55 protein-coding genes and 3 pseudogenes (1 of these 58 only partly in view) are annotated in these 43,787 nt (G+C 66.0%); 25 read left to right on the plus strand and 33 right to left on the minus strand.

Features of this window, described 5'->3' with window-relative positions; genetic code table 11:
• Positions 1-162, minus strand: partial view of a nitroreductase family deazaflavin-dependent oxidoreductase gene (locus ACWEQQ_RS39880; RefSeq protein ID WP_452351828.1) — the start only. The gene continues 267 nt to the left of window position 1, outside the view; the window shows 162 of its 429 coding nt (coding positions 1-162); its start codon is at positions 160-162; its stop codon lies off the left edge, out of view.
• A gap of 911 nt (positions 163-1,073) precedes the next feature.
• Complete coding sequence (locus ACWEQQ_RS39885; RefSeq protein WP_452351829.1) at positions 1,074-1,268, minus strand: ANTAR domain-containing protein; 195 nt, start codon at positions 1,266-1,268, stop codon at positions 1,074-1,076.
• A gap of 197 nt (positions 1,269-1,465) precedes the next feature.
• On the opposite strand from ACWEQQ_RS39885, the gene ACWEQQ_RS39890 reads away from it, so the two are divergent.
• Positions 1,466-1,834, plus strand: coding sequence for a hypothetical protein (locus tag ACWEQQ_RS39890; protein ID WP_452351874.1), 369 nt, complete (start codon positions 1,466-1,468; stop codon positions 1,832-1,834).
• A gap of 14 nt (positions 1,835-1,848) precedes the next feature.
• Here ACWEQQ_RS39890 and ACWEQQ_RS39895 read toward each other — a convergent pair.
• Positions 1,849-2,322 (minus strand): annotated as a pseudogene (locus tag ACWEQQ_RS39895) (GvpL/GvpF family gas vesicle protein); the annotation flags it as partial.
• Between ACWEQQ_RS39895 and ACWEQQ_RS39900 the strand changes: the two are divergent.
• Positions 2,321-2,494 carry a CsbD family protein gene (locus ACWEQQ_RS39900; protein WP_452351830.1) on the plus strand — a complete coding sequence of 58 codons (174 nt, stop codon included), beginning with the start codon at positions 2,321-2,323 and terminating at the stop codon, positions 2,492-2,494. The pseudogene ACWEQQ_RS39895 and the gene ACWEQQ_RS39900 sit on opposite strands and share 2 nt — an antisense overlap.
• A gap of 328 nt (positions 2,495-2,822) precedes the next feature.
• Positions 2,823-3,389 carry a type 1 glutamine amidotransferase domain-containing protein gene (locus tag ACWEQQ_RS39905; protein WP_452342216.1) on the plus strand — a complete coding sequence of 189 codons (567 nt, stop codon included), beginning with the start codon at positions 2,823-2,825 and terminating at the stop codon, positions 3,387-3,389.
• An 88-nt stretch (positions 3,390-3,477) separates the two neighbouring features.
• Here ACWEQQ_RS39905 and ACWEQQ_RS39910 read toward each other — a convergent pair whose 3' ends face one another.
• The gene (locus tag ACWEQQ_RS39910) at positions 3,478-4,554 is read right to left on the minus strand and encodes a lysophospholipid acyltransferase family protein (RefSeq protein WP_452351867.1); all 1,077 of its coding nucleotides are present in this window, start codon (positions 4,552-4,554) and stop codon (positions 3,478-3,480) included.
• 125 nt (positions 4,555-4,679) lie between these two features.
• Here ACWEQQ_RS39910 and ACWEQQ_RS39915 point away from each other — a divergent pair, with 125 nt between their 5' ends.
• From ACWEQQ_RS39915 to ACWEQQ_RS39925, 3 genes are read left to right on the plus strand one after another with little or no spacing between them, the layout of a single operon-like run.
• The gene (locus ACWEQQ_RS39915; RefSeq protein ID WP_452351831.1) at positions 4,680-5,723 is read left to right on the plus strand and encodes an iron-containing redox enzyme family protein; all 1,044 of its coding nucleotides are present in this window, start codon (positions 4,680-4,682) and stop codon (positions 5,721-5,723) included.
• A 23-nt stretch (positions 5,724-5,746) separates the two neighbouring features.
• A complete protein-coding gene (locus ACWEQQ_RS39920; RefSeq protein WP_452351868.1) occupies positions 5,747-6,400 on the plus strand; it encodes a HemK2/MTQ2 family protein methyltransferase in 654 nt (217 codons plus the stop codon).
• 34 nt (positions 6,401-6,434) lie between these two features.
• A complete protein-coding gene (locus ACWEQQ_RS39925; RefSeq protein ID WP_452351869.1) occupies positions 6,435-6,578 on the plus strand; it encodes a CDGSH iron-sulfur domain-containing protein in 144 nt (47 codons plus the stop codon).
• Between the two features lie 44 nt (positions 6,579-6,622).
• Here ACWEQQ_RS39925 and ACWEQQ_RS39930 read toward each other — a convergent pair whose 3' ends face one another.
• A complete protein-coding gene (locus tag ACWEQQ_RS39930) occupies positions 6,623-7,081 on the minus strand; it encodes a MarR family winged helix-turn-helix transcriptional regulator (protein ID WP_452342217.1) in 459 nt (152 codons plus the stop codon).
• 129 nt (positions 7,082-7,210) lie between these two features.
• Between ACWEQQ_RS39930 and ACWEQQ_RS39935 the strand changes: the two genes are divergently transcribed.
• Positions 7,211-7,648 carry an SPW repeat protein gene (locus ACWEQQ_RS39935; RefSeq protein ID WP_452342218.1) on the plus strand — a complete coding sequence of 146 codons (438 nt, stop codon included), beginning with the start codon at positions 7,211-7,213 and terminating at the stop codon, positions 7,646-7,648.
• Between the two features lie 558 nt (positions 7,649-8,206).
• Positions 8,207-8,626 carry an STAS domain-containing protein gene (locus tag ACWEQQ_RS39940; RefSeq protein WP_452351832.1) on the plus strand — a complete coding sequence of 140 codons (420 nt, stop codon included), beginning with the start codon at positions 8,207-8,209 and terminating at the stop codon, positions 8,624-8,626.
• Positions 8,627-8,690: 64 nt separating this feature from the next.
• Here ACWEQQ_RS39940 and ACWEQQ_RS39945 read toward each other — a convergent pair whose 3' ends face one another.
• The 3 genes from ACWEQQ_RS39945 to ACWEQQ_RS39955 all read right to left on the minus strand — a co-directional run bounded on the left by ACWEQQ_RS39945 (position 8,691) and on the right by ACWEQQ_RS39955 (position 10,853).
• Positions 8,691-9,242: a hemerythrin domain-containing protein gene (locus ACWEQQ_RS39945; RefSeq protein ID WP_452342220.1), complete on the minus strand. Its 552-nt coding sequence runs from the start codon at positions 9,240-9,242 to the stop codon at positions 8,691-8,693.
• A 26-nt stretch (positions 9,243-9,268) separates the two neighbouring features.
• A complete protein-coding gene (locus ACWEQQ_RS39950; protein WP_452342221.1) occupies positions 9,269-9,403 on the minus strand; it encodes a hypothetical protein in 135 nt (44 codons plus the stop codon).
• 103 nt (positions 9,404-9,506) lie between these two features.
• Positions 9,507-10,853: a CYTH and CHAD domain-containing protein gene (locus tag ACWEQQ_RS39955; protein WP_452351870.1), complete on the minus strand. Its 1,347-nt coding sequence runs from the start codon at positions 10,851-10,853 to the stop codon at positions 9,507-9,509.
• On the opposite strand from ACWEQQ_RS39955, the gene ACWEQQ_RS39960 reads away from it, so the two are divergent.
• Positions 10,785-11,060 (plus strand): hypothetical protein, encoded by a 276-nt coding sequence (locus ACWEQQ_RS39960; RefSeq protein WP_452351875.1) that lies wholly within the window; start codon positions 10,785-10,787, stop codon positions 11,058-11,060. The genes ACWEQQ_RS39955 and ACWEQQ_RS39960 overlap by 69 nt on opposite strands.
• On the opposite strand, the gene ACWEQQ_RS39965 is transcribed toward ACWEQQ_RS39960, so the two are convergent.
• Positions 11,004-11,159, minus strand: coding sequence for a DUF6131 family protein (locus ACWEQQ_RS39965; protein WP_452351833.1), 156 nt, complete (start codon positions 11,157-11,159; stop codon positions 11,004-11,006). The genes ACWEQQ_RS39960 and ACWEQQ_RS39965 overlap by 57 nt on opposite strands.
• Positions 11,160-11,330: 171 nt before the next feature.
• Complete coding sequence (locus ACWEQQ_RS39970; RefSeq protein WP_452351834.1) at positions 11,331-11,906, minus strand: TetR/AcrR family transcriptional regulator; 576 nt, start codon at positions 11,904-11,906, stop codon at positions 11,331-11,333.
• 26 nt (positions 11,907-11,932) lie between these two features.
• On the opposite strand from ACWEQQ_RS39970, the gene ACWEQQ_RS39975 reads away from it, so the two are divergent.
• Entirely contained in the window at positions 11,933-12,571 is a 639-nt protein-coding gene (locus ACWEQQ_RS39975) for a nitroreductase/quinone reductase family protein (protein ID WP_452351835.1), read from the plus strand.
• Between the two features lie 172 nt (positions 12,572-12,743).
• On the plus strand, positions 12,744-13,445 hold the full coding sequence (locus ACWEQQ_RS39980; RefSeq protein ID WP_452344409.1) for a hypothetical protein: 702 nt from the start codon (positions 12,744-12,746) through the stop codon (positions 13,443-13,445).
• Between the two features lie 95 nt (positions 13,446-13,540).
• Here ACWEQQ_RS39980 and ACWEQQ_RS39985 read toward each other — a convergent pair whose 3' ends face one another.
• Positions 13,541-14,422 carry a LysR family transcriptional regulator gene (locus tag ACWEQQ_RS39985; protein WP_452351836.1) on the minus strand — a complete coding sequence of 294 codons (882 nt, stop codon included), beginning with the start codon at positions 14,420-14,422 and terminating at the stop codon, positions 13,541-13,543.
• Between the two features lie 407 nt (positions 14,423-14,829).
• Between ACWEQQ_RS39985 and ACWEQQ_RS39990 the strand changes: the two genes are divergently transcribed.
• On the plus strand, positions 14,830-15,264 hold the full coding sequence (locus tag ACWEQQ_RS39990; protein ID WP_452351871.1) for a beta-ketoacyl synthase N-terminal-like domain-containing protein: 435 nt from the start codon (positions 14,830-14,832) through the stop codon (positions 15,262-15,264).
• On the opposite strand, the gene ACWEQQ_RS39995 is transcribed toward ACWEQQ_RS39990, so the two are convergent.
• Positions 15,185-16,147, minus strand: coding sequence for an SDR family oxidoreductase (locus ACWEQQ_RS39995; protein ID WP_452351837.1), 963 nt, complete (start codon positions 16,145-16,147; stop codon positions 15,185-15,187). The genes ACWEQQ_RS39990 and ACWEQQ_RS39995 overlap by 80 nt on opposite strands.
• A 494-nt stretch (positions 16,148-16,641) precedes the next feature.
• Here ACWEQQ_RS39995 and ACWEQQ_RS40000 point away from each other — a divergent pair, with 494 nt between their 5' ends.
• Positions 16,642-17,448 (plus strand): hypothetical protein, encoded by an 807-nt coding sequence (locus ACWEQQ_RS40000; RefSeq protein WP_452351838.1) that lies wholly within the window; start codon positions 16,642-16,644, stop codon positions 17,446-17,448.
• A gap of 114 nt (positions 17,449-17,562) precedes the next feature.
• On the opposite strand, the gene ACWEQQ_RS40005 is transcribed toward ACWEQQ_RS40000, so the two are convergent.
• From ACWEQQ_RS40005 to ACWEQQ_RS40035, 7 genes are all read right to left on the minus strand, one after another.
• Positions 17,563-18,027: a hypothetical protein gene (locus ACWEQQ_RS40005; RefSeq protein ID WP_452351839.1), complete on the minus strand. Its 465-nt coding sequence runs from the start codon at positions 18,025-18,027 to the stop codon at positions 17,563-17,565.
• Positions 18,028-18,066: 39 nt separating this feature from the next.
• On the minus strand, positions 18,067-19,773 hold the full coding sequence (locus tag ACWEQQ_RS40010; protein ID WP_452351840.1) for an alpha-keto acid decarboxylase family protein: 1,707 nt from the start codon (positions 19,771-19,773) through the stop codon (positions 18,067-18,069).
• 62 nt (positions 19,774-19,835) lie between these two features.
• A complete protein-coding gene (locus tag ACWEQQ_RS40015; RefSeq protein WP_452351841.1) occupies positions 19,836-20,231 on the minus strand; it encodes a hypothetical protein in 396 nt (131 codons plus the stop codon).
• 670 nt (positions 20,232-20,901) lie between these two features.
• A complete protein-coding gene (locus ACWEQQ_RS40020) occupies positions 20,902-21,282 on the minus strand; it encodes a cytochrome P450 (protein ID WP_452351842.1) in 381 nt (126 codons plus the stop codon).
• A gap of 289 nt (positions 21,283-21,571) precedes the next feature.
• Positions 21,572-22,849, minus strand: coding sequence for an MFS transporter (locus tag ACWEQQ_RS40025; RefSeq protein WP_452351843.1), 1,278 nt, complete (start codon positions 22,847-22,849; stop codon positions 21,572-21,574).
• A gap of 59 nt (positions 22,850-22,908) precedes the next feature.
• Positions 22,909-23,871, minus strand: coding sequence for an alpha/beta hydrolase (locus ACWEQQ_RS40030; protein WP_452351844.1), 963 nt, complete (start codon positions 23,869-23,871; stop codon positions 22,909-22,911).
• Between the two features lie 132 nt (positions 23,872-24,003).
• The gene (locus tag ACWEQQ_RS40035; protein WP_452351845.1) at positions 24,004-24,630 is read right to left on the minus strand and encodes a TetR/AcrR family transcriptional regulator; all 627 of its coding nucleotides are present in this window, start codon (positions 24,628-24,630) and stop codon (positions 24,004-24,006) included.
• 76 nt (positions 24,631-24,706) lie between these two features.
• Here ACWEQQ_RS40035 and ACWEQQ_RS40040 point away from each other — a divergent pair, with 76 nt between their 5' ends.
• A complete protein-coding gene (locus tag ACWEQQ_RS40040; protein ID WP_452351846.1) occupies positions 24,707-25,723 on the plus strand; it encodes a GlxA family transcriptional regulator in 1,017 nt (338 codons plus the stop codon).
• 104 nt (positions 25,724-25,827) lie between these two features.
• Complete coding sequence (locus ACWEQQ_RS40045; protein WP_452351847.1) at positions 25,828-26,238, plus strand: alpha/beta fold hydrolase; 411 nt, start codon at positions 25,828-25,830, stop codon at positions 26,236-26,238.
• On the opposite strand, the gene ACWEQQ_RS40050 is transcribed toward ACWEQQ_RS40045, so the two are convergent.
• The gene (locus ACWEQQ_RS40050) at positions 26,214-26,441 is read right to left on the minus strand and encodes a hypothetical protein (protein ID WP_452351876.1); all 228 of its coding nucleotides are present in this window, start codon (positions 26,439-26,441) and stop codon (positions 26,214-26,216) included. The two genes, ACWEQQ_RS40045 and ACWEQQ_RS40050, sit on opposite strands and share 25 nt — an antisense overlap.
• On the opposite strand from ACWEQQ_RS40050, the gene ACWEQQ_RS40055 reads away from it, so the two are divergent.
• Positions 26,400-26,528 carry a three-helix bundle dimerization domain-containing protein gene (locus tag ACWEQQ_RS40055; RefSeq protein WP_452351872.1) on the plus strand — a complete coding sequence of 43 codons (129 nt, stop codon included), beginning with the start codon at positions 26,400-26,402 and terminating at the stop codon, positions 26,526-26,528. The two genes, ACWEQQ_RS40050 and ACWEQQ_RS40055, sit on opposite strands and share 42 nt — an antisense overlap.
• Here ACWEQQ_RS40055 and ACWEQQ_RS40060 read toward each other — a convergent pair.
• Both ACWEQQ_RS40060 and ACWEQQ_RS40065 read right to left on the minus strand, forming a co-directional pair.
• The gene (locus ACWEQQ_RS40060; RefSeq protein WP_452351848.1) at positions 26,481-26,900 is read right to left on the minus strand and encodes a hypothetical protein; all 420 of its coding nucleotides are present in this window, start codon (positions 26,898-26,900) and stop codon (positions 26,481-26,483) included. The genes ACWEQQ_RS40055 and ACWEQQ_RS40060 overlap by 48 nt on opposite strands.
• A gap of 167 nt (positions 26,901-27,067) precedes the next feature.
• Positions 27,068-27,556 (minus strand): thioesterase family protein, encoded by a 489-nt coding sequence (locus ACWEQQ_RS40065; protein ID WP_452351849.1) that lies wholly within the window; start codon positions 27,554-27,556, stop codon positions 27,068-27,070.
• 86 nt (positions 27,557-27,642) lie between these two features.
• Here ACWEQQ_RS40065 and ACWEQQ_RS40070 point away from each other — a divergent pair, with 86 nt between their 5' ends.
• Positions 27,643-28,326, plus strand: a complete 684-nt coding sequence (locus ACWEQQ_RS40070; protein ID WP_452351850.1) for a winged helix-turn-helix transcriptional regulator — start codon at positions 27,643-27,645, stop codon at positions 28,324-28,326.
• Positions 28,327-28,632: 306 nt separating this feature from the next.
• On the opposite strand, the gene ACWEQQ_RS40075 is transcribed toward ACWEQQ_RS40070, so the two are convergent.
• Positions 28,633-29,208, minus strand: a complete 576-nt coding sequence (locus tag ACWEQQ_RS40075; protein WP_452351851.1) for a TetR family transcriptional regulator — start codon at positions 29,206-29,208, stop codon at positions 28,633-28,635.
• A 112-nt stretch (positions 29,209-29,320) separates the two neighbouring features.
• On the opposite strand from ACWEQQ_RS40075, the gene ACWEQQ_RS40080 reads away from it, so the two are divergent.
• Positions 29,321-30,196, plus strand: a complete 876-nt coding sequence (locus ACWEQQ_RS40080; protein WP_452351873.1) for an SDR family oxidoreductase — start codon at positions 29,321-29,323, stop codon at positions 30,194-30,196.
• Positions 30,197-30,242: 46 nt separating this feature from the next.
• On the opposite strand, the pseudogene ACWEQQ_RS40085 reads toward ACWEQQ_RS40080, so the two are convergent.
• Positions 30,243-30,545: pseudogene (locus tag ACWEQQ_RS40085) on the minus strand (aldo/keto reductase); the annotation flags it as partial.
• 408 nt (positions 30,546-30,953) lie between these two features.
• Here ACWEQQ_RS40085 and ACWEQQ_RS40090 point away from each other — a divergent pair.
• The 3 genes from ACWEQQ_RS40090 (at position 30,954) to ACWEQQ_RS40100 (ending at position 32,379) form a co-directional block, all read left to right on the plus strand.
• Positions 30,954-31,286, plus strand: a complete 333-nt coding sequence (locus tag ACWEQQ_RS40090; RefSeq protein ID WP_452351852.1) for a response regulator — start codon at positions 30,954-30,956, stop codon at positions 31,284-31,286.
• Positions 31,255-31,605 (plus strand): hypothetical protein, encoded by a 351-nt coding sequence (locus ACWEQQ_RS40095; protein WP_452351853.1) that lies wholly within the window; start codon positions 31,255-31,257, stop codon positions 31,603-31,605. Before ACWEQQ_RS40090 ends, ACWEQQ_RS40095 begins: the two co-directional genes overlap by 32 nt.
• A 216-nt stretch (positions 31,606-31,821) precedes the next feature.
• Entirely contained in the window at positions 31,822-32,379 is a 558-nt protein-coding gene (locus ACWEQQ_RS40100; protein WP_452342240.1) for a choice-of-anchor K domain-containing protein, read from the plus strand.
• A gap of 87 nt (positions 32,380-32,466) precedes the next feature.
• Here ACWEQQ_RS40100 and ACWEQQ_RS40105 read toward each other — a convergent pair whose 3' ends face one another.
• Positions 32,467-33,156 (minus strand): alpha/beta fold hydrolase, encoded by a 690-nt coding sequence (locus tag ACWEQQ_RS40105; RefSeq protein ID WP_452351854.1) that lies wholly within the window; start codon positions 33,154-33,156, stop codon positions 32,467-32,469.
• A 392-nt stretch (positions 33,157-33,548) separates the two neighbouring features.
• Between ACWEQQ_RS40105 and ACWEQQ_RS40110 the strand changes: the two genes are divergently transcribed.
• Positions 33,549-34,289 (plus strand): SDR family NAD(P)-dependent oxidoreductase, encoded by a 741-nt coding sequence (locus ACWEQQ_RS40110; RefSeq protein WP_452342242.1) that lies wholly within the window; start codon positions 33,549-33,551, stop codon positions 34,287-34,289.
• 277 nt (positions 34,290-34,566) lie between these two features.
• Positions 34,567-36,072, plus strand: coding sequence for a catalase (locus ACWEQQ_RS40115; RefSeq protein WP_452351855.1), 1,506 nt, complete (start codon positions 34,567-34,569; stop codon positions 36,070-36,072).
• A gap of 112 nt (positions 36,073-36,184) precedes the next feature.
• On the opposite strand, the gene ACWEQQ_RS40120 is transcribed toward ACWEQQ_RS40115, so the two are convergent.
• The 6 genes from ACWEQQ_RS40120 to ACWEQQ_RS40145 form a co-directional block, all read right to left on the minus strand.
• Positions 36,185-36,478, minus strand: coding sequence for a Gfo/Idh/MocA family oxidoreductase (locus ACWEQQ_RS40120; protein ID WP_452351856.1), 294 nt, complete (start codon positions 36,476-36,478; stop codon positions 36,185-36,187).
• Between the two features lie 88 nt (positions 36,479-36,566).
• Complete coding sequence (locus tag ACWEQQ_RS40125; protein WP_452351857.1) at positions 36,567-37,952, minus strand: mercuric reductase; 1,386 nt, start codon at positions 37,950-37,952, stop codon at positions 36,567-36,569.
• A gap of 99 nt (positions 37,953-38,051) precedes the next feature.
• Positions 38,052-38,624, minus strand: a complete 573-nt coding sequence (locus ACWEQQ_RS40130) for an NADPH-dependent FMN reductase (RefSeq protein WP_379388003.1) — start codon at positions 38,622-38,624, stop codon at positions 38,052-38,054.
• A gap of 227 nt (positions 38,625-38,851) precedes the next feature.
• The gene (locus ACWEQQ_RS40135; protein ID WP_452342246.1) at positions 38,852-39,346 is read right to left on the minus strand and encodes a MarR family winged helix-turn-helix transcriptional regulator; all 495 of its coding nucleotides are present in this window, start codon (positions 39,344-39,346) and stop codon (positions 38,852-38,854) included.
• A gap of 255 nt (positions 39,347-39,601) precedes the next feature.
• Positions 39,602-40,303: an SDR family NAD(P)-dependent oxidoreductase gene (locus ACWEQQ_RS40140; protein ID WP_452351858.1), complete on the minus strand. Its 702-nt coding sequence runs from the start codon at positions 40,301-40,303 to the stop codon at positions 39,602-39,604.
• On the minus strand, positions 40,300-41,304 hold the full coding sequence (locus tag ACWEQQ_RS40145; protein ID WP_452351859.1) for a quinone oxidoreductase family protein: 1,005 nt from the start codon (positions 41,302-41,304) through the stop codon (positions 40,300-40,302). The genes ACWEQQ_RS40140 and ACWEQQ_RS40145 overlap by 4 nt, the downstream gene beginning before the upstream one ends.
• 329 nt (positions 41,305-41,633) lie before the next feature.
• On the opposite strand from ACWEQQ_RS40145, the gene ACWEQQ_RS40150 reads away from it, so the two are divergent.
• Positions 41,634-42,305 (plus strand): cyclase family protein, encoded by a 672-nt coding sequence (locus ACWEQQ_RS40150; protein WP_452351860.1) that lies wholly within the window; start codon positions 41,634-41,636, stop codon positions 42,303-42,305.
• On the opposite strand, the gene ACWEQQ_RS40155 is transcribed toward ACWEQQ_RS40150, so the two are convergent.
• Positions 42,306-42,797, minus strand: coding sequence for a winged helix-turn-helix transcriptional regulator (locus ACWEQQ_RS40155; RefSeq protein ID WP_452351861.1), 492 nt, complete (start codon positions 42,795-42,797; stop codon positions 42,306-42,308).
• A gap of 95 nt (positions 42,798-42,892) precedes the next feature.
• On the opposite strand from ACWEQQ_RS40155, the gene ACWEQQ_RS40160 reads away from it, so the two are divergent.
• The gene (locus ACWEQQ_RS40160) at positions 42,893-43,399 is read left to right on the plus strand and encodes a tautomerase family protein (protein WP_452342251.1); all 507 of its coding nucleotides are present in this window, start codon (positions 42,893-42,895) and stop codon (positions 43,397-43,399) included.
• A gap of 293 nt (positions 43,400-43,692) precedes the next feature.
• Here ACWEQQ_RS40160 and ACWEQQ_RS40165 read toward each other — a convergent pair.
• Positions 43,693-43,787 (minus strand): annotated as a pseudogene (locus tag ACWEQQ_RS40165) (transglycosylase SLT domain-containing protein); the annotation flags it as partial.

The raw sequence follows: 43,787 nt of genomic DNA on the forward strand, positions 1-43,787 counted from the left end.
GCGCACCCAGTTCACCGTTCCATAGGACGCGACGAGATATCGTCGGCCGTGTTGTTCGAACACTGCCAGCGGCGTCTGGATGGCGCGGCCGGTGCGTCGTCCGGGCACGGTGAGGACACGGAAGGTCCACATCGGCAACCCGGCGCGTATCACTGTCCGCATCCACGCGTTGGATGCCCTGACACCCCACCCCGCTCGATACGGCTTGGCCATGAACTCGAGGGTTCACCTGTCCACACGTGAAGGCAAGTGCCCGAGAGCAGCCTCGACGAAGCCGGTTCGGCCGGAGGGACGGTCGTGGAGCCGACAGCAGCGCGGTGATCGCGGCCGCTGGCCCGACCGCCGGCTGATCCGGCCCGCCTGCCCACGCCGGTGGGAGGATCTCGGTTGAAACGTCGGCGATTTCGCGAAGGCGGGCTGTGCTGTCACCACCGACGACAAGAACATTCCGCTGGAAGCCCAGCGGTTCATGGCCGAGCGCGCGGGGGCCGAATCGATCGAGATCGCCGCCTCGCACGCGGTCACCGTGTCCCAGCCCGGCGAGGTCGCCGAGCTGATTCTGCGTGCAGTACAGCAGTCGAACTGACGCGTCCGGTGCGGTCCGCAGGCCGAGGTGGTCACGCACACCGACGAGTCCTCGCCCTGGACGGCGCGAACCCGTTCTACCTGTCCACGCCGGTCAAGGTGTTCAGCCGAATCCGGTTGCCGGACGGCCATGCCGGGTATCAGGTTCGGCTGTGCGCGGAACGCCCGCAGATCGACGCGGGACTGTTCAGGCCAGGGTGCCATGGGGGCTGGATGCGGCGGACACCCTAGCGATTCCGGGGACTGCCGATCCACTCTGATCGTTTTCCGAACACTCGAGCGACGTGGGAGGACGGGATGGGGGAGCCGGTAACGACCTCGTCATCAGTCGGCCACGATCGAGCACCGACAGGTTGAGAAGGCCGACCCGTTGGTATGCGCTTAGATGTCGGCACAGCGCACGACCCCGACGGCTGAGCCGATACGAGGGTCGCGCCCCACGTGCTCTACCGGGACGCTGGGGCGGGACCCTTGTCCATCTGATGTGGTCAGCAGGGAATTCGTTCGCGGAGGGTGAGCAGGATGCGGTCGAACGCCGACACCGTGCCGGGCTCGGCCGGTGGCAGGGTGGGCAGCTCACGGAGTAACTGCCCGGCCAGGGCGCGGAACTTGGTATTGGTTTCCTGGGACCGCCACACCAGCATCTTGAACGCCTGCTCGTCGCCGATGCCGTACATGCGCATCAAGGACACCCTTGGCCTGCTCGATCACCGCCCGCGCTTGTACGAGTGGCCGCCCCGGCGATCCGGTGATGCCGACCGACCGCGAGCTGGTCCCGGGACAATGAGTCCCGGCTTTTCCCGGCCATCGCACGGGGTACGCGATCAACGACCAAGGGCGAACGATGGCAGATCGGGATTGCTCGATGGGGTGGTGACTGATGAGTGGGACCCCTCAGGATGCTGGGATCGTCGGCGAGTACTGGCCGGCGACCGTGTTCGTCGATCTGCCGAACGGCGAGAAGGCGCGCGTGTTCACCGACGGTGCGGTTCCGGTGTCGCTGTCCGGCGAGGTGGCGGTGCGGCTCCCGGCCGACGCCGGAGAGCTGGCCATGCTGCGCGCGCTCGCCGAAACCATCATGTTCACAGTCGATTTCACGATCGATGTGGTGACCGATGTGCGGGTGGCGCTGGACGAGGTGGCCACTGCGTTGATCGCGGCGTCCCAGGCCGCCAGCGGGCCGACGACACGCAAGTGCACCCGGTCGGACCACAGTTCGGCCACTTTGTCCAGATTCGAGAAGGCCTGAAGATCTTCGGCCCGGTCCAGCGAGTGCTCGACCGGGACCTCGCTGACCAGCGCGGCGATCGAGCCTTGCCGCACGGTCCGGATCGGGGCCGGATGCCGGCCGGTGCCCTGCACCTCCAGGTGGGCGTCCGCGGGGACGATCCCGTAGATCAGGGCTGTCGTATTCGGATCCGATTGCGTCCGTGTGTGTTCCGATGGTGTGTGGGCGGGTTCTCGTCGCCTGCCCGGAGAAACAAACTCCTTGTCGTTGTTCGCTTCTCGCCTACCCGTTCTCGACGGGTCTATGCACTGACCTGTCGAGCCGACTCGCGCGCCCGCACGCGCCGCAGCGTAGCGCCCGATCGCTTGAGCGTGCCCGTGCGGCGAAAGATAGCGCAGTACTGCGAAACGGACTGAGGCGACGTTTCGGGTGCGGGAACGCGGGTAGGCGAGGAACGGGCCACGTCGGTGGCCCTCGAAATACGGCACCCATGGGAAGGAAACGATCATGAGCGCAACCGACAAAGCGAAGAACAAGGCCGACCAGCTCGCCGGCAAGGCCAAAGAGAAGTTCGGCCAGGCGACCGGCGACAAGCAGCGCGAGAATCAGGGCAAGGCCGACCAGGTCAAGTCCAACCTGAAGGACGCGGGTGAGAAGGTCAAGGACGCCTTCAAGCACTGATGCGCGGACGCCGCCGCACCGATGATGCCCGCATCGCCGTGCCGACATCGTCGTCCGGCAGCTGCGGTCGCGGTCGCGGAACTGCTTGCCCGGCACCGGATCTGGCGGCGCGCCACCCACGCCGTCCCGGCCTGATCACGGACCGCCACGGTCCGGTATCCCCGGCGCCCGCCCGGAGCCCCGACGGATATCCAGACCAGATGGTCTGGCGGCACATCGCAGTCACCGATGCCATTGCCCGGCAATCGTTGTCACGGCTCGCGTATGAGGTGGCAATCGCGCGGCTCGAAGGAGTCGGGCGAGACGACGAGACGAGAGGAGAACTCCGGTGTCAGCAGAACTCGAAGGCGTCCGCGCCCTGATCATTACCGCCAATACGGGGGTGGAGCGCGACGAGATAGCGGTACCCAGGGATCAACTGCGTGCCCGCGGCGCGCACGTGACCCACGCCGCGGTGGAAGCGATCGATGTGCACACCTACCGTCACGATCTCATTCCGTCCGAAACGCTGCGGCCGGACGCCGCCCTCGCCGATGTGGATCCCGGCGCGTTCGACGTATTGGTCATTCCGGGTGGCACGGTCAATGCCGACAAACTCCGAACCGACTCGGGGGCAAGGGAACTGGTCCGATCCGTCGTCGCGGCCGGCCGGCCGATAGCCGCGATTTGCCATGGCCCGTGGCTGCTGGTCGAGGCCGCGGTGGTGGCGGATAGGACGGTGACGTCGTATCCGTCGTTGCGCACCGATCTGATCAATGCCGGCGCGGCCTGGGTCGATGAGCCGGTCGTCCGTAGCGATGGCGACGGCTGGACGCTCATCACCTCACGCAATCCTGACGATCTTCCCGATTTCGTCGATGCCATCGCCGCGGAGTTGAGCGTCCGGACGTCGTGACGCAGCATTTGTTGACGTGTGCGCTGCCCGGCCTGGATCAGTGCGGGCCCGGGGCTGGTACTGATCATCTCGCCAGCCGGTGAACGGGCTAGCCCGTGAACGGGTTTCGACGCTCGATCAGCCGCTTGTACAGCGTCTGCTGGATCGTTTCGCGGACCTGATCGGTGATCTCGAACATGGTGATCGGGTCGTCAGCGGCCTCGGGGCCGTACGTGCCGGTGTAGATGGGGTCACCGAACTCGATGTGCCACTTCGACGGCAGCGGGATGGCGCCCAGCACACCCAGGTGTGGGAACAGCGGCGTGACCGGGAAGTACGGCAGCCCGAGCAGCCGCGCCAGCGGCGTGAGGTCGGCCAGTTTCGGATAGATCTCCTCCGAGCCGACGATCGAGCACGGGATGAGCGGCACACCGGTCTTGAGGGCCGCCGAGGCGAAGCCACCGCGCCCGAACCGCTGCAGCTTGTACCGCTCGCTGTAGGGCTTGCCGACGCCCTTGAAGCCCTCGGGGAACACGCCCGCCAGCTCGCCGGTGCGCAACAGCGCCTCGGCGTCGGTGGGGCAGGCCAGCGTGTGCCCGGCCTTGCGGGCCAGCTCGCCCAGGATCGGCAGCTCGAAGACGAGGTCGGCGGCCAGCAGGCGAAGCGCGCGCTGTCTGGGATGGCGATCGTGGACGGCCACCTGCAGCATCAGCGCATCCAGCGGCAGCACGCCGGCATGGTTGGCCACGATCAACGCGCCCCCGGACTCGGGGAGGTTCTCGATCCCGGCGACCTGCACCCGGAACCATAGCTGCGACAGCGGCCGCAGCACCGGCAGGATCAGTGACTCCAGCAGGTGCTCGTCGAGGCCGAACTCGTCGAGCCGGTAGTCCCCGGTGAGGCGGCGACGCGCGAAATCGACCGAGCCGCGGACGCCCGCAGTGAGATTGCCTCGTACCAGGTCGCCGAGGGTCACGCGGCGACCGCGGCGACGGCGAGATTCCCGACACGCATGAGCTGAACCACCATTCGATTCGTTCTTCGGAACTGCAATCGTGGAGTGTGGAGCACAGAAACGGGGCGAGCGGTTCGATCCTATCCCGGTCCGGTCTCGCCCGTCGGCGTGGGTGAGGGCAGCGGACCGGTCGCGAGACGCCCGATGCCGGCACGCGAGCCCGGATGGCAGGCGTGCCTGTTACGTATTCACGCAGGCGGGTAAGCGGCAGGCAGGAGGTGGATGGAGATGGCCGTATTGCTTCTGGTTCTGCTGCTCGCCGTCGTGCTCGCTGTCCTCGTTCGGAGGAGTTGATCATGCGGGCCGGGGCCGCTGGAAGAAGGATGCTTCCGCACCCGTGCGGTGAACTGTCGGCGGGCGTGGTCGAGGCGCTCGGAAAGCCGGCCGGCTCAGTGTTCCCGCCGGCGTCCGCGCCGGCTGATCCCTATGGCCGCGATCTGCATCTGGCGCTGCACACGTGCTATGGCCTGCATTACGAGGGCTTCGACGGTGTGGACGCGGGCTGGGAATGGGATCCGGGCCTTTTGAGCGTGCGTATGGAGCTGGAACGCCATTTCCTCGAGGCGCTGCGCGCCGATGTCGCCGATGGCGTTGATGTAGAGACCGAACTCGAGGAACTGTTGATCGTTCCCGACGAGGAGTCCGGTGTCGCGGCGTTTCTGCGGGATCAGGGCAAGCCGTGGCAGGTGCGCGAGTATTTCGTGCACCGGTCGATCCTGCACCATCAGGAGGCCGATCCGTACGCGTGGTTGATTCCGCGGTTGCGCGGTCGAGCCAAGGCGTCGCTGGTGGCCGTCGAGTTCGACGAATTCGGTGGTGGCCACGGTGACAGGATTCATCAGCGGCTGTACGCCAATCTGTTGGAGGGGGCGGGCCTGGACCCGTCGTATCTGGCCTACCTGGATGTGGTGCCGGCGCCGATGCTCGCGATCGTGAACATGATGTCGCTGTTCTGTCTGCATCGTGGCCTGCGGGGCGCGGGTGTCGGTCACTTCGCGGCGGTGGAGATCACGTCGTCGCCGGCGTCGCGCCGTTTGGTCGAGTCATTGGAGAGGCTTGGAGCAGACCCGGCGTGTATCGCGTTCTATCGCGAACATGTCGAGGCGGATGCGGTGCACGAGCAGCTCATGCGACGTGAGGTGATCGGGGACCTACTGGCACGCGAACCGGGCATGCGTGCCTCGATAGTTTTCGGTATCCGCGCCACGAACCTGCTCGAGGACCGTTTCGCCGATCACGTGCTGCGCTGTTGGCGTGACGACCGTACGTCATTGCTCGGCCCGGAAACGCCCGGCGCAAAGGATCAGAATTCGATGGCTCATTTGCGTGTGTCGAGCTAATTTATGGCTATTCACGGTAGGTGATGTTGATTCGTGCACCAGGCGTGTACAGGCCCCAGGCCGATACACACTTGCTCATCGCCGCGATGACCGATGCGGGCATTCCGCCGCACGGTCGTATCCTCGATGTCGGTACCGGAACCGGGATACTGGCGATCGAAGCGGCCAGGATTCGGGCCGCGTCGGTCACTGCCGTGGACATCTCGCGTTCCGCGCTGGCGTCCGCGTGGATGAACAGCCGGCTGCGGGGCCTCGAGGTCGAGTTGATCCACGGCGACTTCGGCTCGGTGTTGTGTGGCCGGCGCTTCGACGTGGTGGTTTCCAATCCGCCGTACGTGCCGTGCCTGGGCAGCGGGCGTCCACGGGGTGCGGCGAGATCCTGGGACGCGGGGGCAGACGGCAGGGCGGCGATCGACTCCCTGTGCCGGCTCGCACCCGAATTGCTTTCCACGACTGGAATGTTGCTGATGGTCCATTCCGCGCTGTGCGGAGTCGACAGCACCTTGAACCGCCTGAGGGATGCCGGGTTGAAGGCCGCGACAGTCTCCAGGGCGAGTGTCCCGTTCGGCCCTGTGCTGCGCCAGCGCGCCGGATGGTTGGTTGGTCGAGGACTGTTGCGCCCCGGCCAGAGTCACGAGGACCTGGTGGTGATCCGTGCCGATCGAACCCGAAAATGACCGACGGACAATCACTTACACCGTCGACGGGCCCATGCTGGTCGAGGGACCGGTCCAACTGGTGACCGCTGATGGCCGCACGATCGTTTGCGACCGGTGCGTGGTGGCACTGTGCCTGTGTCGCCGCTCGGCCATCTACCCGCTGTGCGACACCAGCCACCGCAAACGCCGCCACTGACCGCATCACCGTCGACGAGTGGACACCACGCTCGCGGACTTCGCCTACCGTGGCTCTTCGGCCGACTGGGCCCCACGGGAGAGGTCGGTCAGTGTGTCGACGAGGGGGGTGAGTCGCCGAAGTTCTTCCAGGTGTGTGGCGCTGAGCAGGGCGAGGGTTTGCTGGCCGGCCTCGGTCAGGGTGAGGCGGACGACGCGGCGGTCCTTGCCCTCTTCCCGGTTGCGGGCGACGAGCCCGAGTTGCTCGGTGCGATCGATCAGCTGCACGACGCTGTGGTGGCGGGTGCTCAAATAATCCGCTATTTCGCCGACGCTGGGCCCGCTCGGGCCGAGATGGCCCCGGATTGCCAGCAGCAGTTGGTGTTGAGCGCTGGTAAGTCCGACGTCCGCCGCCCGCCGCTCACTCCACCGTAGGAACCGGCGCAGTCCGGCGCGGAAAGCCAGCAGTCTCGAGTACTCCTGGTCGGTGAGGGGTTCGGGCGACGACATCGACCCATGTGTCATGAAGTGATAATATCACGGAGTGACATATAAACCGGCGGTGATTCGGACCGGTTCCGCGTCCCGTCGTGGCCGATCTCAGCCGTCCGGTTCGAAGTGCCTTCATTCGGCGTCCGAAGGGTGGTGGAAGATATGGCTACTGAGGCCATGGGCAGCATGAGCCTGCATCCCGACATCGTGGAGCTGCGGGCCAAGCATGAGAAGTACGAACTCGCCGCGATGGAACCGGCCGCCCAAGCGGTCACCGGCCTGATGTTCCTGACCGGGCTCTACATCGCGATCTCCGCGTGGGTTGTCGGATTCACCCGGTTCCCGACCTTGACCGTGAACAACCTGATCGTCGGGATCGGCCTGGCGGTGCTGGCGCTGGGGTTCGCCTCGATGTACGGGCGGATCCACGGCATCGGCTGGACCGCTCCGCTGATCGGCCTATGGATGATCATCACCCCCTGGGTCGTCAGCGGCGATGTCGCCCGTACCTCGACGATCTGGAGCAATGTGGTGGCCGGTGTGGTCGCCCTGGTGCTCGGGCTCGGCTCGATGGCGCTCGGCATGCGCCAGACCCGTTGAGCGCGAACCGCTCTCCCTAGTGCGATCCGGACTGTCACCGGCATCGCTCTGATCGATGCGTCGCGGGCAGGCAGGCGGGGTCTCTTCGCGGACAACGAAGTCCGGAAAGAGGCGATGACAATGATGTCGGCCACCAGTCGGCCCACGACCCTACCGTCGCTGAAAGCCCTGCACACCGGGTCCGGTGAGCCCCTTCTGCTCCTGCACGGGTTCGTGATGTCCCCGCGCTGCTGGGAGCCGACCGCGGCACGGCGGTCGGACACGTCCACGGCCGGCGCTGATCGCGCGCACGACGAGCAGCCGAGGGCGCCGGGCGAATGACACCCTTGACGGTCTGAACCGGATCACCGCGGATCGCAATCAGATCCGTGCCCGTGCGGAAGGTAACGGGTTTGTCTCGCTGGCGTAGCGGGTATTCTGTGTAGACGGTTGACAACTACCAGCCCAGTTTGTGCCACAGTCGCGGTGTAGGCGACAAACAGTGTGGCAGAACCTCCATTTTCTCGGGTCGTCACACACACCTGGACAAGGGATCTGATCCTGATGTCGAGTTCGTTCATGGTCGCAACCGGATCCACACCAGCCCAGCGTTGTGGCCCGCCCACACAGCTGGGCATCAGCCACAGCAGGCCGTCGCCGTCGACGACGGTCCTGACCGCCACCGGCGAGATCGACTACTGCACCGTCCAAGCATTCCGCGACCACCTCACCGAGGCTATCGATACCAGCGGCCGCCTCGTGGTGGTGGACCTGTCACGGATCACCTTCCTCAGCATCTCCGGCCTGCTGGCCGTCCTCGATGCCGACGACGCTGCTCGCCGCCACCACATACGCCTGCGGGTGGTCACCGGACCCCGGTGTGTGGACCGGCTGTTCGAGGTCTGTGGCCAGGCCACCGACCTGGCAATCACCCACACGATCGCCGCCGCCTGCACACCGGGGCCGCGAGCCCTGACAGCTGCGCGCACGCTGCCCTGATCGGGATCACCCAATCCGGTAATCGGCTGCCCAGATTAAGGCAGTAGGTCAGCTTTTGCGCCCGCTAATTCTGTGATCGCCAGTCGCGCACCGCGTCTCGCATCCGGTCGAATACTGCCAGCGGTGGTCCGCTGATCAGGTTGGCCGCGGGGGAGGATCCGGCGTGCGGGTGCGGCCGGGTGGGTGCCACCGCTTCAGCAGCGCGCACCGAACCCGCCAGATGTTCGAGCTCGTTCACCGAGTACTGGCGACGCAGCAGGACGAACTCCTCCGCCTCCTCGTGCGCCGCGTGCTGCGTCACCGCGTCGCCGAAATCGGCGAGTTTGGACATGAAGTCCGGGTGATCGACTCCCAGGTCGTAGAGCTCCGCGAGCGCCCGTTTGGCGTGATTCTCCTCCTCCACGCGGGCGTCGACCATCTCCTCGACGCCGAACATGGCTCGCTTCGCCACGGGATGCACCACTTCTTCCTCGGCGCTCTCGTGTACCGCGAGCAACCGGACCAGCTCGGTGAACAGTTCCTGCCGGTCCTCCGGATCCGAACGGAGTTGTTCGAGCAGGGTCGAGATCTGTTCGTGTTGTGCGGTCAGCAGATCGACCACATCTTGCTCGGCCATGGCTGTTCCTTCCCTCTTGCCTGCAATCACTTGATTCGAGCCGATGTCGCCTTGGCTTCGGCCCGCTGGTGTTCGCGCCGTTGGCGCATCAACACCCAGGCCACAAGCGCGATGACCACAACCGCGACGACGATGATCACGATCACGATGGTGGTGCTCATCTTTCGGCTCCTCGCACGCTCCCCGCGGTAATCCTTATGCGACTCGACTACCCCCGAGCTGGGAAAATAAGCGATCAGAGCTCGCTTTCCCCGGGGCCTGTCTCTATTCGCCCGTGGCAGCTGCCGCGACATTCTGGACCGCGCGCTCAGCGGCTCGCATCTCTTTCGCGTAGAGCAGGCCGTAGGTGAAGCCGTTCTCGCCGCCTGCCGTGCCCGCTGCTGTGGCGGTTCGCCACAGGAACTCGGTCGAGACGACGCTGTCGTTGTAGTCGCCGAGCAGGCGCTGAATCTTCTTGTAGTGCTTGATATTCGACTTTGCCCGCGCCGGCTTTCGAACGGGTTTGTGCAATTCGGCGGCATACCGTGCGCGCTTGGCGGCTTTATGCGCGCGGTGCAGCGATTCGTGTCGCTGGTTGTGCAATGCGGTGACCAATCGGCGGTCGGCCTTGTCCGCGGCCCGGCGGGCCCGCTTCACGAGTTGGCGCCGCCGGATCCGTCTCGCGAACGGCGGCTGTGATTTCCACGTCTGCAGGGTCGCGAGCAGTCGCAGGTAGCGGGGCGAGTTCATTGCCTCAGCGAGAGCATTGCGGCTCGGCAACTGCCGAGCCAGCAGCGTCGCGTCGATCCGGGCAGCGACAGGACCCAAGATGAGTTCGGGCGGTAGGGCGTTGAGTTCATCGGCGAGGCGTCGGCGTTGGACATGGCAATCGCGTATGTCGCCGAGCAACGATGCGTACCATTTCAGCTCGTTGTCGATCTCGCCGATGGCGCGGCGGTCCAGCAGCTTGCCGAACACGCGTAGCGTGCTGCGCAGTCGCCGGGTCGCGACACGGGTGTCGTGGATTGGTTCCTCGCCTCGGCGTAGCCCGACGTCACCGACGAAGATCAGGTCGATCTGTGTGGTCATGTATTCGTGCACGGCACGTTCGGCCCGCGAACCCGTGACGGCCGGTCCGGATCGCTCCGCCAGTACATGAGACAGCTTGGAGCGGTAGCTCGACTCGCGGGCGCCTGCCTCGGCGAGCCGGTCCCGCAATACCGCCGGGACTTTGTCGGTGTGAGGGCCGAGTTCGACCTCGATCTCACGCCAGGCAATCAGTTCAGCAGGCCGGTCGGCTGCGGTCGAGTCCACAGTGTCGTCATCGATCTCGACGATCAGTTCGCCGTCCGAACCGACGATGCGGTGACGGCGGCGCAAGGTGTGAACCCTGGCGACCTCGTTCAAAGGCCTACCCAGTGCTGCGCCATTGACGACCTCGGCGAGTTCGTGCGGCAGCTCGTCCGACAGTTGGGTGGTTACTTCGACGCGACCGGAAGATTGGGGGACCTTCAGCTGCCAGCCGGATTCGTCGTCTCCCTCACGGCGACGCAACGTCAGGTCGTGGGCGAGCAGGTCTCGCTCGCCGGTGTCGAAATAGGTACTGGTCAGCTCGACCGGGATCTCCTCGATGCGGCTGTTCGCGACGAGGTCGTCGAGCCTTGGAAGAGTGAAGTCCCGGTCGACCGCCCATTTGCTCTCACGTTCGAGTACGTCCTTCATGCGATGGCGTATTCCCAGCAAACCACACGTCAAACAGGGCAAAAGCGAGCGATTCAGGGGTCAATAACAATGGTGACGGCCGCCGACAGCGCGGCCCATCGACCCCAACAGCAGTAACACAAGCCCGATGACGACCACCACGATCCCGATGGCCCAGAGGATCGGAATGCCGAATATGAACCCGACGATGAGAAGGATGATTCCGAGAACAATCATGGCCACTACCTGGTTTCGCTGCTGTGCTTGAAGGGCCCGAGAAGCCCTCCGGCGCCGATGTCGGGCATGAGGCGCATGCCCTCACGTCGGCGGTTCAATCAAGCGCACCGAATCGTCCAATGTCCCCAGCCTGTGCAATGTCTACGCGTGGCGTTCGATCTGGACGTCCCTCTATGAGATGAGCGACCGTACGTGCAGCGACAGCGCGGCGGCCAGTTCGCCGCGCGGGTAGAGCCCGCGGCTGCTGACCGCATCGAGTGCGAGGCCGTCGACCGTGGCGAGGAGTATCGCGGATCGTGTCGAGGGGTCGGGGATGTTCGCGGCGGCCAGCTCGGTCTCGAGTTCCCGGCGAATCTCGGCCAGTACGCGGTGTTGGATGTCGGCGAGGGTCTCGTTGGTGGCCGCGCGCGCCGCGAAGGAGACCATCACCCGGGCCTCGTGCTCGCGTTCGTCGTCGAGTGGAAGCAGTTGGGACAGTGCGGTGATCAATCGATCGCTGAGGGGGGCCTGTGGGTCGATGGCGCTCATGCGGGCGCGCACCCGGGCGGTGAGCTGCTCGAAGGCGAAGGCGTAGAGCTCGTCCTTGGTGGTGAAGTGGTGCTGAACGGCGCCGATGGAAACCTCTGCCGCGGCGGCGATCTCACGGATGCTCGCGGCGTCGAGCCCCCTCGATCCCGCGATGGCGAACACCGCGTCGGCGAGCTGCTCCGAGCTGGTCGATCCGTATTTGCGCACATCGATAACCATACACTCGTATGGAACAATACGAGTGTATGGAAATACATCGAAAAGCCCGCTCGCGCACCGTGATCACCGGTTCCGCGGGTCTGGCCGCCCTGGTATGGATCGCATGGAAGGTCGACCCCACGGCCTCCTCGTCACCGCTGGTTCCCTCCGTGGAGTCGGCGCTTCTGCTCGCCAACATTCCGCTCACCATCGCGTGGCCGAGCCGGAAACGCGCCGTGGCGGCGGCCTTCCAGCGCTGTCTGCTCAATCCCGTTGTGCGCCTGTTGTTCCGGATCGGTTTCGTGCCCTTCGGCTATGCGCTCGTGGAGACGGTGGGGCGGCGAACCGGCCGGCGATACCGAACGCCGGTGGGCAACGGATCGGCCGGCGACGTCTTCTGGATCATCGCCGAACACGGGTACCGGGCCGGATACGTCCGCAATCTCATGGCCGAACCCACCGTCCGGGTGAAACTCCGGCAGGGCTGGCGCTTCGTGTGGCGCACCGGCCAGGCGACCGTTCTTCCCGACGAGGATCCGCTGGAAAGGCAACGGCGACTGGCTCGCTGGCGACCACTGCGGATTCTCAACGCGATCATGGTCCGCGCGCTGGGCGCCGACCTGCTCGTCATCCGGATCGACTTGGACGCGCCTCCGGGCTCGGTTCGGTCGACAACAGAGCTTTGAATGGCTACGGGTTCTGGTGTATCGGAGTGCGATTGCATTTGCTGATGGGTGACGAGTCGAAACGCCTATCGGTTTCGTTGATCACGCTGATTCTTATTCTCCGCAATCTTCATCGGTTATCCAATGCTTGCTGCTGTCCGCGTGTTCGACAGTAGAAAGCAGGACGCAACACATGCGCATCAAGAAAGTCGCCGGCACCGCAGTACTGGTCAGTGCGGTACTGGCTGCGGCGACCGGGACAGCCGGCGCCGCCCCTGGTCATGCCGACGAAGGCGCCGTCGCCTACAACGCGACGGCGACCGATACCACGACGACCATCACGACCGATTCGGGTTCGCTGGTGGTGGAGAACAATGTCTTCAAGGTGAAAGCCGCCAACGGCGCCACACTGGCCGGAACCGAATTGTCGTTCCGGGTGGATGATTTCGTCTTCCCGATCGCCGCCGAGATCAAGGACCGCACCGCGACCCTCACTCCGCAATTCGATGTGTCCCACGCGGTGTACCAACCGGTGGCCCTGCCGTACGAGGATCAGGCACCGTTCAAGACGCCGTACGACCGTGAACAGGCGGCGTGGAATCGTATGGTCACCACGATCAGCACCGGTGCGACGATCGGCACCGCGGTCGGCGGCCTGGCGGGGGCCGCGATCGGCTGCGTGATCGGCGGCGCGGTGGGCGGCACCCTGACCGGTGCTCTCACCGCCCTTTTCGGTGCGCTGCCCGCGGCCATCGGCGGCTGCATCGGCGGCGTCGCCGTGGTCGGATTCATCGGAACCGTGATCGGTCAGCTGTTCATCACCGCGCCGGTGGCGATCATCGCTGCGGCACAGTACTTCACGACCATCAACGCGCCGTTCACGCCGGCCAAGTAGGTCTTCGTTCTCGTCCGCCGGCGAGCGCTCGCGGTCCGTCGGTCTCCGGCCCGAGGGACCGGGGGCGAAAGCCCGCGGACCGGCGCGAACCCGGCTCAGGCCACGCCGCGCAGCCCGCCGCGGGAGATCGAGCGGTAGTGGGCGGTGATGGCCTCGACCGCGATGCTCTCGATATGAGCCTCGAGCCCGCGCCGGGTGACCAGCCGGACATCGATCGCACCCACCTCCGGCAGTTCGCCGACCGAGGTGAGATCGCCCGGCGCCGCGGACAGGAACGGCAGCAGCGCGACACCCAGGCCCGCCTTCGCCGCGGCCAGCAGTCCGTCGAGGTTGCCGGATTCCGCGGTCACCGAGACTTCATAACCGAGTTCGCCGAGGGCGTGGACGGCCCGGCGGCGCAGTCCGCACGGTTCGGCGAAGGCGACCAGCGAGATCGGCCCCGGCGCGGGCGGCAGCTGCCAGCTCTGCGCGGCGAACCACTGCAGATCGAGCAGGCCGACCTCGGTCCCGACCGGTTCGGCGGTGTTGCCGCCCAGCACGACCACCAGGTCCAGGACGCCTTTGATCACGGCATCGGTCAGTCCGGTGGATCGGTCGATCCGGAAGTGCAGGCTCGCCTCCGGGTAGATGGTGCGCAGCACGCCGAGTAGATCGGTGAGCAGACCGTCGGCCGCGTGCTCGGTGGAGCCGATGCTGATCTGCGGCCGCGGCGATTCGGCGAACCGGGCCAGGACCCGGTCCTGGGCCGCGAGCAGTCGCCGGGCCTCGACCACCAGTCGCTCACCCTCCGGCGTGAAACGTGAAGTGCGACCGTCCTTTTCGACGAGCGTGCACTTCAGGCGCCGTTCCAGCATCCGGATGTGCTGGCTGACGGTGGGCTGGCTCAGGTGTAACGCGTCGGCCGCGCGCCGGAAGCCGCCGGTATCGGCGATGGTCACGAGTGTGCGCAAGTGCAGCAAATCCAGCGGATCAGGCATGCCGTACAGTCACCTTCGGGTTGGTCGACGCTGGAGGACCATCTAACCCGGGTTCGAATCAGCATGCCGCCCTTTGAATCTCCGAGATTGCAATGAATTTCTGCTCGGTGTCTGATATTCAGCCGCACGCGACCTCGGCCAATCGATCGGACTTCCGGGCGACTCCGTATCGGCGATGAGGATCGAGTCCTGAAACGCTTTGTAAAACGGCATAATTCGAGCGCATGCAGGTGATGTGACCTCCGCCACCTCCGGTTGTTGGTTCGTCAATTCGAATCGCACAATGACTTCACGCGGAGCGTTCCGGGTGGGGTGATGCTCGAATTTTCTCCGGATCAAAGGAGAGCTGATCTGCTGTGAATGATTTTCGGTATGACGCGTTTTCCCGGGCTGTCGCGATCGTCGGTGTGTCGTGCCGGTTGCCTGGGGCCAACAATCCCGGTGAATTCTGGAATCTCCTGAAATCGGCGGGAAATTCGCTCGGAGTGCCCGCCCGGACTCGCTCGGCGGCGGGCGGTGACGTGGCGGGCCTGATCGGCGGCTTCCTCGAGCAGGTCGACCAGTTCGATGCCCCGTTCTTCGGCATCTCGCCGGCCGAGGCGCGGCTGATGGACCCGCGGCAACGCCTGCTGCTCGAATTGGCCTGGGAGGCAGCCGAAGACGCGAACATCCCGATCACCGACCTCCGGGATGCAGTAGGTCGTCGTCATGATGTGCTCCTTCGTGAGTGGTTGCGGAACTATCGGAAACCGGGAACGAGGTTCAGAAGCCCTGGCCGGGTAGCGGCAGGATGCCCAGATTGGCGTCGAGCCCGCCGTCGACGACCAGGGTGGTCCCGGTGATGTAGCCAGCGGCGGGGGAGGCCAGGAACCAGATGGCCTCGGCCTGCTCGACAGGTTCGGCGAAGCGGCCCAGCGGAATTCGCCGCTCGATGGCCGCGAGCAGGCCCGGATCCTGATGCACGTTGGCAGTGATGCCGGTGCGGGTCAATCCCGGCGCCAGGGCATTGACCCGGACACCCTGTGCCGCATAGTCGATCGCGAACGCGCGCACCAGGTTGATCAGCGCGCCCTTGGACGCGTTGTAGGCCCAGTTGCCCGGATCGCCGCGCAGTCCCGCCACCGACGCGGTGAAGATCGCCGACCCGCGGGTCTCGCGCAGCGCCGGGATCGCCGCCCGCAGACCGTGGATCGGGCCGCGCAGGTTGACCCCGAAGATGCGATCGGCGGCATCCACAGCGCCGGGCGTCTCGAGCGGGGGCGTGCCGCCGGTCCCGGCATTGAGGACGACGGTGTCGATGCGGCCGAACAGATCCAGCGCGGTCCGCACCGCCGCTCGATTGGCGGGTTCGGCCGAGACGTCCCCGGTGAGCCTCACCGGATCGCCGGACAGCTCGGCGAGACCGGGCTCGTCGAGGTCCACGGCGACCACCCGGTACCCGCGCTCGGCGAACAGTTCGGCGGTGGCGCGGCCGATGCCGGATGCCGCGCCGGTGACGATCGCGACCCGGCGGTCATCGGTCGATGTCATGAGAGTCCTTTCGAGAGTGAACGTTCGAGCAGTGAGTCGGGTAGCTCCGGCCGGGCCGGGCGAGCGCGGCACGGCCGCGAGCAACCGCCGGGTGTACTCGCGCCGGGGATCGGCGAAAACAGCTGCGGTGTCGCCGATCTCGACGATGCGGCCGTGCTGGATGACGGCGATCCGCGGGCACAGCCTGCGCACCACCGCCAGATCGTGCGAGATGAACAGCAGTGCCGCGCCGCTGTCGCGCCGGACCCGCGAGCGATTCTGCCTCCGGGCGAGCCACGGTCATCTCGTCCTTCCTCCTGTCCGATGGAAACGCGCCCGGCATGGCGCGGGCAAGAATCCATCATGTCCGGGCGGCCTTACTCGCGGCGGTCACGAACGATCGGAATACCCGATGGGGACCCATCACCGACTAGGGATGCGGGTGAATCGGGTCCACCCAGTGCACGGTCTCCGGCGCCTCGACCGGTTCGATGTCGAGGTTGACGACGACCGCATCGCGTACTCGAGCTGACAGGCTTGCCGTCAGCGTGTCCTACCAGGTACCCGAGTCCACGTCCAGATTCAGGATCGGTCGGACCGAATAGCCTTGCGGTACGAGTGGTTCGGACGTATCAAGTAGTCCAGGTTCTATCGAGGCGGGTCGCGGTACCACCGTGTTCGAGCCTGGGTTCGGCGAGAGAAGACCTCACGTGGTTGACGGTGTGCTGCTGGATACGAACTTCCTGTCCCTGTGGCACAACGGATCGTGTGAGGCGCCCGAACCGGGTGCTTACTATGCGAGCACCACGACCCTGCAGGAGCTCTACAGCATGCAGGCGCCGCAGGGCTGGGGGTATCGATATCTGCTGCCGAGCCTCGCGAGGGACCATCTGTGGGGTCTGCCCGATATCAATCACCTCGTGGAGCTGTACCGGGGCCGAATACTCAAGGGCCAGGCGGGGATGGCCCGCACCGACAAGCTGCTGATCAACTTTCCGGCCAGTCTCGCGGGTCATGGTTTCGCCGCCTACCTGGAGAAGTCGCATCAGGCGGTGGCGAATGTGCAGAATGCGCGGGCGTTCGGACTGATCGAAGGCATGGCTTCGGTCGCGATCGACCGCAGTATCGGGCGGATCGTAGGGGTTCGGGCTCGCTTCCTCAGCGACGTCGAGGTGGCGCCGCTGCCGTTGACGATGAGTGAGATCACCATTGCGGTCGATCTGCTGCAGGAGGTCCTGCGCGCCAGGATCAACCTCAAGCAGCATCGCCGAAACTCCTTCAACGACTTGCTGATCCTCGCCACGGCGCTGCGATGGGGCCTCCGGCTCAAGACCGACGACAGGCTGCTGCTCGAATTGGCCTTGCGGGCCGGGATGATCCAGACCGACGACGCCAGCGGCGTCGCGAGCCTGATTCCGCCGGCACCTGCCGCCGCCACCCCGCCCTCGCACGAGTCGAAGCGCTACATCAATTCTCGATGGCGGGCGCGGCGTCCGGCGGGACCCCCGCGGTCCTGACATGACGGTGGCACACTGCTCAACCGTGTGGTACGGCGCGATCCGATTCCGATTCCACTCAGCGCAAGGATTCATCGCTGTGGCCGTGTCTGCTTCGCTGGAACGCGAGAGGAGTCATGCCATGGCCATACGCACCGACGTGCTTCTCGCCGACATCCTGATCACCGCCGAACAGCTGAACGAATCTCGAAGGACGGCTGGATCGTTCGCCCGCGCGCACATCCAGTGCGCCCCAATATGTTTCGAAGGGGTTGCTCGATGAACGGCACGCTCGATCAGTTCGATACCGGCACTCTGCTGTCCGCGCTCGGTGCGCGGGAATCCGCGATCGGCGGGTTCGGTCCACCGGCCACCGGTAGCGTGCCGGATGCTATCCGGCTGCTCGGCGGGGTTCCCGCCGAAGAGGCCCTGCCCACCGCGCAGTTGGCTCGCGCCTATCGCGAGGTGCTCGAAGATCGAGCCGAATCGGCTGCGGCACTGCAGTATTCGGTGGTCAACGGCATCGAGCCGCTGCGTTCCTGGATCGGTGCGCGTGAGAATGTCGACCCTGCCCGTGTCCTGGTGACCGGTGCCTTGCACGGATTGAGCCTGCTGTTCTCCCCGGATCTACGTTGCGGGTCACACCGGCCGAAGCTGGGTGCCTTCGTGGAGTTGCGGGCCACGGGGCCCGTAGTCGAGTTCGGCTCCTCTGTTGCTGCTTTCGGTGACCGGGGCGGGAGAATCGAAGGGATCCATGATCGATTCGATGAAGATCAATGTGTCATTGGGTGCGGAGAGGGCGTTGTGCAGGTCCGCTGGAGTCTTTGCGACGAATGATCGCGCCGTGGTGTCGGGGCGAAGCACCTTCGGCAGCTCCGCGTATGCCCACGGGGCGATGTCGTTGTAGGACTCGCTCTTGCCGAGGTATCCGCGCTCGATGGTGTATCCCCCGTTGTTGATCAGGAAGATCACCGGCTTGTGGTCGTGCCGCAGGATGGTCGACAGCTCCTGCGCGGTCAGCTGGAACGAGCCGTCACCGACGAACAGTAGGTGGCGCCGGTCCGGTGCCGCGGTCAGCGTGCCCAGCAGGGCAGCGACCGAGTAGCCGATCGACCCCCAGTTGACCGATCCGACGAAGGTGCAGCCCTGCGGGAGCTTCAGGCCGAAGAGGGCGTACGACGTGCCGTTATCGACGAGCAGCACATCCCCGGGCCGGATGTAGTCCTGGATGGCTTGCCAATACGCCGCCTGCGTCAGCTTCGCAGACCGGTCGGTGTGAGCGGGTGGCGCGGCTGCCACGGGCCGGGGTGTGGCGCGATCGGTAACGCGCGGCACGGCGTCGATGACGCCGCGGAGAACTTCCTGGAGCGATACCGCCTGGTAGTTGTCCCTTCCGACGTCGACCGAGTGCGCGCGCAGGTGGATCGTGTCGGCGGGCAGCGAGACCGTGAAGTCGCCCGTCGTCGCTTCTATGGGTCGGTATCCGATGCAGAGCAGGCAATCGGCGGCCGCCATGGCGTCGAGTGTGTGCTGCGCACTCGCTTCGCCGTTGTAGACGCCGGCGTAATAAGGGAACGTCTCGTCGATTACCGCCTTGGCGGTGTTGCTCACCGCGACCGGAAGTTGCATCTTCTCGGCGAGTTCCATGACCTCCGCGGCGACGCCGAACCGGTCCGCGTCCAGATCCACCAGAATCGCCGGTGCTGTGGCGCCCGACAGGTGGGCGGCGACCCCGGCGATGCACGACCTCAGCCGTTCGGGGTCGCTGGATGGCTGTTCGAGGACCAGCGGCTCGACCGGAACCTCGATATCGAGGTAGGCGATGTCGGACGGCAGCTCCAGGTACACCGGCAGTTTCTCCCGCCAAGCGGTAAGGATCAGCCTGTCGATCTCGATGGCGGCGTTGCGCGGGGTCAGCCTGGCTTGTGCGGCGGTCACCTGCGCGAACGCGCCGAGGAAGCGGTCCCAGGTCCCGTCGGCCATCGTGTGGTGCATCCCCAGGCCCCGATCGATGGACCGCAGTGGAATCGACCCGCAGATACAGACCACCGGGACATGCTCGGCATAGCAGCCGGCGACCCCGTTGATCGCACTCATCGCGCCTACAGCGTTCGTCACAAGGAGCGCGCCCATGCCTTTCAGCCGTGCGTAGCCGTCCGCCGCATAGGACGCATTCAGCTCGCCGCAATTGCCGACCCATTCGATGGCGCTGCGGTCTTGGAGTTGCTGGAGAAACTCGAGGTTGTAGTCGCCGGGGACGCCGAAGAGGTGGCTGATCCCGGCCTCTGCCAAACGGCGAAGCAGAAAGTCGCCGATCGTCATTCGTCGGGTCTCGCGCATGGACATCACGTGCTCCTCCGAATCGTCGGGTCACGGGGAAGTCATCGTCTCGAACCTGGCCGAATCGGTCAGGCACCTTTCAGTATCTCGACCATCCGGTTGCCGAGGACGGCGGCCGAGGCCGGGTTCTGGCCGGTGGTCAGGTTGCGATCCTCGACCATGTACGGCTCCCATATCGGCCCACGGCTGAAATCGACGCCGATCTTCTCCCTGAGGTCCGTCTCGAGTAGCCATGGTGCGAGTGCGGCGACGCCCACGGCCTCCTCTTCTTCGTCGGTGAAGCAGGTGAGGCGATAACCCTCGAACGGCGATTCGCCTCGGATCCTGGTGGACAAGATCGAGGCCGGAGCGTGACAGACGATGAAAAGCGGGTTGCCCGAGGCCAACTGCTGCGTGAGCAACCGCCCACAGTCAGCATCGAACGCCAGGTCCGCCATCGGACCGTGCCCGCCCGGCAGGTACACCGCATCGAAATCCTCGAGACGGAGGGCAATTGCAACGGCCGCCGCAATACCTCCGCTTCGCGGATGATCGACTCGAGCCGCAGGGCCCCGTCGATGCCGCCCGCCATCTGAGGGCGCAGACTCATCATGTCGACTGTCGGGATCACACCGTTCGGTGTTGCGACGACCACCTGGTGCCCGGCGTCGGTGAGGATCCGATATGGGTTGGCGAACTCCTCGGCCCAGTATCCGGTCGCATATCGTGAGCCGTCCTTCATCACCCAGTAACTGGCACCACTGACGATAAAGAGCACCTTTGCCATCGCGAAAGCTCCTCTCGGATCCCACATGCCCGTTAATCGGAAAACATTTGGCAACCGAACCGCAATCTCCCCGATCCTACACAACGGTCTGCCCCGTGCCAGCTGGTTCGCGGTCCCCGGCCAACGCCAATCAGTGGCGGTTCCGGCAAGAAATAGGAACAGCGGCAACCACTTTCGCGCTTGGCTGGGAACTCCACCCAAGCGCATGGCCCCGTTAGGCGCGGATTTCTCCCGGTCGCCGCCGACCCGAGACCCCTTCTTGGCCGCTCCCGGCCACGCCTGCGGCAACCTGATCGAGTACGAAGTCGGCGTCGCACGACGCCGCGCTACTGCGCTGCGCCATGACTCGGTATCGACGCCGTCGGGTACTACCGGCCGGACAGTCGAGTTGAATTGGTAGTCGGCTCATTCGCGGATTCGGTCGTATGCGACGAGCAGCTGCCGTGGACCCCGCAGAATTGTGTTGGGCCGGTAGGGCGGCGGCGCTTCGAGCAGGCGCGGTTCGCTGAGGCGAAGGCGGTGAGCGCGGTCTGGGCTTCCATGCGGGCGAGCGCGGCGCCCAGGCAATAGTGCACGCCGCCTCCGAAGGACAGGTGGGCGTTGTCGGGGCGTTCCGGCCAGAAGCGCTGTGGGTCGGTGAAGCGGTGGGGGTCGCGATTCGCGGCGGCGAGCATCATGATGATGCGGTCTCGTGCTGAAATGAGCTGTCCTGCAACGTGAATCGGTGCAGTGGTGCAGCGGCTGGTCATCTGGACCGGCGGATCGTAGCGCAACACCTCCCCAGCGCCGCCGTGGTGCGGTCGGCGACGCCCGCCCCGGACAGCTCGCGCACGACCAGGATGCGGTTCCCACCTCCGGCCCTGTCGAAAACGAAAGTGCCGCAGAAGACCTCGCGCTCTCCGTCGTTGGCATCATGTAGCACGCAGTAGAACAGGTTCGAATCGTCTGGCGCACAGGACAACCGGGGACGGATTCGCTCACGATCGGTTTCTCTGAAACATTCCAGCACCGCGCATGTAAGGGCGGCGCGTACCAGACTCAGCCCGCATCGGGTCCGTCCGGATGAGGCGGCGTGTGGACCCGTCCCGCGATGGCCGCGGCCACCAGGCACGAGAGCGCGCCCACCAGCAGCGCCGCCCGCGGCCCGGAGGCGTCGATGATCCACCCGGTGATCAGGCTGCCGATGGGTGTCGTGCCGAGGAAGACGAAGACCCACAGCGCCATGATTCGCCCGCGATAGCTCGGATCCGCGTGCAGTTGCAGGGCGGTCGATGCCATGGTGACGAAGCTGAAGCCCGTGAACCCGGTCGCGATCAGGGCGGTGCAGGCGGTGGCCGGATTCGGTACGGCTGCCGTCGCGGCGAGGCTGATGCCGAAGGCGGCTGCGGTCGTGACGAGATAGATGCGGCGGGGATGGCGTACCAGTCCGACCGCGAGCGAGCCGCCCACCGAACCGATGCTGAGCATGGTCGACAGCAGGCCGTAGGTGCCGCCGGTGCCGTGAAAAGTGCGCTCCGCCAACACTGGGAGCAGCACCGGGAAGTTGAAGGCGAACAGTCCGACCAGCGCCATCATGGTCAGCGGCAGCCACAGCTGCTGCCGGGTGCGGGCGTAGCGCAGTGCGGACAGCACCCCGCCCGACCGCGCCCGGACGGCAACAGCAGCGGGCGCGGTCGGCCGGATCGCCACCAGCGCCCCGACCACCGCGAGGTAGGAGATCGCGTTCACCGCGAAACACGGTGTGGTGCCGATGAATGCGATCAGCAGCCCCGCCAGCGCCGGCCCCACCACGCGGGCGCTGTTCATCACCACGCCGTTGACGCTGGCCGCACTGGCCAGATCCGTGGGCGGAACCAGTTGTGCCACAAAGGCCTGCCGTGCGGGCGAATCGACGATCTGTACCACGCCGCCCGCCACGGTCACGCCGATGACCAGCGGGATCCCCGCCCGCCCGGTCACCGCCGCCGCCCACAGGACCGCCGCCAGCACTCCGTAGACCACCTGCGTACCGATCAGCATGCGTCGCAGATCGACCCGATCCGCGACCACCCCGCCCCACGGCCCGAACAGCAGCGGCGGCACCCCGCCCGCGGCCAGCACCACACCCAGGGAGGCCGGTGATCCGGTCAGCTGCAACACCAGCCATCCGACCGCCGTCGCCTGCACGAATGTGCCACTGGCGGAAGCGATCTGCCCTGCGAAGTACCAGCGGAACGGGCGCGACCGCAATGCGCGAAAGGCATTCGCCCGCGCCCGTCGCGGAATCTGGTGTGCCGTAGCCGCTTCGGGCGCCAGCGTCAATGCGTCACGATCCATCGCGTTCGTATCCCCTTCGGGTCGGCCGTTCCATTCTCGCCGTGGCGGCCGGGTCGAGGTCAGTCGTGCAGGGCCCGGGTCAGGACGCTGACCGCCTGCGCCACGGCGGCTTTGGCGGCGTTGGTGTCGTGCAGTGTGTTGAGCATGACGAAGTCGTGGACGATGCCGCCATAGCGGACGGCCGTCACCGGGACGCCGGCGGCGCGCAGTTTGGCAGCGTACGCCTCGCCTTCGTCGCGCAGGACATCGTTTTCGGCGGTGATGACCAGGGCGGGCGGCAGGCCGGTCAGCTGGTCGATCGAGGCACGCAGTGGAGACGCGGTGATCTGGGAGCGATCCGACTCACTGGTCGTGTACTGATCCCAGAACCATTGCATGCCTTCGAGGGTCAGGAAGTAGCCGGTGGCGAACTCGCGGTAGGAGGCGGTGTCGAAGTTGGCGTCGGTGACCGGGTAGAACAGCACCTGCTGACGGAAGGAGACGTCGCCGCGGTCCTTGGCCATGAGGGTCAGTGCGATGGCCATATTGCCGCCCACGGAGTCTCCGGCGACAGCGATGCGGGTGCTGTCGAGCCCCTTGCCGGCGCCGTCGATGGTGACCCACTGGGCGACCCGGTAGGACTGCTCGTTGGCGACCGGGTAGTGCACGTCGGGGGAGCGGTCGTACTCGGGGAACACCACGGCCGCGTTCACCCCGACCGCCAGGTCGCGGACGAGGCGGTCGTGGGTGTGGGCATCGCCGAAGACCCAGCCCGCGCCGTGGGTGTAGATGATGACCGGGAGGGTCCCGGTGGCGTCCTTGGGCTTGACGATGCGTACCCGGATCGATCCGGTCGGCCCGCCCTCGACGGTGATCCATTCCTCGTCGATTTCCGGCTTGAAGATCGGGGAATCCTGCACCCCGTCGACGGTTTTGCGGCCCTCCTCCGGCGAAAGCTGGTACAGGAACGGCGGTTCCGAGGTTGCGTCCACGAAGGTCTGGGCGGCGGGTTCGAGTGAGATGCCGTGCGGATTGCCTGCCATGATCGTTCTCCCTTTGGTCGCGTCGAGGTGCGCGCGGTGCTGCGCACGCTCGTTCAGTGTTCGCTTCGGGAGTGGGTGACGGCCCCGCTTCACGGGCCAGGAATCCCTGAAATCGGGACACGCGCCTATCGGCTAGCGCGCGTGCGCCTTCCGGGGCCCGGCGTCGATGTGGTCGGCCCAGGCCGCGGGCAGCGTGGCCAGGGAGATCTCGGCGATCTCGTGCAGGCGATGCACCGGGGCATCGAGGCGGCTGAGCTGGATCAGGCCCTGCGAGACCAGGACGATGTGGGCGCTGAGCATGGGAATCGTGTCGTGATCGCCGGCGGGTGCGGCCCCGCGGAGCCGCTCGGCCACCGCGTCCTCCATGGCCGCGGTGGTCCGCGCGCCTATCTCGGCCACCTCCGGGACTCGCGAGCCCAGGGCGGCCACACTGTTGATCATCAGGCAGCCGCGGCGATGGGGTTGCGCGGCGCAGTCGGCGATGATGGCCCGCAGCAGCGCCAGGACCGCTGCCCGCGCGGAACCCGGTGCGGCGAGTACGGTTTCGCGGACGAAGGCGGCCCGGCGATCGCAGTAGCGGGCGAATGCGGCCAGGAACAGGCCGCGCTTGCTGCCGTATGCCGTGTAGATGCTTCCATTGCCGACGCCCGCGACCTGCGAGATGTCGTCCACCGAGGTGTCGTCGAATCCCTTGGACCAGAACTGCTCGATCGCAACCTCGAGCAGATTCGATTCGTCGAACTGTCTCGGTCGTCCCATGGGGTCACCGTACCAATCCACGTGCTGCGATGCGCAAGCCTTGTTTTGGAGGCGTGGCTCCAGAATACTGGGTGACATGTCCTCATTCGCGGGTGCACCGCGCAAGCGCATCGGTTTCCTGATCTTCGACGGGGTCAAGATGCTCGATTTCGTGGGTCCGGCAGAGGTATTCGTGGAAGCCAATCAGACGGTCTCCGACTATGAGGTGGTGCTGATGTCACCCGACGGGCGTCCCGTGCTGACCTCGATCGGTACTCGGATCGAAGTCGGTGGCGCCGCTGCCGATTCGGGGCGTTTCGACACCGTGGTGATCCCGGGTAGCGAGCTGCCGCCGGCTCGCTTCGTTACCGAACAGGTGCTGGCCGCGGCCTGCTCGCTCTCGTCCCGGACTCGGCGTTTCGCCTCCATCTGCAGTGGCGCATTCGTAGTGGCGGAACTCGGGTTGTTCGACGACCGCCGCGCGACGACCCACTGGAAGTTCGCAGGCGAGCTGGAACATCGGTATCCGGCGATCGATGTGCGGCCCGATGCCATCTTCGTGCGCGACGGAAACCTGTACAGCTCAGCGGGAGTGGTGGCGGGCGTGGATCTGGCGCTGGCCCTGGTGGAGGAGGACCACGGGCCGGACGTGGCGCGGCGGGTGGCGCAATCGCTGGTGGTGCACATGCAGCGCGCGGGCGGGCAATCGCAGTTCTCGGCCGCGCTGAACGGACCCGCGCCGCGCAGTGCGCTGGTCCGTCGGGTGGTGGATCTGATTTGCGCGGATCCGGCCTATGCACACACGGTTCAGACCTTGGCCGCGCACGCCAGGGTCAGTCCGCGCCACCTGACCCGGTTGTTCCGCACCGAACTGGAACGCTCTCCCGCCGAGTACGTGGGATTCGTCCGTTTCTGCACCGCCCGAGACCTGTTGCACGCCGGGCATTCCGTCACCGAGGCCGCCGTCGCCGCCGGTTACGGCAACAGCGAGACCTTGCGTCGCGCATTCATCGCGCGCCTGGGTATCTCGCCGCGCAAATACCAGCAGCGATTCCGCACGACGGGCTCCCAAGCGGCGGCCCGGTCCGAGGAAGCGGAGCTGGCGGTGTCCTGATTCGGCGGATTCCTGGCTCGCAGGGCGCGGCGGTCACCGCGCGGCAGCTCGAAACTCGAAGGGGGCGCGGTGCTTCCGGCCCGTGTCCCGACGAAAGGAGTCGGATGCCCGCCCCGACGGGAATCCTGGTTCACGGTGCTTTCGCTGATGCCGCCAGCCGGTCCCCGGTGACCGAACGGCTACTCGCCCAGGGCATTCCGGTCCTGGTCCCGCCTGTCTACAATCGCAGCCTGTCCGCCGACGCCGCCTCTCTCCGGGCGATCGTCGAGGCCATCGACGGTCCGGTGCTGGTGGCCGGCCACTCCTATGGTGGCGCGGTCATCACCGTCGCCGGTGTCGCGGTGGCCGGATTCGCCTACGTCTCCGGCTACGCGCTCGAGGAGGGGGAGAGTCTGGGCCAATTGCAGCGCGGCTTCCCGGATTCCGACCTCGCGGCCGATCTGGTCTACACCCTCTACCCGGTCGAGGGCCGCGAGCCGCGGCGGCATCGTCAATCGCTTTGGCGCAGAACGTGATTGCCGTGCTGCTCGCGATCGAACGTGACATACTGCCCGAATCGGAAATATGGGTAGTTGACGACGCAGGGGGTCGCGCACAACCATGAACCATGGCAGCAAATGACGAAGATCAGCAGATCGCGGCACTCGTCCGACGCCTCGCCGGACAGTTCCCCACAATCAGCACCGACACCGTCGAGGGCATCGTCGCCGAAATCCACCGCGGCTTCGACGGCCGGCCGGTCCGCGATTTCATTCCGCTACTGGTCGAGCGCGGCGCACTGCGGAGGCTTTCGGCAACCGGCTGATACGAGCCGCCGGTGAGTGACGATCCCGAAACCGCCCAGGCGCGTATGTTCCTCGCGGAACTCGAGTATCACGCCGAACGCCTGGTTCTCAGGCGCAGCCAGTGGCGAGACGACAAACCCAACCAGGCCGTCGAGGTCGAACTCGCGCAGGTTCATCGGCAGATCCAGAACCTTCGCCAGCGATTCCCCGGCCTGCGGCAGACATCCCGATGATTTCGAACGATCGAACAATGAAACGGAATTCGGGGCCTCGGGGTTGATGGTGTGGTCAGCGGCCGAATCGACACCCCAACCGGGTTTGGCCTTCCACATGGCGACCGAGGCGGGCTCGGTGAATGTTTCAGGCCGCCTGCGGTGACGGGAGGTGGACACGGATGTGGTCGAGCAGTTCGCGGGTTCTGAGCGGTTTGGGCAGGTAGTCACACGCACCGGCGGTGTAGGCGCCATCGATGGCGTCGGGATTGCCATGACGTTCACATGAACAGGTCCATTCCCTGGCATCCCATTACCGGTGCGCCCCGCCAATGTGCGACATCGTTTCAGCGGTTTGCCAGAGGTGAGGGTAAGTCGGCGAAGTCGACGGTTCGGGAAAGGTCGCGCAGCAGTGTCAGGAGGTCGTCGGGCGGGCTGACCAGGCGGCGCTGGGTGAGATCGAGCCAGCCGCCGATGGAGGTGACCGTTGCGGCGACGGTGCCGTCGGCGCGGGTAAAAGTGTTGCGCATCATGAAGCGTGCGCCGTCATCGGACAGGCCTGCGAGGTGGAGTGACAGCCGTGCCGGTTCCAAGAGGCGCAGTTCGGTGCGATAGCGCAGCTCGTCGGACTGGATGACCGGGCCGAACCCGCGCCGCGCGAATTGACCGGCGGAGAAACCGGACCCGGCGAAATACTGCATTCTGCAGTTCTCGGCGGCGGCGAGATAACCCGTGGTGCGCATGTGGCCGTTCTGATCCATGTCCGACCATTGCGGTTGAAACGCGACCGCGAAAGCACTGGGGTCGCGATCGAGAATTGCTTGCTCGTTGCTCATGCGACTCATGTTCGCCTGGTGTCCCGGATCGTTCTAGTTCAAACTTTGAACCGATCGGTGGCCCGGTTCGCGGTTACCATTGCCGCGTGGGTGGATATGGCCAGTTCTGCGCTGTGGCGCGGGCTTTGGAGGTGGTCGGGGAACGTTGGACCCTGCTGATCGTGCGAGAGCTGCTGATGGGTGCGGCGTCGTTCAGTGATATCCGCCGAGGTTTGCCGCGAATTCCAAGAGCCACGCTATCCGCGCGGTTGCGGCGCCTTCGATCCGCTGGAATCGTGGACGCCGACTACAACCTCACCGACGCCGGGCTCGCCTTGGCTCCCATGGTGCAGGAACTGGCCCGCTGGGCGGTGCGAACCGGCAGTGCGGCCCTGTCCGAGGACGACCTGGACACCGCGGCCCTGACCTGGGATATGCAGCGGCGCGTCGACACCAGCCAGCTGCCCGCCCGTACCGTGGTCCTCGCGCTGACCTTCACCGACCGCCGACCCGCCGACCGATTCTTCTGGCTACACGTGTCGCCGACGGGCGTCAACTTGTGCCGCGACGACACCGGAGCCCCGGTCGATGTCTGGCTCACTGCTCCCACCGCCGAGGTCACCCGCTGGTGGATCGGTGAGTTGTCCTGGCACGACCTCCAGGAGCAACCCGGCGTCGACTTACACGGCGACCCGGCGCTGCGCCGCCGGATCCCGCGGTGGTTCACTCGCTACGTCTTCACGCCCGAGTCCCTTGCTGCATCGGATGAGGTTGTGCGCGAAAGCAAGTGAGGGCCCGTGAGGCTCGAGGTAGGGATCGCTCAGCCTGAGCGGCGCGGAGATGTTTTCAGCCTATTGCTCTTCGGGGAGTGCAGACACTGTTTACGCGACCGATCCGCAGGCCTCGAGAATGTCTCCCGCCAAGCGGTCGAGCCACTCGGCTATCAGCGTTCGTTCGCCGGGCGTCAACGTATCATCAGCGCTGTCGCGCAGCGCTTCGCGCAATGCGACAGCGCGCCCGGCAGGGCTGAGGGGGTCGGCCGGTGCGCGTCGTCGCCGGTGATAATCCCGGCGATCGCGTTCTGCCCGCTGGAATGTCTATTGGACCGCGGTGCCGGTGGCGACCGCCTCGAGTTCGGCCAGCGTTTCGCGAATGAACTCGACCAGGGTGCGGTCCGGCGGAGAATCGGCCCACGCGGTGTAGGCGATCTTGAAGACCGCGATGCCGACTTCGGCGGTGAGGCCCGCGGTCGGCTCGGGGACGCCGCGCAGGCGTAGCGCCTCGGCGCTGCTTGCCGCGAGCGCGGCGAGCTTGGTCAGCTCCCGTTCCTGTAGTGCGGGGTTCGCGGCGATCACGGACTGGCGCTGTTGGGCGAAGTCCCGGCGCTGCCCGATCAGTTCGGCCACCGCCTCCAGGCCCGCCCCCATCGCCGCGATCGGTGACGCTGAATCATCCACCTCGGCAATGGCGTTGGTGATGATGTCGTGCAGGATCTGCTGGTTGCCGAACAGCACCTCACGCTTGTCGGCGAAGTGCCGGAAGAATGTGCGCTCGGTGAGCCCGGCTCGCTCGGCGATGTCGGCGACGGTGGTCTGATCGAAGCCGCGCTCCAGATACAGCTCCATTGCCGCCCGGCCGAGACGGCCCGGCGCGTTCGGTTCCCAACGACCCATTCCGTGATTGTAGACAGTGACGTCAGCAACTGACGTAGAAGTGATGACAGATGCTGACATGGAAGCTACTCTGATGTCAGATGCTGACATCACTAGTCGAGAGGGTTTTCTCATGCGTCTTTTCGTCACCGGAGCTTCCGGTTTCATTGGTTCCCGCGTCGTTCCCGAGCTCCTAGACGCAGGTCACGAGGTTGTCGGCCTGGCCAGGTCGGACGCCTCGGCCGAGTCCTTGACCGCGGCCGGCGCGCAGGTACGCCGCGGCGATCTCCTCGATCCGGATAGTTTGCGTGCGGCTGCAGACGAGGCCGATGGGGTGGTTCACCTGGCTTTCCTCCACGACTTCTCCCAGTTCGAGGAGAATCAGCGCATCGATCGCCGGGTGGTCGACCTGTTCGGCGATGTTCTCGCGGGTTCCGATCGGCCGCTGGTGATCGCCTCCGGGCTGGTGCCGTTCGACACCGGTCAGCCCGATGTGGCCGATGAGCCGATGATCCGCCGCGCCACGGCCGCCGCCACGGTCCGGCTCGCCGAACGCGGCATCCGATCGGTGGTGCTGGGTCTCCCGCCGACGGTGCACGGCGCGGGCGACCGCGGATTCATCCACCGAATCGTCGAGATCGCAAGGGAGAAGGGCGTGTCCGGCTATGTCGGGGACGGCGCGCACGCCTGGTCGGCCGTGCACCGCGACGACGCCGCGCGGCTGTTTCGACTCGCGGTGGACAAGGCCGAAGCCGGAACGGTGTGGCACGCGGTCGCCGATCCGGGCGTGGCAACCCGCGATATCGCCGAGGCCGTCGGCCGCCAGCTCGGGGTGCCGACCACCTCGATCGACCCCGCCGACGCGGTCAGCCACTTCGGTTGGCTGGGCATGATGTGGAGCATGCCGATGACCGGCGACGGCAGACCCGCCGCAGACACGCTGGGCTGGACACCGAACCGCCCAACGCTGCTCGCGGACCTGGCCGAACGCCACTACTTCCAGGACTGAGCCGCGCCGCATCGGTGCAGTGCCGTCACCCGCTATTGCGGCCGGCCCCGTCGTCGCCGCGTCGCGCCGCGACTTTACTGACGATCACCAGATTCGCGGGGTACGGGTGCAGTGCTTCCCGGATGAGCTCGTTGACGGTGCCCGGTCCGTAGTAGTGCGCGGTATCGATGTGGTCGATACCGCTCGCGATCGCCATGCGCAGCACCGCCAGCGCCTCATCGTGGTCGCGCGGCGGCCCGAAGACCCCATCGCCCGCCAGTTGCATGGCACCGTATCCGATTCGGTGGACTTCTCGGCGGCCGAGTGGGAACGTCCCCGCCTCTTCGAACCCGGCGACAAGGCCCGGCATGGATCCCTCCTGCGCTGTCTCGCTGCTACCCGACGTGATCGGAATCAAGATTCCCGGCCAGGCCGGTGAGAAGTCACCACCGGAATCCGGTGATGACCCTTCACCTGCTCGGTGGAGACGCTATAGCCGATGCCCGCGGTCGTGTGAACGTCATGAAAACTGTTCACAGATTCGTTGCTGAAAGATTGCGGATTGGCATAGTGTTGTGGTTGTTCGATCGCGGCACCGACACTGTGAGCGCAGGATCGCCTCCATTCAGCTCCATCGCGCTGCGGATTCGATAGTCGGGGACCCGTCTGCGAAGGATTCACCATTAGCCAATTCCCGCGCTCTACAACAGAATTCACGCTGCCGCGCACCCGTGCGGCTGAGTCCAGCAAGGTGCTTGTCGTCGAGAGCAACCCGGCGATGGCAGAGATCGAGGTACTCGTGCTGGCCAACGCCGGCCACGAGGTGATTTCCGCCCCCACCGCGCAGCATGCTTTGACCCTCGCTCGGCGATGGAATCCGGACCTGGTGCTGCTCGAGCTGGACCTGCCGGACCTGCCGGGCGCGCTTCTGTGCCGGCAGCTGCGGAATCGTTCACCGATTCCGATCATCGCGGTCTCCCTCGATGGCAATCCCGACGCCATCGATGACGCCTACACCGCCGGCGCGTGCGACTACCTGCCCAAACCGCTCAGAACCCGTGAACTGCTCGACCACATCCGTGTCCACCTCCCGTCACCGCAGTTGGCCTGAAACGTCTACCGATTCCGCCGCGTCGCCGGGCGGTCAACACGTCACTGCATGGGGAAACGACCACAGCGTCGTCGATCCGGTCGCGCAGCATGATGACCGGAACGTTCGGCGCCACGACATGGGCAATTCCGAGCCGGGCGCACGCCAGCGGGGCGACAACGGTTTCCAGGCGGTCCAAGCAGTTCTCGGCGGCATTGAGACGGCCTTCGGCGAACCGGTTGTGGATCGATACACGGAGTCGAACACGATGAAACCAACTTTCTCTCTTCGGGTTTCGCGATACTTCGCGATGATCCAGAGTCTCTACCGGTCGGCCTGATCGATGCCCGCCTGGGAGACACCGCGTGACATGTCCTTCGGGAGGCCACGCAACGGCGATGTGCCGACACCGGTGGCATGCGGTTCATCACGTCTGTCACCGGAGTTGACTGGTGCACAACCGGTTTCGGTGACAGAACGCTACTGCTGGGGAATGATGGAGTGTCTCGATAGATAGCAGTTCGTCGGTCAGTCCAGGACAAGGGGGCAATCTGTCATGGGGAAAGTCGATACCAAGGGTGTTTGGACGCGCGTCAGCGTCGAGGAGTCGCAGTTCGAGGGTCTGAGGCAGCCCGGCGTCAAATCAAGCAGCGGAGTCAGATCCAGCATCAGATGGGGAAGTGGCCAGCAGGGGAAGAGCGGTTACGACTTCACCGGCCTCACCGACGTCGAGGCGCGCCTGGACGGTAAGGACTTCAATCTCGGTATCTTCGCGCACTACAACCGCCGAATTCAGCTGAAACACAGTCAGTTCTCGGTGTACTTGACGGTTACTGTCGACTTCCAGGACGAGGGGTTCGACCATACGTTCACCCTCCGTTTCCGCCATAACGAGACGCCCAACCAGCCTGGGGACGTGGACGATGTGGTCAAACTCCCGACAGTCCACGAGGACGACATCGTGCGCGTCGATGATGTCGAATACAAGGTGACGATCAGCGGTTTCTTGGATGACAAGGGCCAGGTGAAGCCGCAGTTCGCAAACCCTGAGGGGGGAATCAAAAGAGTCTGGCTCGTGGCCCGGTTCGAGCCGATCATCGAGCCGGGCTCCTGAACCGCGGCAGCCGGCGCGAGGATCATGCGTGCGCTGTCGGCCCCACCCCAGCGTGTGGCCGACAGCCCGTCGTCGCTGACCGCTGGGTCAGACGGCTTCGGCCGCGTTTCGGATGATGGCGGCGACCACTTCGGGGCGGGACACGTAAATGGCATGGCTGCCAGGGGTTTCGGCCACGGTCGCACCGATACGTTCGGCCATGGATGCCTGCGCCGCGGGCGGAATCATCTTGTCCTCGGTGACGTGCAGGTACCAGCTGGGCTTGGACCGCCACGCGGCCTCACTGATGGCCCCGCCGAGCGCTTCCACACCCCACGGCACCTGGGAGTCGGCCAGGAACGTGGCATCCTGTTCGGCAAGGTCACCGGCGAAGGAATCCGGGAACTTGGCCCGGTCCAGGAACAGATACCCCTGCACCGGCGGCAGGATCGGCGGCTGCGGGCCGTCCTGCGGGAACGAGGCGAGCAGGGTGTTCACCGATTCGCCTTTGTCGGGCGCGAACGCGGTGATGTACACCAGCGCGGCCACTTTCTCGTGCGTCCCGGCCTCGGTGATGACCGCCCCACCATAGGAATGCCCGACCAGCACGACCGGGCCGTCGATTCCGTCGAGCACCTGACGGGTGGTCGCGGCGTCGTCCTCCAGCGACTTGGTGGGGTTCTGCACCACCCGCACCGCGAACCCATCCCGGGTCAGCTCGTCATAGACACCCCGCCATCCGGCACCATCGACGAAGCCACCGTGAACCAGCACGACGGTCTTGTCCTGCGCACTCATCCGAACTCTCCCTCTGCGAGTGAATTGCCATACGGCACAACCGAATATAGAGCGCGCGACAGCTGAGGCATCCGTCATTTGACGTAGATCGGCGACACCGAAGTGAGCAGCAGATGACATGGCAGTCGCAGGTGTAACCACCCGATCTCGGCTCCCCTGTAGGCCGAGACATCGTTGTCGTGGCGGAGCTAGCCTGGTGGATGGGTCCGGGATGTGGCTTGTCCGATGGACCGGTATGCGGGTTGGAGCTCCGGTCGCGCGAGAGTCCCGAACCCGGTGCGGTGCAGAACGTCCGCTATTGCCCGAGGAAATGGTCGTAGTCGACACCAGCGTCGGTGACGTCCCCGATACCGGGCGAACGGTTCGATCAGATCAACCAGTGAGGAGATCCGATGTCGGAACTGTCTGGAGTCTCTGCGTTGGTGACCGGCGGCACCAGCGGAATCGGGCGCGCCACCGCGCTGACATTGGCGCGGCGCGGCGCGCGGGTGGCGCTGTCGGGGCGCGACGAGCAGCGCGGCAAGCAGGTGGTCGCCGAGATCGAGGCGTTCGGTGGCACAGCGGTGTTCATCCCGGCGGATCTGCGCGACAAGGCATCCGCGCAAGCGCTGGCCCGTGACGCGGTCACCCGGCTCGGCGAGATCGATGTCTTGGTCAACAACGCGGGCATCTACCCGTTCGGCCCGACGGAACAGACGACCGAGGCCGATTTCGACGCGGTGTACGCCGTCAACGTCAAGGCACCGTATTTCCTGGTGGCCGAACTCGCCCCCCAGATGGCCGAGCGAGGCCACGGCGCCATCGTCAATGTCACCACCATGGCCGACGAATTCGGTGCCTCCGGGATGGGCCTGTACGGGTCCAGCAAGGCCGCGGTGGCGTTGCTGACCAAGGCGTGGACCGCCGAGTACGGGCCCCGCGGGGTGCGGGTCAACGCGGTCAGCCCCGGACCCATCCGCACCGAGGGCACGGCGGCATTCGAGGGCCTCGACGAGCTGGCGGCGACCACGCCCGCGGGACGGCCGGGAACACCGGAGGAGATCGCCGAGGCCATCGCCTTTCTGGCCGGCAGTCGAGCGGGCTACGTGTACGGCGCGATACTGCCGGTCGACGGCGGGCGCATCGCGATCTAGCCCCCGCGAGCCGGTGGTACCCGGACTCATGCGCCCGGTGGTGGGTCGGTGCCGACCGGTTGCCAGGTGGGTTGAAAGGGTCCCTCGGACGTGATCGAATTGGAGCACGACGGGATTCGCTGGAAGAGCCCGTTCGCGTCTATATGCGTTTCGGTCTCGACACGAGCACTCGACTCGTGCTCGCCGCCTGCACGCGGCCGGGTTGTCCGCGGTGCCGTGTTCGACACCGACCCACGACTTTGTGGCCGTCGCTCTATGTCTGTGGACAAGGAGAGAGATGTCTGAGCCGAACTACACCACCGATGCCGCCGGAATTCCGGCACCCAGTGATGACCATTCCCTGACAGTTGGCCCGGATGGCCCGATCTTGCTGAACGACGCGTATCTGATCGAAAAGATGGCGTCGTTCAATCGTGAGCGCCTGGCGGAACGGCAACCGCATGCCAAGGGCGGCGGGGCGTTCGGCACCTTCGAAGTCACCCATGATGTCAGTGCCTACACCAAGGCCGCTGTGTTCCAGCCCGGCACGCAAACCGAAGTGCTGGTGCGGTTTTCCGCCGTCGCCGGCGAGCAGGGATATCCCGACACCGTGCGGGATCTGCGTGGGTTCGCGGTGAGGTTCTACACCGAACAGGGCAATTTCGACCTGGTCGGCAACAACACACCCGTCTTCTTCGTGCGGGATCCGATGAAGTTCCAGGACTTCATCCGGTCACAGAAGCGCCGCGCCGACAACAATCTGCGCGACAACGACATGCAGTGGGATTTCTGGACCCTGTCACCGGAATCGGCGCACCAGGTGACCTGGCTGATGGGCGATCGCGGCATCCCGGCCACCTTCCGGCACATGAACGGGTACTCCAGCCACACCTACATGTGGATCAACGCTGCGGGCGAACGGTTCTGGGTGAAGTACCACCTCGAGACCGATCAGGGCATCAAGTTCCTCACCCAGCACGAAGCCGATCACATGGTCTCGATCGACATGGACTACCACCAGCGTGATCTGTGGAAAGCGATCGAACGCGGCGAGTATCCCAGCTGGACCCTGAAGATGCAGATCATGCCGTTCGACGACGCGAAGACCTACCGCTACAACCCCTTCGATCTCACCAAGGTATGGCCACACGGCGACTATCCGTTGATCGACGTCGGCAAGATGACCTTGAACCGCAACCCGGCCAACTACTTCACCGACATCGAAGAAGCGGCATTCGAGCCCAGCAACGCAGTACCCGGCACGGGCCCCAGCCCCGACAAGATGCTGCTCGGGCGCTGGTTCTCCTATGCCGATGCGCACCGGCACCGGATAGGCATCAATTACAAAGAGCTACCGGTCAATTCGCCACACGGCGCCGAGGTCCGATCGTGGGCGAAAGACGGGGCCATGCGCCACCACAACCCCGGCGATCCGGTGTATGTGCCCAACTCGAAGGGCGGACCGCACGCCGATCCCGCTGTGGCGGGACCGTCTGCAGGTTGGTACGCCGACGGCGAGATGGTCAGAACCGCCTACACGCTGCGCGCGGACGACGACGACTGGGGACAGGCTCGCACCCTGGTCCGGACGGTTCTCGACGACGACGCCAGGACACGACTGGTCGACAACATCGTCGCGCACCTGTTCGACGGAGTGAGTCAACCCGTGCTCACGAGGGCGTTCGTCTACCTGCGCAACATCGACAAGGATCTCGGTGACCGAGTCGAACGAGGAGTACGGGCCAAGCAGGCGCAACACGAACCGACCGCCGCAGAGCGACCGAAGGTCGGCCACACGAGATAGCTTCGGCGATCCGCGATGAATCCGTCCGGTCAAGAATCGCTCGTGGGCCAGTCCTGCTGTGTGACGCGGTGACCAGTGTTGGATGACTGCACGGCGTCATCGAGCAGGCGGGTCAAGCGCAGGGCGTGGTCGCAAGGGCCGCAAGAACCAGGTCGCGGTGATACGGCACCTTTACGCACACCGAGACGATGTCGATGTCGGACGCCGCAATGAGGGCGAGGGGATCGTCGTAGGCCGCGCGCACACCGAACGCCGCCGCGGCGGCGTCGGCGCTGGCACGGCTGGTGGTCGCCACCGCCGCCAGCTGCACATCATGGAGGCTGCGCAGTGCCGGGATGTGGGAATCCTTGGCCCAGCTGCGATTCGGGTTGGCGCCGATGACACCGACGCGCAGCGGCTTCCTCATGGCATCCTCTACCTCTCCATATTCACGAGTTGCCCTGAGCCGTAGGCCCTTTGGAATGGGTTGTTCACCCGGTACGCTCCGACACGGCTCAGGCGAACATCGTGAAGAGGGTGTTGAGGCCTTCGGCCAGGAGGGGGTGGGTGAAGATCGCGTCGGCCATGGCGGTGTGGGTGAGCTTGCCCAGCATGGCGACCTGGATCATGGTCATGATCTCGCCGCCTTCACTGCCGAGGACTGCGCAGCCCAGGATCTGCCCATTGTCCGCGTCGACGACGGCCTTCATGAAGCCGCGGGTCTCCCCGGTCTCGATGGCCCGGATGACGGCGCTCATCGGGAGCTTCGCCACCCGAATCGCGTGCCCGTTCGCCCGGGCCTCGCGCTCGGTCATGCCGACGCGGCCGAGCTGCGGGTCGATGAACACCGTGTATGGGACGATCCGGTCCCGCGTGCTCGCCTTCTCGTGCCCGATCAGGTTGGCGTGCAGAATGCGGTAGTCGTCGTAGGAAGAGTGGGTGAAGGCCGGGCCGGGTGTGACGTCTCCCATCGCGTAGACGCCGGGCACGGTGGTGTTCAGGTACTCGTCGACCTCGACGAAGCCGTGGTCGTCGAGACGGACACCGGCGACCTCGGGGGTCAGTGCCTTCGTGTTCGGGATGCGGCCGATGGCCGAGAGCAGGTGTGAGCCTTCGAGCTGCCGCTCACCGTCGTCCGTGCGCACGGTCAGCCGCAGGCGGCCGCCGTCGGCCGGCTCGACCCGGACCGGCTTCGACGAGGTCGAGACCGTGATCCCGTCATCGCGCAAGAGAGCGGCGACCTCGTCGGAGACGTCCTCGTCCTCGCGCGTCAGCAGGTGCGCGGCGTGCTGGACGATGGTGACCTCGCTGCCGAACCGGCGGAACATCTGCCCGAACTCCAGCCCGATGTAGCCGCCGCCGACGATGATCAGATGCTCCGGGAGCTGGTCCAACTCCATGATCGACGTCGAATCGAGCACGGGGACCTGGTCCGCGCCGGGGATCGCCAGCGGCTTGGGCCGGGCGCCCGTGTCGATGACGATCACCGGTGCGCTGATCTGCCGCCTCCCGCCGTCGGTCGAAGCGACCTCGACCGACTTCGGCCAGGTGAAATGAGCCTCGCCTTCGATCAGGTCGAGCCCGTCCTGCGCCAGGCGGCTCGCGTAGTTCTCTCGCGCTCCGGCGACCATGGCCCGTTTGCGCTCGCGCACCGCGGCCAGGTCCACCGATACCGGACCGATCCGCACGCCGTACTCCGCGGCGCGGCGCGCCTGGTGGGCGAGACGAGCGCTGGCGACCATCGTCTTGGTCGGGGTGCACCCGATGTTCACGCAGACACCGCCGAGTTGGCCACGCTCGACCAGCGCCACCCGTTGGCCCGCCTTCGCCAGCTCGACGGGAAGGAACCGACCGCCCTGGCTGGCTCCGATCACGATGGTGTCGTAGTGCTCATCGGCCATGACGTCTTCTCCCCTCGTCCTCGTTGAGCCGCGCGGGCCGGTCGCGGCGGCAGGGAACCACCGGTACGGCACGCACGCGCCAACGGCCGCGCGAATCGGTCAGCCGAGCTGGGGGACCACGCCGTGCACGCTGTCGATGAAAGCGGTGAAATCCGCCATGAACCGGGTGAGGAACTGCCTCGTCGAGTCGTCGAGGACATCGCCGTCCGGGGTGAAGACATCGGGGCGGAACTGGATGTAGGCCTCCGGGGAAGTCATCTGCGGGGAATTGCAGTAGCCCAGGACACTGCGCAGGCTGAGCTGAGCAATCGCGGTGCCGATCTTGCCCGGCGAGGCGCCGATGACGGCGGACGGCTTGAGGGTGAACGAATTGTCGCCCCAGGGGCGGCTGGCCCAGTCGATGGCGTTCTTCAGCGCGCCCGGGATCGAGCGGTTGTACTCCGGCGTCACGAACAGCAGGGCGTCGACGGCGGTGATGGCGGCCTTGAGCGCGCGGCCCTCCGGCGGGTAGTCGGCGTCGTAGTCGTGGTTGTAGAGCGGCAGATCCTTGATCGGAATCTCGGTGAACGTCAACTTGGGCGGTGACAGCTGGATCAGGGCCTTGGACAGGATCCGGTTGATGGATTCCTTGGACAGACTGCCGATGATGTAGCCGACGGTGTAGGTACTCACGCGATGCCTCCTGACCAGAGATTTCCGATGCTGAACGGAGCGCCTGGCGTCGTAGACGCACGGCGGTTTCGACGGGAGTGCAGGGCCAACGTAGCACTTCGCAGCGGTCGCTCGCCCGGGTATCGGACACCGCCGGTCGGCGGCGGCGTCGCGGGAGTGGATCGTCCTGCGAATCCGCTTCCGTCCCAACAAGATTCGCCAGAACTGCGAGACCTCCCGGCGTCGATTCAGCCGGTGGTGTCGCGGACGGATGTGCTCGAGGACAGGTTCGTCTCGAGTTTCGCCAAGGCGCGGAGCAGCTGTCGTTGCTGGGTCGTGCTCATGTCGCCGACCGTGTCGGTTTCGAGGTCCGTCCACAGTTGCTCGATGCGGCTGCGCAAGGCCATTCCGGCCGGTGTCGACTCGACCAGGGTGGCTCTGCCGTCGGTTGGATCTTGGCGGCGACGTACGAATCCGGCCCGCTCGAGGCGCTGCACCGTGCGGGTCATCGAGGCCGAATCCGTGTCGAATTCGGTTGCCAGGTCCGATTGGCGCTGCGGGCCGGTGTCCCACAGGTGCATCAGCAGAAGTTCGTGGCCGGGATGCAGGCCCAGGCCCTGAAGTAGTTGCCGGGCGCGCATGGCATGCAGGCGTGTGGCTCGAATGAGAGCATTGCTGACCGGGCCACCGGAAGCAGCCGTCGATGCCGCGACGCGACTGCGAGATGTTGATCCGGTCGTCATGGCGACCAACGTATCGCGGCTCAGTCGATGTGTAGTCGACGACCCGAGCCCAACGTCGGCCGGAGTTCCATGCTGTCGGCCGTGTTCCGGAACAGTTCGATCGCACAAAGTGCTGTCTTGGACAGGTAACCCCATAGAGATCGACCGGGCCCGGTCGGCATTGTGCCGGGGCCCGGTCGGATGCCCCACGTGTTCGTCGGCAGGATGTCGTGTCACACAGTGGTACTCATGTGGCGAGGTTCGGCCCGGCCGTCGTCAACGCAGGACGAATCCGCCGTCGACGACCAGGGCTTGGCCGGTCAGTGCGGCGGCTGCGTCGGTGGCCAGGAAGGCGACGGTTGCCGCCGTGTCGGCCGGGACGAGTCGACGGGCCAAGGCCTGCCGATCGACTTGGGCGGCGAAGTCGTCGTCGGTGTTGACGGTGCGTGAGCCGGGAGTGTCGGTGAGGCCGGGCGCGACCGCGGTCACCGCGATGCCGTCGGATCCGAGAGCCCGTGCCAGCGACCGCATGATGCCCGTCAGCGCGCCCTTGCTGGCGATGTAGGGGAGTAGGACGGGTGCGGGCGGCTCCCAGAGGGTGTCGGAGATGACGAGCACGATCCGGCCGAACCCGCGCTCTGCCATGCCCGGCGTGAAGGCCTGAGCGAGCCACAGCACCGATTCGACATTGACCGCTTGGACGTGTCGCCAGGTCTCGGCATCCAGGTCCTGCAGCGAAGCCTGGTCGAAGGCGCCCGCACTGTGCACGAGAACGTCTGCGCGGCCGAAGTTTTCGAGAACCTGCGCGGCGGCCTGCCGCGTGGACTGCTCGTCCGCGAGATCGACCTCGATATCGCCGCCGCGGTCGAGCACGACGGTGCGGTGCCCGCTCGCCCGCAACTCGCGGACGATGGCAGATCCGATCGCGCCCGCGCCGCCGGTGACGACGGCTACCCGGCCGGTTGTCGTGGCGGTCATGGCTTCAGCACCAACTTCCCACTGGTCACGCCCTTTTCGAGCCGGCGATGCGCCTCGGCGGCTTCGGCCAGCGGCAGCGTGTGAATCTCGGGGACACTGATCGCCCCGGACGCGACCCAGCCGACCAGCCGCTGCAGCGCGGCACCCGCATCGGCGAGGCGGTGTTCGAACCAGATACCGAGGTTGAAGCCGATGAGGGCCTGGCTGGGTGCGGGGTCGTACAGCAACGGTTCCAGGGCTGCCGGGTCCAGACCTTCCACGGTTCCGGAGACCGAACCGTAGACAACGACCCGCGCGAACGGCGCCAGAATCGTCAACGTTTCCATGAGGCGTGCGGGCCCGGTCATCTCCAGCGCGACGTCGACGCCGCGGCCGCCGGTGAGCTCCAAGACCTGGTCGGTCCAGTTCGGAGCGGTGTAGTCGACGGCGTGATCGGCTCCGAGCCGCAGCGCGATCTCTCGCTTGGCCGCGGTACCGGCACCGGCGATCACGTTGGCGCCCTTCAGCTTTGCGATCTGCACGGCGTAGCTGCCCACGCCACCGGCCGCGGCCGGCACGAAGACGGTCTCACCGGGCTGGAGGTGGGCGACCTCGTCCAGCATGATGGCAGCGGCCAGGCCGGAGACGACGATACCCGCGGCCGAGTCGGGTGACAGGCCAGGCGGAATCGGGATCAGACTCCCGGCCCAGGCCACCGCGAGTTCCGCATAACCGCCGGAGGCATCGTTTCCGACGGTGCCGAACACCTGTGTTCCGATCGGAAGGTTGTCGACGCCCCCACCGACCGCGACCACCGTCCCGGCTACCTCCGCACCGGGCACGAACGGGACGGGCGTCGGGACCGGGTACACGTCGCCGCGGCGGCGCATGACGTCCGAGAAGTTGACCGCGGCGGCCTGGACGCGGACCACCACCTGGCCCTGACCGGGCACCGGGTCGGGCACGTCCACCAACTGCAGGACGTCCGGTCCGCCCTGTTGCGTCATCTGGATAGCTTTCACGTCAGAACTCCACTGGGAGGCTTGGCACTGCGTCGTCGGTGGTCGGCGGCGCTGCAGTCAGGCATTTACCTGTCCTAGTCAGGCAAACGGCCTACCAGGGCATCCTATTCCCAGTGACGGTGACTATCTGTCCGGGCGGAACAAGACTCGCCGAGATCGAAGGCGCGTAAACCCCATGACAACATCCAGCGAGCAGCGAGCCAGACCCGACACCCGGTCAGAGTCGATATCGAGATGTTCTGGCAGGCATGACGATCGTGTACGCCTCACCGAGGCGTTCGGGGCCATCGGGAGTCCGAGCCGGGGATCTGCGAGGTACGGTTCCTGGCATGAGCAAGACAACCGTGGAGTTGTCCCATCCGATCTCGGACGGCATGCTCACCTACCCGGGATTGACGGGACCGCGGGTCACCACAGATATTTCGCGTCAGCAGTCGGCACTGATCGACATGGCCTATGACATCGCGCGGGTGGATATGGTCGGCAACACCGGCACCTATATCGACGCGCCCTTCCATTTCCATGCCGATGGCGCCGATATCGCCGAGTTGCCGCTGGAGCGGCTGCTCAATATACCGATCGTGATGATCCGCGCGGCGGGCATGCGCGCGGTGGGACCCGATGTGCTCGGTGACCCGGCGCGGCTTTGGGGCAAGGCGGTGCTCGTGCACACCGGATGGTCGGCTCGATGGGGGTCGCCGTCGTACCGGGGCCCCGGGCATCCGTTCCTGATCGGCGAGGTCGCGGAGGCGCTGGTCGCTGCGAATGTGGCGGTGGTCGGAATCGACTCGCTCGACATCGACGATATTTCCCTGCCCACGCGTCCGTGTCACCACGCATTGCTCGGGGCGGGAATCCCGATCATCGAGCAGATGACGAACCTGGACGTGGTCCCCGATATCGGTGCCAGGCTGGTCGCACTGCCGGCGCCGGTGCGCGGGATGGGCTCGTTTCCGCTGCGCGCTATTGCCTGGACCGATCACGGCGGCGCTGGCAGCTGATCACGATTTCACGAATTGGGCGCCCGGGCTGGGGGTGCGGTGGATGGCCGATGGGGGTAGATGGGCATGGCCCGCGGCGCATTCCAGGACGAGCCGGACCGGGGCTTCGCAGTCGTGGTCGGCGCCGGGGGTGTGATGGCGGATCACGACCGACGGCCCCTGTGGGTCGGCCAGATACTTGTCGCCCCACTCCAGCAACGCCACCAGGGTCGGCCGCAGGTCGAGGCCGCGCTCGGTGAGGCGGTACTCGGAACGCTGCCGGGAGCCCGGCTCCTGGTATGGGATGCGTTGTAGCACACCGGCTTCGACCAGGCTGTCGAGCCGGGCGGAAAGCAGGTTGCTGGCGATACCCAAGCGGTCACGGAAGTCGCTGAAGCGGGTCGCGCCATCGATGGCCTCTCGAACGATCAGCAACGACCAGCGTTCGCCGACTACCGACAGGGCGCGTCCCACCGAGCAGTTGGCGGTGTCGATTCGACGATCGGGGTCCATATGGCCACCCTATCGAGCTAGGTTGACAATCTCCACTCAGCGGCCCTAGCGTTCGTTCATCTGAGTTTAGAAACTAAATCTAGGAGGTCGTCGCCATGCCGATGCTCGATGTCTACATTCCGGAGGGCACCTTCACGGCCGAGCGGGAAGCGGCGCTGATGAATCAGATCACCGAAATCCTCATCCGCCATGAGGGATTCGACCCCGCCGATCCGGTCACGCGCTCGGTCTCGTGGGTGTTCCTGCACCGCCCGGCAGCGGTCTACGTCGGCGGCGCACCCGCCGACATGCCGCGGTACAAAGTGGTCCCGTCGGTCCCGGAAGGGCAACTGGACACCGCCAAGCGAGCCGGCGTCATCGCAGCGGTCACCGAGGCGATACTCGACGCGGAGGACGGCGCGTGGCCCCGTGATCCCGGCCGAATCTGGGTGTTCCCCACCGAGATTCCCGAGGGGCACTGGGGCGGATTCGGTGAAGTCAGGCCATTGAGCCGTATTCTCGGCCGGCTGACCGGTGACGACGCACGGGCCGCCCGGCTGGCGGCGGAGCGGATCGCCGCCAGCCGCGTCGAACGCACCACGCTCCCGCACAGCGCGCGCTGACCACCCGGTACCGGTGCCGCCATCTCGAGGCAGCGCCGGCACCGACGGCCTCCGGCAACGGCGCGGATTATGCTGCGGCTCAGCCCGATTCGAGGCGGGAGGGCACGTCGTCCGAGGTGATGACCGGGAAAACCTCGAAGTCGATGAGGTCCGCCCAGTTCGTCATCCGCGCGCAGCAAGGTCTCGTCGGCATGAATACCTCGTGAAACCAGCCAGCGCGGTCCCACCGAACTCGAACCGGCGCGCGAAGAAATTTCATGCGGGCGCGAGTCGGCGGGTCGGGCTTCTGCGGGTCAGTATGCGGAGTTGACGTTGTCCATGGAGCCGTAGCGTGCGGCGGCGTAGTTGCAGGCGGCGGTGATGTTGGCTACGGGATCGTAGATGTCCC

The sequence above is a fragment of the Nocardia sp. NPDC004123 genome (assembly GCF_053603795.1).

What these genes read in the sequence shown, in the direction of transcription:
- ACWEQQ_RS39885 (WP_452351829.1), bottom strand. Translation starts at nt 1,268, where the DNA reads ATGCGCATGTACGGCATCGGCGACGAGCAGGCGTTCAAGATGCTGGTG.
- ACWEQQ_RS39890 (WP_452351874.1), top strand. Translation starts at nt 1,466, where the DNA reads ATGAGTGGGACCCCTCAGGATGCTGGGATCGTCGGCGAGTACTGGCCG.
- ACWEQQ_RS39900 (WP_452351830.1), top strand. Translation starts at nt 2,321, where the DNA reads ATGAGCGCAACCGACAAAGCGAAGAACAAGGCCGACCAGCTCGCCGGC.
- ACWEQQ_RS39915 (WP_452351831.1), top strand. Translation starts at nt 4,680, where the DNA reads ATGCGGGCCGGGGCCGCTGGAAGAAGGATGCTTCCGCACCCGTGCGGT.
- ACWEQQ_RS39920 (WP_452351868.1), top strand. Translation starts at nt 5,747, where the DNA reads ATGTTGATTCGTGCACCAGGCGTGTACAGGCCCCAGGCCGATACACAC.
- ACWEQQ_RS39925 (WP_452351869.1), top strand. Translation starts at nt 6,435, where the DNA reads ATGCTGGTCGAGGGACCGGTCCAACTGGTGACCGCTGATGGCCGCACG.
- ACWEQQ_RS39930 (WP_452342217.1), bottom strand. Translation starts at nt 7,081, where the DNA reads ATGACACATGGGTCGATGTCGTCGCCCGAACCCCTCACCGACCAGGAG.
- ACWEQQ_RS39935 (WP_452342218.1), top strand. Translation starts at nt 7,211, where the DNA reads ATGGCTACTGAGGCCATGGGCAGCATGAGCCTGCATCCCGACATCGTG.
- ACWEQQ_RS39940 (WP_452351832.1), top strand. Translation starts at nt 8,207, where the DNA reads ATGGTCGCAACCGGATCCACACCAGCCCAGCGTTGTGGCCCGCCCACA.
- ACWEQQ_RS39945 (WP_452342220.1), bottom strand. Translation starts at nt 9,242, where the DNA reads ATGGCCGAGCAAGATGTGGTCGATCTGCTGACCGCACAACACGAACAG.
- ACWEQQ_RS39950 (WP_452342221.1), bottom strand. Translation starts at nt 9,403, where the DNA reads ATGAGCACCACCATCGTGATCGTGATCATCGTCGTCGCGGTTGTGGTC.
- ACWEQQ_RS39965 (WP_452351833.1), bottom strand. Translation starts at nt 11,159, where the DNA reads ATGATTGTTCTCGGAATCATCCTTCTCATCGTCGGGTTCATATTCGGC.
- ACWEQQ_RS39970 (WP_452351834.1), bottom strand. Translation starts at nt 11,906, where the DNA reads ATGGTTATCGATGTGCGCAAATACGGATCGACCAGCTCGGAGCAGCTC.
- ACWEQQ_RS39975 (WP_452351835.1), top strand. Translation starts at nt 11,933, where the DNA reads ATGGAAATACATCGAAAAGCCCGCTCGCGCACCGTGATCACCGGTTCC.
- ACWEQQ_RS39980 (WP_452344409.1), top strand. Translation starts at nt 12,744, where the DNA reads ATGCGCATCAAGAAAGTCGCCGGCACCGCAGTACTGGTCAGTGCGGTA.
- ACWEQQ_RS39985 (WP_452351836.1), bottom strand. Translation starts at nt 14,422, where the DNA reads ATGCCTGATCCGCTGGATTTGCTGCACTTGCGCACACTCGTGACCATC.
- ACWEQQ_RS40010 (WP_452351840.1), bottom strand. Translation starts at nt 19,773, where the DNA reads ATGTCCATGCGCGAGACCCGACGAATGACGATCGGCGACTTTCTGCTT.
- ACWEQQ_RS40020 (WP_452351842.1), bottom strand. Translation starts at nt 21,282, where the DNA reads ATGACCAGCCGCTGCACCACTGCACCGATTCACGTTGCAGGACAGCTC.
- ACWEQQ_RS40025 (WP_452351843.1), bottom strand. Translation starts at nt 22,849, where the DNA reads ATGGATCGTGACGCATTGACGCTGGCGCCCGAAGCGGCTACGGCACAC.
- ACWEQQ_RS40030 (WP_452351844.1), bottom strand. Translation starts at nt 23,871, where the DNA reads ATGGCAGGCAATCCGCACGGCATCTCACTCGAACCCGCCGCCCAGACC.
- ACWEQQ_RS40035 (WP_452351845.1), bottom strand. Translation starts at nt 24,630, where the DNA reads ATGGGACGACCGAGACAGTTCGACGAATCGAATCTGCTCGAGGTTGCG.
- ACWEQQ_RS40040 (WP_452351846.1), top strand. Translation starts at nt 24,707, where the DNA reads ATGTCCTCATTCGCGGGTGCACCGCGCAAGCGCATCGGTTTCCTGATC.
- ACWEQQ_RS40045 (WP_452351847.1), top strand. Translation starts at nt 25,828, where the DNA reads ATGCCCGCCCCGACGGGAATCCTGGTTCACGGTGCTTTCGCTGATGCC.
- ACWEQQ_RS40065 (WP_452351849.1), bottom strand. Translation starts at nt 27,556, where the DNA reads ATGAGCAACGAGCAAGCAATTCTCGATCGCGACCCCAGTGCTTTCGCG.
- ACWEQQ_RS40075 (WP_452351851.1), bottom strand. Translation starts at nt 29,208, where the DNA reads ATGGGTCGTTGGGAACCGAACGCGCCGGGCCGTCTCGGCCGGGCGGCA.
- ACWEQQ_RS40080 (WP_452351873.1), top strand. Translation starts at nt 29,321, where the DNA reads ATGCGTCTTTTCGTCACCGGAGCTTCCGGTTTCATTGGTTCCCGCGTC.
- ACWEQQ_RS40090 (WP_452351852.1), top strand. Translation starts at nt 30,954, where the DNA reads ATGGCAGAGATCGAGGTACTCGTGCTGGCCAACGCCGGCCACGAGGTG.
- ACWEQQ_RS40100 (WP_452342240.1), top strand. Translation starts at nt 31,822, where the DNA reads ATGGGGAAAGTCGATACCAAGGGTGTTTGGACGCGCGTCAGCGTCGAG.
- ACWEQQ_RS40105 (WP_452351854.1), bottom strand. Translation starts at nt 33,156, where the DNA reads ATGAGTGCGCAGGACAAGACCGTCGTGCTGGTTCACGGTGGCTTCGTC.
- ACWEQQ_RS40110 (WP_452342242.1), top strand. Translation starts at nt 33,549, where the DNA reads ATGTCGGAACTGTCTGGAGTCTCTGCGTTGGTGACCGGCGGCACCAGC.
- ACWEQQ_RS40115 (WP_452351855.1), top strand. Translation starts at nt 34,567, where the DNA reads ATGTCTGAGCCGAACTACACCACCGATGCCGCCGGAATTCCGGCACCC.
- ACWEQQ_RS40120 (WP_452351856.1), bottom strand. Translation starts at nt 36,478, where the DNA reads ATGAGGAAGCCGCTGCGCGTCGGTGTCATCGGCGCCAACCCGAATCGC.
- ACWEQQ_RS40125 (WP_452351857.1), bottom strand. Translation starts at nt 37,952, where the DNA reads ATGGCCGATGAGCACTACGACACCATCGTGATCGGAGCCAGCCAGGGC.
- ACWEQQ_RS40135 (WP_452342246.1), bottom strand. Translation starts at nt 39,346, where the DNA reads ATGACGACCGGATCAACATCTCGCAGTCGCGTCGCGGCATCGACGGCT.
- ACWEQQ_RS40140 (WP_452351858.1), bottom strand. Translation starts at nt 40,303, where the DNA reads ATGACCGCCACGACAACCGGCCGGGTAGCCGTCGTCACCGGCGGCGCG.
- ACWEQQ_RS40150 (WP_452351860.1), top strand. Translation starts at nt 41,634, where the DNA reads ATGAGCAAGACAACCGTGGAGTTGTCCCATCCGATCTCGGACGGCATG.
- ACWEQQ_RS40155 (WP_452351861.1), bottom strand. Translation starts at nt 42,797, where the DNA reads ATGGACCCCGATCGTCGAATCGACACCGCCAACTGCTCGGTGGGACGC.
- ACWEQQ_RS40160 (WP_452342251.1), top strand. Translation starts at nt 42,893, where the DNA reads ATGCCGATGCTCGATGTCTACATTCCGGAGGGCACCTTCACGGCCGAG.